This window comes from Mesorhizobium sp. P2_C5_2 (assembly GCF_056404535.1).
Genome location: NZ_JBFUDV010000010.1, coordinates 1 through 57,671, shown reverse-complemented (window position 1 = coordinate 57,671; position 57,671 = coordinate 1). Strand labels below are relative to the sequence as shown.

48 protein-coding genes, 1 tRNA gene and 4 pseudogenes (1 of these 53 running past the window's edge) are annotated in these 57,671 nt (G+C 60.0%); 29 read left to right on the top strand and 24 right to left on the bottom strand.

Annotated features, from left to right (window positions below; genetic code table 11):
- On the top strand, positions 1-8 hold the 3' portion of the coding sequence (locus AC1D1B_RS28775; RefSeq protein WP_477336568.1) for a sulfurtransferase TusA family protein. The gene continues 235 nt to the left of window position 1, outside the view; 8 of the gene's 243 nt are visible here — the last part of the coding sequence; its start codon lies off the left edge, out of view; it ends in the stop codon at positions 6-8.
- Between the two features lie 3 nt (positions 9-11).
- Here AC1D1B_RS28775 and AC1D1B_RS28770 read toward each other — a convergent pair whose 3' ends face one another.
- Positions 12-1,127 (bottom strand): CobW family GTP-binding protein, encoded by a 1,116-nt coding sequence (locus AC1D1B_RS28770; protein ID WP_477336566.1) that lies wholly within the window; start codon positions 1,125-1,127, stop codon positions 12-14.
- A 4-nt stretch (positions 1,128-1,131) separates the two neighbouring features.
- Entirely contained in the window at positions 1,132-2,313 is a 1,182-nt protein-coding gene (locus tag AC1D1B_RS28765; RefSeq protein WP_477336564.1) for a D-alanyl-D-alanine carboxypeptidase family protein, read from the bottom strand.
- Positions 2,314-2,530: 217 nt separating this feature from the next.
- On the opposite strand from AC1D1B_RS28765, the gene AC1D1B_RS28760 reads away from it, so the two are divergent.
- On the top strand, positions 2,531-3,694 hold the full coding sequence (locus tag AC1D1B_RS28760; protein WP_477336562.1) for a M20 aminoacylase family protein: 1,164 nt from the start codon (positions 2,531-2,533) through the stop codon (positions 3,692-3,694).
- Positions 3,695-3,800: 106 nt separating this feature from the next.
- Positions 3,801-3,877, top strand: a tRNA-Arg gene (locus AC1D1B_RS28755).
- A 412-nt stretch (positions 3,878-4,289) separates the two neighbouring features.
- Here AC1D1B_RS28755 and AC1D1B_RS28750 read toward each other — a convergent pair.
- Together AC1D1B_RS28750 and AC1D1B_RS28745 are read right to left on the bottom strand one after the other, a co-directional pair.
- Positions 4,290-4,757 (bottom strand): VOC family protein, encoded by a 468-nt coding sequence (locus AC1D1B_RS28750; RefSeq protein ID WP_477336560.1) that lies wholly within the window; start codon positions 4,755-4,757, stop codon positions 4,290-4,292.
- Positions 4,758-4,782: 25 nt separating this feature from the next.
- Positions 4,783-5,493: an SDR family NAD(P)-dependent oxidoreductase gene (locus AC1D1B_RS28745; RefSeq protein WP_477336558.1), complete on the bottom strand. Its 711-nt coding sequence runs from the start codon at positions 5,491-5,493 to the stop codon at positions 4,783-4,785.
- 282 nt (positions 5,494-5,775) lie between these two features.
- On the opposite strand from AC1D1B_RS28745, the gene AC1D1B_RS28740 reads away from it, so the two are divergent.
- A complete protein-coding gene (locus AC1D1B_RS28740; protein WP_477336556.1) occupies positions 5,776-6,426 on the top strand; it encodes a sensor histidine kinase in 651 nt (216 codons plus the stop codon).
- Between the two features lie 250 nt (positions 6,427-6,676).
- Here AC1D1B_RS28740 and AC1D1B_RS28735 read toward each other — a convergent pair whose 3' ends face one another.
- A complete protein-coding gene (locus AC1D1B_RS28735) occupies positions 6,677-7,192 on the bottom strand; it encodes a Dps family protein (RefSeq protein WP_477336554.1) in 516 nt (171 codons plus the stop codon).
- A 539-nt stretch (positions 7,193-7,731) separates the two neighbouring features.
- Here AC1D1B_RS28735 and AC1D1B_RS28730 point away from each other — a divergent pair.
- From AC1D1B_RS28730 to AC1D1B_RS28710, 5 genes are all read left to right on the top strand, one after another.
- Positions 7,732-9,546, top strand: coding sequence for an ABC transporter ATP-binding protein/permease (locus AC1D1B_RS28730; RefSeq protein ID WP_477336552.1), 1,815 nt, complete (start codon positions 7,732-7,734; stop codon positions 9,544-9,546).
- Positions 9,547-9,867: 321 nt separating this feature from the next.
- Positions 9,868-10,707, top strand: coding sequence for an enoyl-CoA hydratase/isomerase family protein (locus AC1D1B_RS28725; RefSeq protein WP_477336550.1), 840 nt, complete (start codon positions 9,868-9,870; stop codon positions 10,705-10,707).
- 47 nt (positions 10,708-10,754) lie between these two features.
- Positions 10,755-11,147 (top strand): GlcG/HbpS family heme-binding protein, encoded by a 393-nt coding sequence (locus AC1D1B_RS28720; RefSeq protein ID WP_477336548.1) that lies wholly within the window; start codon positions 10,755-10,757, stop codon positions 11,145-11,147.
- Positions 11,148-11,323: 176 nt separating this feature from the next.
- Positions 11,324-11,482, top strand: coding sequence for a hypothetical protein (locus AC1D1B_RS28715; protein WP_477336546.1), 159 nt, complete (start codon positions 11,324-11,326; stop codon positions 11,480-11,482).
- Positions 11,466-11,729: a hypothetical protein gene (locus tag AC1D1B_RS28710; RefSeq protein ID WP_477336544.1), complete on the top strand. Its 264-nt coding sequence runs from the start codon at positions 11,466-11,468 to the stop codon at positions 11,727-11,729. Before AC1D1B_RS28715 ends, AC1D1B_RS28710 begins: the two co-directional genes overlap by 17 nt.
- A 452-nt stretch (positions 11,730-12,181) precedes the next feature.
- On the opposite strand, the gene AC1D1B_RS28705 is transcribed toward AC1D1B_RS28710, so the two are convergent.
- The 4 genes from AC1D1B_RS28705 to AC1D1B_RS28690 all read right to left on the bottom strand — a co-directional run bounded on the left by AC1D1B_RS28705 (position 12,182) and on the right by AC1D1B_RS28690 (position 15,915).
- Positions 12,182-13,255 (bottom strand): SLAC1 family transporter, encoded by a 1,074-nt coding sequence (locus AC1D1B_RS28705; protein ID WP_477336542.1) that lies wholly within the window; start codon positions 13,253-13,255, stop codon positions 12,182-12,184.
- Between the two features lie 97 nt (positions 13,256-13,352).
- On the bottom strand, positions 13,353-14,078 hold the full coding sequence (locus tag AC1D1B_RS28700; RefSeq protein WP_477336540.1) for a sensor histidine kinase: 726 nt from the start codon (positions 14,076-14,078) through the stop codon (positions 13,353-13,355).
- A 121-nt stretch (positions 14,079-14,199) separates the two neighbouring features.
- A complete protein-coding gene (locus AC1D1B_RS28695) occupies positions 14,200-14,781 on the bottom strand; it encodes a HupE/UreJ family protein (RefSeq protein ID WP_477336538.1) in 582 nt (193 codons plus the stop codon).
- Positions 14,782-14,868: 87 nt separating this feature from the next.
- The gene (locus AC1D1B_RS28690) at positions 14,869-15,915 is read right to left on the bottom strand and encodes a DUF4331 family protein (RefSeq protein ID WP_477336536.1); all 1,047 of its coding nucleotides are present in this window, start codon (positions 15,913-15,915) and stop codon (positions 14,869-14,871) included.
- A 232-nt stretch (positions 15,916-16,147) separates the two neighbouring features.
- On the opposite strand from AC1D1B_RS28690, the gene AC1D1B_RS28685 reads away from it, so the two are divergent.
- Positions 16,148-17,911, top strand: a complete 1,764-nt coding sequence (locus tag AC1D1B_RS28685; RefSeq protein WP_477336534.1) for an MOSC domain-containing protein — start codon at positions 16,148-16,150, stop codon at positions 17,909-17,911.
- 58 nt (positions 17,912-17,969) lie between these two features.
- Here AC1D1B_RS28685 and AC1D1B_RS28680 read toward each other — a convergent pair whose 3' ends face one another.
- The 3 genes and pseudogenes from AC1D1B_RS28680 to AC1D1B_RS28670 form a co-directional block, all read right to left on the bottom strand.
- Positions 17,970-19,028, bottom strand: a complete 1,059-nt coding sequence (locus AC1D1B_RS28680; protein ID WP_477336532.1) for an alpha/beta fold hydrolase — start codon at positions 19,026-19,028, stop codon at positions 17,970-17,972.
- A 146-nt stretch (positions 19,029-19,174) separates the two neighbouring features.
- A pseudogene (locus tag AC1D1B_RS28675) lies at positions 19,175-19,369 on the bottom strand (epoxide hydrolase); the annotation flags it as partial.
- A 470-nt stretch (positions 19,370-19,839) separates the two neighbouring features.
- Positions 19,840-20,496 (bottom strand): VOC family protein, encoded by a 657-nt coding sequence (locus AC1D1B_RS28670; protein WP_477336530.1) that lies wholly within the window; start codon positions 20,494-20,496, stop codon positions 19,840-19,842.
- Between the two features lie 735 nt (positions 20,497-21,231).
- Here AC1D1B_RS28670 and AC1D1B_RS28665 point away from each other — a divergent pair.
- The 4 genes from AC1D1B_RS28665 (at position 21,232) to AC1D1B_RS28650 (ending at position 25,861) form a co-directional block, all read left to right on the top strand.
- A complete protein-coding gene (locus tag AC1D1B_RS28665) occupies positions 21,232-21,531 on the top strand; it encodes a hypothetical protein (protein WP_477336528.1) in 300 nt (99 codons plus the stop codon).
- A 246-nt stretch (positions 21,532-21,777) separates the two neighbouring features.
- Entirely contained in the window at positions 21,778-22,851 is a 1,074-nt protein-coding gene (locus AC1D1B_RS28660) for an MBL fold metallo-hydrolase (protein WP_477336526.1), read from the top strand.
- A 191-nt stretch (positions 22,852-23,042) separates the two neighbouring features.
- A complete protein-coding gene (locus AC1D1B_RS28655; protein ID WP_477336524.1) occupies positions 23,043-24,266 on the top strand; it encodes an HlyD family secretion protein in 1,224 nt (407 codons plus the stop codon).
- Positions 24,263-25,861 (top strand): MFS transporter, encoded by a 1,599-nt coding sequence (locus AC1D1B_RS28650; protein WP_477336522.1) that lies wholly within the window; start codon positions 24,263-24,265, stop codon positions 25,859-25,861. Before AC1D1B_RS28655 ends, AC1D1B_RS28650 begins: the two co-directional genes overlap by 4 nt.
- A 153-nt stretch (positions 25,862-26,014) precedes the next feature.
- On the opposite strand, the gene AC1D1B_RS28645 is transcribed toward AC1D1B_RS28650, so the two are convergent.
- The 6 genes from AC1D1B_RS28645 to AC1D1B_RS28620 form a co-directional block, all read right to left on the bottom strand.
- Positions 26,015-26,806 carry an NADPH-dependent FMN reductase gene (locus tag AC1D1B_RS28645; protein ID WP_477336520.1) on the bottom strand — a complete coding sequence of 264 codons (792 nt, stop codon included), beginning with the start codon at positions 26,804-26,806 and terminating at the stop codon, positions 26,015-26,017.
- Positions 26,807-26,915: 109 nt separating this feature from the next.
- The gene (locus AC1D1B_RS28640; RefSeq protein ID WP_477336518.1) at positions 26,916-27,923 is read right to left on the bottom strand and encodes an enoyl-CoA hydratase/isomerase family protein; all 1,008 of its coding nucleotides are present in this window, start codon (positions 27,921-27,923) and stop codon (positions 26,916-26,918) included.
- Between the two features lie 252 nt (positions 27,924-28,175).
- On the bottom strand, positions 28,176-28,793 hold the full coding sequence (locus tag AC1D1B_RS28635) for a response regulator transcription factor (RefSeq protein ID WP_477336516.1): 618 nt from the start codon (positions 28,791-28,793) through the stop codon (positions 28,176-28,178).
- 93 nt (positions 28,794-28,886) lie between these two features.
- Positions 28,887-29,261 carry a response regulator gene (locus tag AC1D1B_RS28630; protein ID WP_477336514.1) on the bottom strand — a complete coding sequence of 125 codons (375 nt, stop codon included), beginning with the start codon at positions 29,259-29,261 and terminating at the stop codon, positions 28,887-28,889.
- Between the two features lie 16 nt (positions 29,262-29,277).
- Positions 29,278-31,692: a PAS domain-containing protein gene (locus tag AC1D1B_RS28625; protein WP_477336512.1), complete on the bottom strand. Its 2,415-nt coding sequence runs from the start codon at positions 31,690-31,692 to the stop codon at positions 29,278-29,280.
- On the bottom strand, positions 31,689-31,841 hold the full coding sequence (locus AC1D1B_RS28620; RefSeq protein ID WP_477336510.1) for a hypothetical protein: 153 nt from the start codon (positions 31,839-31,841) through the stop codon (positions 31,689-31,691). The genes AC1D1B_RS28625 and AC1D1B_RS28620 overlap by 4 nt, the downstream gene beginning before the upstream one ends.
- A 435-nt stretch (positions 31,842-32,276) precedes the next feature.
- Between AC1D1B_RS28620 and AC1D1B_RS28615 the strand changes: the two genes are divergently transcribed.
- The 3 genes and pseudogenes from AC1D1B_RS28615 (at position 32,277) to AC1D1B_RS28605 (ending at position 33,973) form a co-directional block, all read left to right on the top strand.
- The gene (locus tag AC1D1B_RS28615) at positions 32,277-32,936 is read left to right on the top strand and encodes a redoxin domain-containing protein (RefSeq protein ID WP_477336508.1); all 660 of its coding nucleotides are present in this window, start codon (positions 32,277-32,279) and stop codon (positions 32,934-32,936) included.
- 19 nt (positions 32,937-32,955) lie between these two features.
- Positions 32,956-33,337, top strand: a pseudogene (locus AC1D1B_RS28610) (nuclear transport factor 2 family protein).
- Positions 33,338-33,355: 18 nt separating this feature from the next.
- A pseudogene (locus tag AC1D1B_RS28605) lies at positions 33,356-33,973 on the top strand (DNA-3-methyladenine glycosylase).
- Here the strand turns inward: AC1D1B_RS28605 and AC1D1B_RS28600 are convergent.
- Together AC1D1B_RS28600 and AC1D1B_RS28595 are read right to left on the bottom strand one after the other, a co-directional pair.
- Complete coding sequence (locus AC1D1B_RS28600) at positions 33,954-34,319, bottom strand: response regulator transcription factor (protein ID WP_477336506.1); 366 nt, start codon at positions 34,317-34,319, stop codon at positions 33,954-33,956. The pseudogene AC1D1B_RS28605 and the gene AC1D1B_RS28600 overlap by 20 nt on opposite strands.
- A 672-nt stretch (positions 34,320-34,991) precedes the next feature.
- Positions 34,992-36,221, bottom strand: a complete 1,230-nt coding sequence (locus AC1D1B_RS28595) for an epoxide hydrolase family protein (RefSeq protein WP_477336778.1) — start codon at positions 36,219-36,221, stop codon at positions 34,992-34,994.
- Between the two features lie 419 nt (positions 36,222-36,640).
- On the opposite strand from AC1D1B_RS28595, the gene AC1D1B_RS28590 reads away from it, so the two are divergent.
- From AC1D1B_RS28590 to AC1D1B_RS28580, 3 genes are all read left to right on the top strand, one after another.
- Positions 36,641-36,931 carry a hypothetical protein gene (locus AC1D1B_RS28590; protein ID WP_477336504.1) on the top strand — a complete coding sequence of 97 codons (291 nt, stop codon included), beginning with the start codon at positions 36,641-36,643 and terminating at the stop codon, positions 36,929-36,931.
- Between the two features lie 652 nt (positions 36,932-37,583).
- On the top strand, positions 37,584-39,107 hold the full coding sequence (locus tag AC1D1B_RS28585; RefSeq protein ID WP_477336502.1) for an FAD-dependent oxidoreductase: 1,524 nt from the start codon (positions 37,584-37,586) through the stop codon (positions 39,105-39,107).
- A 232-nt stretch (positions 39,108-39,339) separates the two neighbouring features.
- Positions 39,340-40,122 (top strand): alpha/beta fold hydrolase, encoded by a 783-nt coding sequence (locus AC1D1B_RS28580; RefSeq protein ID WP_477336500.1) that lies wholly within the window; start codon positions 39,340-39,342, stop codon positions 40,120-40,122.
- A gap of 276 nt (positions 40,123-40,398) precedes the next feature.
- On the opposite strand, the gene AC1D1B_RS28575 is transcribed toward AC1D1B_RS28580, so the two are convergent.
- A complete protein-coding gene (locus AC1D1B_RS28575; RefSeq protein WP_477336498.1) occupies positions 40,399-45,987 on the bottom strand; it encodes a trifunctional serine/threonine-protein kinase/ATP-binding protein/sensor histidine kinase in 5,589 nt (1,862 codons plus the stop codon).
- Positions 45,988-46,403: 416 nt separating this feature from the next.
- On the opposite strand from AC1D1B_RS28575, the gene AC1D1B_RS28570 reads away from it, so the two are divergent.
- The 4 genes and pseudogenes from AC1D1B_RS28570 to AC1D1B_RS28555 all read left to right on the top strand — a co-directional run.
- Positions 46,404-47,393 carry a substrate-binding domain-containing protein gene (locus tag AC1D1B_RS28570; RefSeq protein ID WP_477336496.1) on the top strand — a complete coding sequence of 330 codons (990 nt, stop codon included), beginning with the start codon at positions 46,404-46,406 and terminating at the stop codon, positions 47,391-47,393.
- A gap of 19 nt (positions 47,394-47,412) precedes the next feature.
- Positions 47,413-48,453, top strand: coding sequence for an ABC transporter permease (locus AC1D1B_RS28565; RefSeq protein WP_477336495.1), 1,041 nt, complete (start codon positions 47,413-47,415; stop codon positions 48,451-48,453).
- Positions 48,454-48,463: 10 nt separating this feature from the next.
- Complete coding sequence (locus AC1D1B_RS28560; protein ID WP_477336776.1) at positions 48,464-49,243, top strand: ATP-binding cassette domain-containing protein; 780 nt, start codon at positions 48,464-48,466, stop codon at positions 49,241-49,243.
- Between the two features lie 76 nt (positions 49,244-49,319).
- Positions 49,320-49,793 (top strand): annotated as a pseudogene (locus tag AC1D1B_RS28555) (urease accessory protein UreH domain-containing protein); the annotation flags it as partial.
- Positions 49,794-49,880: 87 nt separating this feature from the next.
- Here AC1D1B_RS28555 and AC1D1B_RS28550 read toward each other — a convergent pair.
- On the bottom strand, positions 49,881-50,786 hold the full coding sequence (locus tag AC1D1B_RS28550; RefSeq protein ID WP_477336493.1) for a LysR substrate-binding domain-containing protein: 906 nt from the start codon (positions 50,784-50,786) through the stop codon (positions 49,881-49,883).
- A 98-nt stretch (positions 50,787-50,884) separates the two neighbouring features.
- Here AC1D1B_RS28550 and AC1D1B_RS28545 point away from each other — a divergent pair, with 98 nt between their 5' ends.
- Genes AC1D1B_RS28545 through AC1D1B_RS28535 form a run of 3 tightly spaced genes read left to right on the top strand, consistent with a single transcriptional unit; the run spans position 50,885 to position 53,484 of the window.
- A complete protein-coding gene (locus tag AC1D1B_RS28545) occupies positions 50,885-52,288 on the top strand; it encodes an FAD-binding oxidoreductase (RefSeq protein WP_477336491.1) in 1,404 nt (467 codons plus the stop codon).
- 21 nt (positions 52,289-52,309) lie between these two features.
- The gene (locus AC1D1B_RS28540) at positions 52,310-52,939 is read left to right on the top strand and encodes an MFS transporter (protein WP_477336489.1); all 630 of its coding nucleotides are present in this window, start codon (positions 52,310-52,312) and stop codon (positions 52,937-52,939) included.
- 29 nt (positions 52,940-52,968) lie between these two features.
- Positions 52,969-53,484, top strand: a complete 516-nt coding sequence (locus tag AC1D1B_RS28535; protein ID WP_477336487.1) for an MFS transporter — start codon at positions 52,969-52,971, stop codon at positions 53,482-53,484.
- Positions 53,485-53,564: 80 nt separating this feature from the next.
- On the opposite strand, the gene AC1D1B_RS28530 is transcribed toward AC1D1B_RS28535, so the two are convergent.
- Entirely contained in the window at positions 53,565-55,118 is a 1,554-nt protein-coding gene (locus AC1D1B_RS28530; RefSeq protein WP_477336485.1) for a winged helix-turn-helix domain-containing tetratricopeptide repeat protein, read from the bottom strand.
- Positions 55,119-55,243: 125 nt separating this feature from the next.
- Between AC1D1B_RS28530 and AC1D1B_RS28525 the strand changes: the two genes are divergently transcribed.
- Positions 55,244-55,699: a cupin domain-containing protein gene (locus tag AC1D1B_RS28525; RefSeq protein ID WP_477336483.1), complete on the top strand. Its 456-nt coding sequence runs from the start codon at positions 55,244-55,246 to the stop codon at positions 55,697-55,699.
- Between the two features lie 225 nt (positions 55,700-55,924).
- On the opposite strand, the gene pdxR is transcribed toward AC1D1B_RS28525, so the two are convergent.
- A complete protein-coding gene (pdxR, locus tag AC1D1B_RS28520; protein ID WP_477336481.1) occupies positions 55,925-57,319 on the bottom strand; it encodes a MocR-like pyridoxine biosynthesis transcription factor PdxR in 1,395 nt (464 codons plus the stop codon).
- 117 nt (positions 57,320-57,436) lie between these two features.
- Between pdxR and AC1D1B_RS28515 the strand changes: the two genes are divergently transcribed.
- On the top strand, positions 57,437-57,671 hold a 235-nt coding region (locus AC1D1B_RS28515), incomplete at its 3' end, for an alcohol dehydrogenase catalytic domain-containing protein (RefSeq protein ID WP_477336479.1).

Here is a 57,671-nt window from a genome sequence, read left to right as displayed (position 1 = left end):
AAGCCTGAGTATCAACCCCCGGCAATCGCTAGCGGATTGCTCTCCAGCGCCGCGCGATCCGGCGTGTCGATCGACGGCCGGTTGGTGAAGGCGGCAAACAGCCGGCGCACATAGTCTTCCGGCATGTCGAGCGTGATCAGCACCAGCCTGGTGCCACGTTGGCCGTCCGGCCAGGCCGGCAGCCGCGCCGGCGGATGCAGGATCTTCTTCACGCCGTGGACGACCAGCGGCCGCGACCGATCTTCCGCAAGCTCGATGACGCCCTTCATGCGCAAAAGCTTGTCGCCATGCGTCGAGCGCAACAGGTCGAGGAACATCTCGATCGCCGAAAACGGCACCGGGCCGTCATGGACCAGCGAATAGGAGCGCACACGGGAATCGTGGCGATGCTCGTGCTCGGCGTGATCATGATGACCATGGTCGTGATCGCCATGATGATGCTCATGATCATGCGCGGCTTCTTCGCCGAGCCAGCGCTGGACGTCGGCGGACTTGGTTGCCGGATTGTAGAGGCCGCAATCGAACAGCGCCGCGACGCCGGTTCCGCTGTCGCCCGCTTCAAGCACTTTCGCGCCTGGATTGAGCTGATGCAGCCGCGACCGCAAAGCCTCGACATCGGCGGGATCGCCGGCCAGATCGACCTTGGTCAGCACAATGCGGTCGGCGACCGCAACCTGCTTGACCGCCTCGACATGCCCATCGAGCGTGGCATTGCCGTTGACGGCGTCGACCAGCGTGATGACGCCGTCGAGCCGGAAGGCCTGGACAAGGGCAGGATGCGCCATGATCGACTGCAGCACCGGCGCCGGATCGGCGAGCCCGGTGGTTTCGACGACGACACGGGCCAGCTTTGCGATGCGCCCGGTCTGCAGCCGGTCGACGAGGTCGGCCAGCGTGTCGACCAATTCGCCGCGCACCGTGCAGCAGAGACAACCGTCGGACAGCTGGATGATACCGTCTGAAGCCTGCTCGACCAGGAGATGATCGATCGCCACCTCGCCGAACTCGTTGATGATGACGGCGGTATCGACGAGCGCCGTATCCTTGAGCAGCCGGTTGAGCAAAGTCGTCTTGCCGGCGCCGAGGAAACCGGTGAGCACCGTGACGGGTATCGGAAAGCCCGCCATCTCGCTAGTTCGCAGCCTTGACCGGCTGGTCGCCCTGCACAGCCGTTGCCGAGCCAACCACGACCGGTTCCGAGCCCTTTGGCGCCGGGATGTCGGGCCGCCAGTTCGGCAGCGGAACATCGGCATAGTCCTGGCCGCCCTGGTCGAGCATTGCTTTGGGCGCCGGCCCGGTGGCGCCGCCAAGGCCGACGGCGACCAGCGTCGGCACATGGTCGAGCTTTTCCTGATAGGGCGATTTCGGTGCGGCCGCGGCGTCTTTTGCAGCCACCGGCGGCGCTGCCTCGGACTGCTCTTCGCGTGCCTTCTTTTTGCAGATCTCGTCATGCATGTCGTTGGGCGACATGGTGTCGCCATAGGAAGGCATGGCCGCCACCGTGAGCCAGTTCGGGTCGGTCATGGCAAAACCCTGGTCGAGCAGCCTGGCGGTGGTCTCGGCGCGGCTGACCGCCGATTTCTCGCCAAGCACGACGGCGACCAGCGTGCGGCCATTGCGCGTCGCCGAGCCGATCATGTTGAAGCCCGAGGGGCAGACGAAGCCGGTTTTCATGCCGTCGGCGCCGGGATAGCGGCCGATCAAGAGATTGTAGTTGGGGATCGCCTTCTTGCCGACGGCAAGGCCTTCGATCGAGAACCAGGGGGCGTATTGCGGGAATTCCTTGCGGATCGCCATCACCAGCAAGGCAAGATCGCGCGCTGTCGTATACTGGTCCGGCGAAAACAGCCCGTTCGGGTTGACGAAATGCGTTCCGGTCATGCCGAGCCGCGCGGCTTCAGCGTTCATGCGGGTGGCGAAGCCGGCCTGCGAGCCGCCTATATTCTCGCCGACGGCCATGGCGATGTCGTTGGCCGATTTGACCAGCATCATCTTCAGCGCATTGTCGAGCCGCATCACCGAACCAGGCTTGAAGCCCATCTTGCTCGGCGGCTCGCCGGCGGAATGCTTGGTCACCTTGATTGGCGAATCGAGCTGGACCTCGCCGGCGGCAATTGCCCGGAAGGTGACATAGGCGGTCATCAGCTTGCTCAGCGAAGCCGGATACCAGCGGCTGAAGGCGTCCTGATGCTGCAGGACCTTGCCGCTGTTCAGGTCGAACAGCACAATCGGATTGGCCGAAGCCGGCCCGGCCAGCAGCGGCAGCGCCAAGGCGCCCGTTAGCAGTAATTTGAGGATATGGCTGTGCCGCATCATGGAATCCGAAATCGCCTCTTGCCGTAGTCGCCCCTGGCTCCGTAAGATTTCGTTACGCGATGGCCAGCATGATACGATCCGGCCCTCAATTTCCGGAACACATCGTTGCGGTGCTATTTACCCTATGTGACGCCAAGATGGCAAAGTGCCTGGCAATCACAATTGCAAAAGCAGCAGGCCAGACCGTCTGCTCCAACAGCGAGATGGAACCATTATGCCGATTCTCAACCGCGCTGCCGAGATGCAGGATGAAGTTGCCGGCTGGCGACGCCATCTGCACCAGACGCCAGAACTGAATTTCGACGTCTTCAAGACCGCCGCCTTCGTCACCGAGAAGCTGAAGGAATTCGGCTGCGACGACGTGGTGACGGGCTTGGGCAAGACCGGCGTCGTCGGCATCATCCATGGCCGCAAGGGCGAAGGCGCGACCATTGGCCTGCGCGCCGACATGGACGCACTGCCGATCAACGAGATCCCCGGCAAGCCCTACGCCTCGACGGTTCCCGGCAAAATGCACGCCTGCGGCCATGACGGCCACACGGCAATGCTGCTCGGCGCCGCCAAATATCTGACCGAGACGCGCAATTTCGCCGGCTCCGTGGCGGTGATCTTCCAGCCGGCCGAAGAAGGCGGCGGCGGCGGCAACGAGATGGTCAAGGACGGCATGATGGAGCGCTTCGACATCTCCAGGGTGTTCGGCATGCACAACATGCCGGGCCTGCCGGTCGGCCAGTTCGCCATCCGGCCGGGCCCGATCATGGCGGCGACCGCCGAGTTCACCATCACCGTCAAGGGCCGCGGCGGCCATGCGGCGATGCCGCACGGCACGATCGACCCGATCGTCATCACCAGCCAGCTCGTCGGCGCCTTGCAGACCGTTGCCTCGCGCAGCACCGATCCGGTCGAGGCCGTGGTGGTGTCGGTGACCAAATTCCACGCCGGCGACGCCTACAACGTCATTCCCGAGACCGCCGAGATCGCCGGCACCGTGCGCACGCTGAAGAAGGAGATCGCCAAGAAGTCGGAGGAGCGCATCCGCGCCATCTGCGACGGCATTGCCACCGCTTTCGGCGCGACCATCACGGTCGACTATGACGCCAACTACCCCGTGACCTTCAACAATCCGGAAGAAACGGTGTTTGCCGGCGATGTCGCGTCAAGTGTCGCCGGCGACACCCATGTCCATCGCGCCATCCAGCCGGTGATGGGCGGCGAGGACTTCTCCTATATGCTGGAAGCCCGCCCCGGCGCCTTCATCTTCATCGGCAATGGCGAGACCGCCGGCCTTCACCACCCGGCCTACGACTTCAACGACGAAGTCATTCCGCACGGCATGAGCTATTGGGTGAAACTGGCCGAAACCGCGCTCGCCGCCTGACCTATGCCGCTGAAAGGCCGGTCGATTTGCCTTCGGCCGGCCTTTCGATTGCCTTAGGCGAGCCTCTTGGCGAAACGATCCGAAGCGGCTATGTGTCGGGCCGCGTGGTCCCGTAGCTCAGTAGGATAGAGCGGCAGATTCCTAATCTGTAGGCCACTGGTTCGAATCCAGTCGGGATCACCAATATTTTCAAACACTTAGAGAAATTATTTCCGTACTTTTTTGGGAGATTTTTTCGAAATTAGTACGGAGAATTTCGTAGACCTTCAAACTTTTGACGCGCATGCCTGAGGAACAAATGGCCGAATTCCACTGCGAAGCAGAGCGCTACGATGCCCGATTGAGAGTGGTTGTCGGGTGTTCCCAGCCACCCTCGCCTGTTTTTCGACGCACTGGCGATCCAATGGTCTTCCTGGAGAAAACCAGTCCTGCTACCCTGCCTTCCGTGGCAGCTGCTGTTGCGCTGATCGCCCTCCCGCTTAGCTGACCGCCTCGAGCCAGCACAACGGAATCTCGTCGCTGCTCTGGCCATTCTTACGCGACCCATGGGCGGCTGTACTGCTGCGAATCATTGCGGCCATGATCCCTTGCAGGGCTAACCGTAAACGACCCCCGGCTTACTCTGGCCCACTTCGATGATGTAGCCGTCCGGATCGCGAATGTAGCAGCGCGTCTCGCCGTACTTTTCCATCGGCTCGGTGATGAACTTAGCGCCCCGGGCTTGCCAGCGTTCATAGCAGCCGTGGATGTCGGCAACGCGGATATTCATGAAGCTGCTGAGTGAATCCGGATCAGGGGGTACACCGAGCGTTACCGACGGTTTGTCAGGTGTTGGGCCGCCCCCGACGTTGACGATGAGCCACGTGTTGGCCAACTGGATATATCCCGGCGCGCCACTGCTATCGCCAAGGCTCAGGACGCGGCCTCCGAAGACCATCTCATAAAATCGCGCAGAGCGTTCGATGTCGGCCACCGTGAGAAAATGCGCGACGGTAAAGCCATGCCGCGGGGGCATTGTATAAACTTCATCCTCGCGCGCGAGTTGGACGGTAGCGATCGGCATGGTGGATCTCCCTTGACCGGTTGAGTCAGTGGCCAGCGCTCTGGCCGCCGTCGACATGAAGCGTTTCCCCTGTCACGAAAGGAGCATCCTCCAGGTAGAGGACCGCGCCGACAATGTCGGAAATCTCCCCCAGGCGACCCATTGGATGCATCGTCGCCAGCGCCTCGTATGTCTCTGACGCGTGCATCGGGGTCCTGATGACGCCAGGCGACACTGCATTCACCCGGATTCCACTGCGGGCATATTCGATCGCTAGACTTCGGGTCGCGGCGTCGACACCCCCCTTGGTCAACGAAGCGAGCACGGACGGCACCTTCGAGTTGGCCTGCTTCACCAGGCTGGTGGTGACGTTGACGACATGGCCGCTGCCCTGGCGTTCCATTGCGGCGATCACGGCCTGGGTAACGAAGAAGAAACCGGTCAGGTTGGTCGCCACGACGCGGGTATAATCCTCCGCCGAGTAATGCGTAAAACGGCTGGCAAGGAAGACGCCAGCGTTATTTATCAGTGTATCGATCCGTCCGAAGCGCTGGAGTGTTTGCGCGACCACCATCGGCCCCGTAGCGGGGTCGCCGATATCACCCGTGATCGCAAGCACGTCCGATCTATCGGAAGGTTTGACAGAGCGCGAGGTGGCAACGACGCGGTAGTTCCGGCCGAGATAGGCCTCAACCAGCGCTGCGCCAATGCCTTGCGACCCGCCGGTGATGACAACCACTTTCTGTTCAGGTTCCACGACTGACCTCAATGATCTTGGGGCCACCGACCCAACTGCGCCGCCCCCATTCCGGACTGTGAACATGTGGACAATCAAGACTCGCAACCATTGTCCAATGGTGTCGCGTATACTTTGGTGTCGGCGGTTATAAATGACCTGCCGCCACACTCGGAGCGCCAATCCACGCGGCCTACCTCCGTCTTAAGTATTGCCGACACCTTGGCGCAATGGAACGTTTCGGCGGGATCTGCTGTGATTTTTCCGTAACATCGCGAACGGCACTCCCGTGGCGGGGCGGCGTTGCCGGAGGATCTGGCCGTGCTAACAGGATGTGCGAATCCATCAACCGTATCGTGCCAGCCGCTGGCATCGCATCTGGTCGAAGAGATCAGCCACCGGGTGATCAACGAATATAGCGAAGCGATAGCGATCCTGTCGCTGGCCGCGTCCCGGGGAGAGGTTAAGGCCGCGCCGGCGTTGAGGCGCGCAGCGGACCGTCTGCAGGCGATGGCGGAGGCGCATCGATCCCTTCTCGTACCGATCGCTGAGGAAGACATCGACCTGGGTCATCATGTCGGGAAGTTGTGTTCCAGCCTGTCGCGCGCGTCCCTCGGCGAGCGGGGTATTCAGTTGACCGTTGCAACGGACGAAATCCGGCTCGACGCCGCGCGGTGCTGGCGCGCCGGTCTAATCGTCTCCGAACTGGTCCGAAACGCAGCACGCCTTGGCCTGAAAGATCGCCAGGGTTCCATCCGCGTCTCACTGAACAGAAGTGGCAGCAGCGTCTGGTGCGTTGTCTGCGACGATGGATGCGCGGCCTCCGATCCGCCAGAGGGACGCGGGCGGCGGTTGATACGCGCGCTGACGGCGGAACTTGGCGGCTCTGTGCAGTGGAAATTCACCCCGTGTGGATCGGTTGCGGGTGTGCGCTTCCCTCTGATCACGCCTTAGTTCTGCACCCGAAAGCTTCTGAACCCAAAACTGCCAGCAACGCCGTCTGCGCTCCTATCAGAACGTGCGCGGTACCAATGAGGCTGAGCCAACTTCGGGCAGGAAAAGCCGATGCGGATCAATGCCACCCGACCAGCGGTCAGCATGCTTCCCCGTCGACTTGCACCCCAATCAGAACCGAAGGCGCGATCCTTGTCGACGGTTGTCCCGGGCGTGCAGAATCTCGCCCGCCGCCTTGCCCTTTTTTCGCTCAGGCGCGGCAAATCTCGTAGAGAAACCAGCTGCGCCGTTCGCCTTCGTCGATCCATCCTTCGATCAGACTCGCGGTGGCCATGTCCGAATAGCTATCGCACAGCTCATGGACGCGACGCAGCTCGGCCACCAACTGCTTATTGTCGCCGTGAAGCTCGGCGAGCATGTCCTGCGGATCAACATAGTCGGCATTGTTGTCGAGGATGCGCTGGCGTCCCGCGATATCGGAGATCGAACGGATCGTAGTGCCGCCGATCTTGCGCGCGCGCTCGGCGATCGCGTCGGTCATCGCGAAGATCTGGTCGCCATGCTCGTCGAGCAATAGGTGATAGTCCCGGAAATTCGGCCCACTCATGTGCCAGTGAAAGTTCTTGGTCTTGAGATACAAGGTGAAGACATCAGCGAGCAGACCGGCGAGGCCAGCAGCGATGTCGCGGGTCGCGTCGGAACCAAGATCTGTCGGAGTGCGAAGGAAGCGATCCGAACCGGATGTCTTGCTCAACTGTTGCGTCATGATCCCAGGTCTCTCTACAGGCCGCACACCGGCGTCTTTCGATATGTCAGAATACGAAATGCCCTTTTCTGATCCAATCAGACGAAGGTATAGGCGCGCTCGCAGGGACGCGATTGCATCTTAGTCAGGCCTTCACGAGCGAATTGACGCAAGCCGGATTTGACCGCAATCACCGTCAAACCAGGCGCCTGAAAACTTACCGCATTGGGATGGCGGCGCTCAACCTGCCACCGACACCAAGGTGCTATGGACCGTGTCGGGCAGTACGGGCATCGTGTAGGCATCGCTGAACCGACATCCAACTGACCAAAGTCCCTGTCGCCGCCGGCGTTCGGCCGCCGGGTCGAGCCCCAGGGCGCGGCAGCATCGTGTCGCCAGGTGAAACCTTCGTGACCAAGCTGGAAACCTGCCTCGCCCTGAATCCACCCGACGTGTCTGTCGTTCTGGGCTAGCGGACTGGTCGGGGAGCGGCGGCCGTCGGCTATCTTCATCTGGTTCAGCATCGCACATGAACGAAGGATCTCGGTAAGACTGACCAAATGGACAATCAGGCCACCGTTCAGCCGATCACCATGGCCATCGAAGCCAGCAGCCTGCGCGATCAGATGGCGACCATCGGGCAGGCGCTGACGGGATCGCCGGTTCGCAAGACACTGCTCTGGATGTCGGTCGGCATCATGGCCGTGATCATCGCAACGTCGATCGGCCAGGTCCTGCTCAACCGCTGGAACCAGCCGTTCTTCGATGCGCTGGCGCGTCGCGACATGGCGGCCTTCCTGCACCAGTTTCTCGTCTTCGCGGCGATAGCCGGCGGGCTTCTGGTGCTCAATATCGGCCAGACCTGGCTCAACCAGATGATCAGGCTGAAGCTGCGCGAGGCGTTGACGGCGGATCTGATCGACCAATGGATGCGGCCGGCGCGCGCCTTCCGGCTGGCCAATGCCGGCGCCATCGGTGTCAATCCCGACCAGCGCATGCAGCAGGACGCCGCGCATCTGTCCGACCTGTCGACTGATCTCGGCGTCGGCCTGCTGCAGTCGTGCATCCTGTTGGTGTCCTTCGTCGGCGTGTTGTGGGAACTGTCTTCGGGCTTCGTGTTTCATCTTGGCGGCACGTCCCTGGCCATACCGGGCTACATGGTCTGGGCAGCCATCCTCTATGCCGGCACAGCCTCCTGGCTGAGCTGGCTGGTCGGACGGCCGCTGATCCGCCTCAATAGCGACCGCTACACGCGCGAAGCCGAGTTGCGCTCGTCGATGGTGCGCGTCAACGAGAATGTCGACGCCATTGCGCTGTACCATGGCGAGGCCGACGCCAAGCGACGGCTCGGACTCGACCTCGATACGGTGCTCGGCGCCATGCGGCGCATCTACAGCGCCCAGATCAACCTGTCCTGGGTAACTGATACCTATGGCTGGATCACCGTCGTGGCGCCCATCCTGGTCGCCTCGCCGGTCTATTTCTCGGGCGATATCAGCTTTGGCGGGCTGATGATGGCGGTCGGCGCCTTCAACCAGGTCCACTCGTCCTTGCGCTGGTTCATCAATAACATCGGCGCCATCGCCGATTGGCGCGCCACGCTGATGCGTGTCGCCGACTTCCGCATCGCGCTCAATGAAACCGATGTGCTGCACGACACGGAAAGGCGCATTGCCTTCGGCGACAACGCCAATGGCAGCCTGACTTTCGACAAGCTCGAAGTGGCCTCGCCGGAGGGCTGCGCCAGGCTCACCGACCAGCATGTCGAGATCCATCCCGGCGAACGCGTCATGATCACCGGCGAGCCGGGCGCTGGCAAGACGTTGTTCTTCCGCGCCATTGCCGGGCTGTGGCCGTGGGGCAGCGGCAAGATCGGCCTACCGGCCGGAGAAACCCTCATCTTCGTGCCGCGCGTCCCGTATTTTCCGGTCGGTACGTTGCGCGAGGTCCTCGACCACCCAAACGGGGCTGCGCCGGCGAGCGATGCCGACATTTCCGCGGTGCTTGCCGAGGTCGGTCTTGAACGGCTGCTGTCGTCGCTCGACCGCGTCGGGCGCTGGGACCATGAGTTGGGCGATGACGAACAGCGCTTGCTGGGCGTGGCCAGGCTCGCCTTGCGGCAGCCGAAATGGGTGATCATCGACGAAGCCCTGGACGCGTTCGACGGACCCCCGTTGCGGGGTGTGCTATCGATGCTGGAGAAGCGCCTGCCCGGAAGCGCAATCCTCAATATCGGGCGTGGCCAGCACAACAATCAGTTCTTTCCGCGCGCGTTGACGATCGTCAAGGATACCAGTGCAACGGCGCTGAAACCGGTCCGTGTCAGGGCCGGCGCGATCGACCCGCCGCCCATCGCCTTACGCCGCGAGCAATAGACCGATGTTCAGAATCGCGCCGGGCGGCGCCATCGGTTGGTCACCGCTCCTTACGTCCCTATGTTGCGCGACGACCACGCAGTTCACCCGAGGCAGCGCTTATCCCGGGGGGAGGGTCTGCTAGACCAGAAGCTTGCAGCGCGATTGGGGGCGGCACGGCCACTGTTTAGACGGGTTGGTAGCCCGTTTGATCACAGAGCAGTCGGCCCTGCCCTGACAGACCGACACCATGGTCTTGGCGATACGTTCGTCCAATCGCGGGCCAGAACCCAATGCCTCATCTTGGAGGCATCGAGCATGTAAACATGGAAGGAGGTTCCAGTGGACGCCAAAACAGTTACCTCGCAGATTCGCCTTACACGCCGGACGCCCGCCTATTGGCGAGTCACATTCGACAATGCGCCGCTCAATGTCATGGGTCCACAGATGGTGCAAGAATTCACACATCTGATTGACGCCATTGAGGCTGACGGGGACGTTCGGGTTGTGGTGTTTGACAGTAGTGTTGACGGATACTTCCTCAACCATTCGGACTTCAAGGCGCGGATCGAGGATATGCTCGCGCTACCGCCGGGCCGGACCGGCCTGCCGCCCTGGCCGGATTTTCTTGTGCGGCTGACGCGAGCGCCGGTTGCTTCGATTGCCCTCATCCGGGGTCGCGCTACGGGCAACGGGAGCGAGATTACCCTTTCCTGCGACATGGCTTTCGCTAGCAAGGAAAAGGCTATCATTTCCCAGTGGGAGGTTGGTGTGGGTATGGTAGCCGGCGGTGGACCGATGGCCCGCCTGCCCCACCTCGTCGGCCGCAATCGCGCCATGGAGATCCTGTTGTCCTCTGAGGACATCCGTGGCGAACAGGCCGAGGCGTATGGGTACGTGAACAAGGCCCTGCCCGACGCAGAGCTCGACGCCTACGTCGATGCGCTCGCCACTAGGATCTCCAGGTTCGACAAGTGGGCGATCGCGCAAACCAAGCGCTTGGTCAACACCAGCCTGACGCCGGATGTCGAGCTCGGCGCCGGCTGGGAAGCCTGCATAGCTTCGCTGAGCCGGCCCGCCGCCCAGGAGGGGATCAAAGCGCTGACCGCCAAGGGCTTCCAGGCGCCGGGAGATGTCGAGGATCGACTGGCATTCCACTTGGGCGAGTTGCCACCGCGCTAGACCGCTGTCGATGGAGACGGCGTCCCCTCAAAGAGAAGGAACAACCCATGGATCTGCTCATCAAAGCGAAGTCGGTTGCCGAACGTGTGGAGGCAGAGGCGACAAAGGTCGACGTCCCTGTCGCAGTATGCATCATCGACGTTCACGGCAATCTGGTGCTCCAACACCGGATGAACGGCGCGCCTGTGTTCGCGCTCGAGATTTCCGAGCGTAAGGCGTATACCTCGGCCCTCGTGCGCCTGCGCACCGCGGACATCCTGCCGCTCGTACAGCCGGGGCAATCGCTGTATGCGTTGCCGACGGTCGGCGGCGGGCGCTTTTGCCCCATGGGTGGAGGTATCCCTCTGGTCGACGAAGACGGTAAGATTTACGCGGGTGTCGGCGTCAGCGGCGGCACCGCAGAAGAGGATGTTGCCATCGCCGAGGCTGCTGTCCGCTAACCAAGCTTCAGGCGAATTCGCCAGAGCCTCGGCCAAGGGCGACCGGATCACCTTCGAGCCCGACGGAATATCGGTTTTTGCGAGAGACAGCAGTCCCTAAGCTTTCAGCGACGGCGGCATCGCCCTGCTGGTTCAGGTGGCCTGTCATCCAACGAAATCCGCGTCGGTGCGGTCTGATGGCGAACGTCACGATCGATAAGGCCCGCAAGGCACATGGTCCGTTCGAGATGCTTCATGGCGTCTCGTCGACATTCGCGAACGGTGAGTTCGTGGTGCCTCGTCGACCCGTCCGGCTGCGGGAAATCGAGGCTGCTGAGGATGATCGCTGGGCGTGAAAACATCGCCGGCGCGACGATCGGCATCGGGTGCGGGTTGTTAACGACCTGCCGCCCAAGCAGCGCGACATCTCCAATGTTCCAGAACTATGCGCTCTATCCGCATATGACAGTGGCCGAGAACATGGCGCTCTCACTGATGCTGGCCGACGCGCCAGACAAGCAAAAGCGGGATGCGGACGCCGCTGAGATACTGGGGCTGACACCGCTTCTCGACCGCTATCCGCGCCACCTGTCGCGCGGCTAGCGGCAATGCGCGGTTATGGACAAGGTCGAGGCCCTCTGAGGTCGTTGTTGAGGTCGAGCGGCCGGCCGACCAGCTCGACATGGCCGCCATTCATCACCACAATCCAGTCAGCCATCGTCGTGGCACCAGGCCGGAATCTTTCACCATCGCCCCGGCATCCCTGCCCGGATGTGGTCGTCAAACCCCTGGCCACGAAACGCAGGTAACCGCGACCGTCGGGGAACAAACATTGATGCGATGTTTCACGAGCGGATCAACGTGCGACCTGATTAGACAATCTGCCTGCAGTTGCAGGCCAATCACGTCCGCTTGTTCGACACCACTGGACGGCATGGACTTAGACCCCTGTCGATACCGTCAAAAAATTTGGGGGCCCTACCCACGAACCTCTCCCTGCATCCAAGACGTGGATCCAATGTATCGATGTCCGTTAGCTACATGCATGCGGCCTGCTACTGCCTCTCTTGTCCGTCTGGAAGAGACGGCAATAATGAGCCGGCCACGGCTAGAATGATTGTTCTAACTGCCAGCCATACAATGAGCAGGTTTGCGGCCGCAAAAATAGGAAGAGCCAAGACGCCAGCCAAATCCGCGTCGCCGCGTACGGCCAGTTTTTCAATCGTTGTCGCCAATGCTGTGGCGCCAAAACTAACGCTCCATAAACCGACGGAAAAGCGGTCAACTATCCGTGGAAGCACGCCGCCAAGGACAACTGCCTGCAGGATTGCGTAACCGATGAGACAGTGAACAAAAACGTCTCCGGAGGTGCCCGACGAGTTAACATAGGCTAGCGAGCAGACCGCCGGAGGGGCGAGCTGGACCCCAAGGGTCGACCGAATCTGATCTCTAAGCGGCTCGCCAAAATAGAGCCGGTAGAACAAGACGGAATCGATTGTAAGCCACGAGAAGAGCCCCGCACCCAAAGCCAATTGGGCCCACTCAGAATGCCCAAATGTCGACAGGCCAATGCTAAGGACGAACGACCCGGCAGCGACAGGCAAGTACAAGGCCGGCGTCGCGTCCGATAGAGCGATTGTCGCTTTCCAGATCATTTGCGAGTGCCAAAACCCAAATCCAACCGCGAGCACCCCACCGATGCATAGGAGGATGGTAGCCGCTGTCGTGCTAAACGGCAGCGCGCTCACCGCGGTTAGCATAATTCCAACACCCGCCAGACCAGGAAAGCAATTCTGAACGGGATCGGCGAGTTCGGCTCGCACGGCCAATGGTGCTAACCACAACTTCAAAGCGTAAAGTGTTAAAAGAACTGCCCATATGCATATGGCCAATATCACGACCGCTACAGCAATTCCTTTCGGAGCTGCCCACAGTTGAACCGCAACCTGCCACATGACGGCAAAAGAACTTGTCCCCAGGCCAATGGCAAAGAACGAGGCCGGAAACCGGGCTATTAAAGATCGCTCTGTCGGCAGATCGATCACGGGATGCCGCTCTAATGCCACCATTCCTTCGGGACGCAGTCCACTCAGTTGCGCGACGCCGTCAGATTCGGACCGCTGTTTCATAATTGCACCCTCACAAATCTGCCCCGAAATCGTAGAACCTTCCAGCCAACGTCTAACGGATGTGGGCGACTGATCGTACGACCTGCCCCTCGAGCCCCTAGCGCACCACAGGCAATCGCAACGTCATCGTCGTGCCCGATCCAATTACGCTCTCAACATCGACACTCCCTCCCGAATCTTCGACGAAGCGTTTGACCATGGGCAATCCGACGCCACCCAACCCCTCGCCCTTGGTCGTAAAGAAGAGATCAAATGCCCGAACCATCGTCTCGCTGGTCATTCCAATTCCATGGTCTTCAACACGAACGTCCACCCGGTTGGAATTTTCCGATACTAAGGCGTGCACTGAAATCAAACCGCCGTCAGGCATTGCATCGCGCGCATTGAACAGAAGGTTGAGGATTGCATTCTGCAACCCAACCCGATCGCACCTTACCAACGGAAGGTCGGAGCCGACGCAAACCTCGAGATGGATGTTCTCATCCCAGGCGCTTCGAATGAGAGACTCCACGTCGGCCAAGCAAATGCCGACGTTCGCATGCGCGACTACGCCTTCGATCTCTCTGGCTGTCCTAATGGTCTGCCTGACAAGACAACCGGCTCTTTCCAGAGCGGTTTTCGCGCCAGCTATTACGATTCCCGCTCTTGGTGCCATTTTGATATTCGGGTCTCGGCCCAGGTGATTCAACGCGGACGAGGCGACCTGAATGAGATTCCCCAGATCATGGACGATGCCGGCAGTCGACATCTGCAGGGCTAGACGACTTGGCGGAATGGTCCCCCGGTCGCCAAATATGTTTTCATCTATTTCTGGACCTGACATTCCATTCCTCCGTTTGCTCGCCCGACAGTTCTTGCGTTCCGAAGCGCACTCACCATCGCTATCCTGTCCCGTTCGAGGACAAGCTAACTGGATGCCAGGAGCAATCTCCTCGGTATTTGTTTCAAAGAACTCCGGAGCACAATCCGACGCCGACAGCCGCGCAGATCATCCCAGCAATGCGGCTGAATGGATCTGGCGCGGCGCGTTGCAAAGTGAACCCCAAACCGATGCCAACGGCATGCAACATGACTGTGGCGAGCGCAAACCCTGCGACGTACTCCAGCCCATTCACTGTTTGGGCGACCTCGGCTCCGTGAGCATGTCCATGCAGTAGCGCAAAAACACCAACGATCGCGGCGCCGACCCATGCAGGCGGATTGACCGCCAACGCCACCATGAGCCCCAGCACGACGACCGAGGCCAGAATGCCGGCCTCGACAAAGGGCAAGGCGATCTGTGTCAGGCCGAGCAACCCGCCGACCAACATGACTGCGACGAAGGTCAACGGCCACAGCCAGAGAGCGCGGCCCCCTTTTACAGCAGCCCATAGGCCGACTGCCAACATGGCGGCAATGTGATCGAGGCCGCTTAGTGGGTGAGTGACGCCGGCCGCGAAGGAGACGGCCGAACCGATACCCGGATGCGCCGAGGCCGGCATCACAAAGGCTGCGGTCAGAGCTATGCAGGTCGGGATCAATCGCATCGTAGTCTCCTTTGAAAACAGATAGCGGGCGTTACATGTCTGCTCGCAGAAAGGAGCAGGTCTGCGTCGATGAGAGGTGGGATGCCATCAGTCGTAGGCGCCATGCGGCGGCCCTAGATAGGGGAACTCAGCAAGCAGATCGCTATGCGCGCCCACCCCGTCCCCCGCTAACTTACCGTTCGTAAGGATGGCCATAAAAGCATCCGCGGCATCGTCCGTCAGTGTCCTGCCATTTTCCGGAAAGGACGCAGGCCGTCTCGGGTCATAAGGCATGATATCTGGCAGCAATGTCCTTGCCACCCGCTCGGCTTCATCCGACCGATATCCACCCGTGTGCTCAAGAGCGTGCGCGAATGTTGCGACAAACCGGGCGTCATCTGCAGGCTCGCTGGCGAGATAAGCCTCTTTCTCCTCACCGGGCAGAAATACGGCCTGCTGAGGGCGTGCGCCCCGTTCAACCTGCACCCAACCCTCACCTTGCTTGTCCAGCGTGCGTGCCCACAGGCCAACCGGCCTGGTCCCCAACGCGGAGTTGGGCACTTCCAGAACGATGCTGCAGACGTCTTTGTCAGAAAAGAAATCAGCGCCGGTGAAATGCAGATCGTTCACGGCACCCAAGGTGTCAAAGAAAAATGCTTCGCTTCGCCAGCCCGCGAAAAAACGATGGTCACCGGCCTCGGTCACCTGCGCATCCCGGCCTGTCGACACCGGAGCCTCCAGAAAGACAACCTCTCCACCGTGGTCTGTCCCAGCGGCCAGTGCGCCCTCAACCCGGCGTACCGTGGCGATCTGCATCGCACCTGGTAAGGAGGAAACGCGGACACGATAAGCAATGTCGGCGACCGCATCGCCATTGGTGTCAATCTTGATCTCATAGAGGCCGTCAGGCGAGAACGGTTCGTTAGTCGTAGGCTCCGGATCGATTACCGTAGAGGACGGATGTACATTCATGATCAGGATCGACTTCTCCGCGTCCCCCGGCTTCGGAAAGGCATAGAGATCAGTTAGATCCAGACGCGCATCTGCCCGCGGGAACCCGAAGTTGGGACCTGAATAATGATGTGACATCGTCATATGCTCCTCAGCGGGAAATTGATTGACCCGGTCGAAATCCGGAATGACGGGCGCTTGCATCGTCCAACATCAGCCACCTGCACCCATGCCGATCAACAGCGTCCAACTAATTGAGTCCTGACAGCGGTCAGGGCCGGAATATATTGAACGATGGTATTCCCGATACCTTGGTGTCGATCGCTTCGATGCCTCGACGTGCTAGTTTCCATTGGTAAGCGCAGACGCTGAGCATCCCTCGGTGACGGCTCGCTGAATGAACTGGCTGGCAGTGGCCGGCGGAAGGGACGGAGTGATGGCTCGCTTGCTGTCAGTCAATGTGGGCTTGCCGCGTGGCATTCCATGGCAAGGGAAGACCGTCGACACCGCAGTCTGGAAAGCATCAGTTCAAGGCCCGCGCCAGGTACGCCGGCTCAACGTCGATGGCGACAGGCAGGGAGACGTGACGGGGCACGGCGGCGAGCAAAGGGCGGTTTTGGTCTATCAATCGGAATCCTATCGCTTTTGGCAACGCGAGCTGGGCCGCAAAAACTTTGCCTATGGACAGTTTGGGGAGAACTTCACAGTCGATGGCCTGCCGGATCATGAGGTATGCATTGGCGATCGCTACCGGATCGGGAGCGCCTTGTTCGAAGTGACGCAACCGCGCGTCACTTGCTACCGAGTTGGTATTCGTATGAACGAGCCGCGTATGGCCGCGCTGCTGGTTGCACGTGGCAGACCGGGTTTTTATCTGCGCGTCCTGGAAGAAGGCCAAGTCGAGGCTGGGGACGAGATCGTCCAGGTCGGGATAGGTCCTGAGTGCATGACAGTGTCCGAGGTCAATGCGCTGTTATACTTGCCCGATCACCCTCGCAGCCAGCTCGAGCGAGCGCTGCGCATCCCGGCGCTAAGCCCAGGCTGGCAGGGATCCTTCCAGGCGCTGCTCGCACAAAACGAAGGTGGTAATGCCACGAGGGGAAATGCCGGGCTCGATCCCATGTCCGGACCCCCTGCTGCGTGGACAGGATTTCGTCCGCTGCGCGTGGTGCAAAAGGCCCGCGAGAGCAACAGTGTGATGTCGCTGGTGCTAGAGCCCGTTGATGAATCTCGCCTTGCGGCAGCTCTTCCTGGCCAGTTTGTCGTGCTGCGCCTACGAGTGACGCCGGATGCGCCGGCGCTGATGCGCAGTTATTCTTTGTCGAGTGAACCTGGTGAGCGCTGCTACCGAATAAGCGTAAAGCGGGAACTGCACGGTGTGGCGAGCGCCTATATTGACGACCGGGTCGAGATAGGCGACGTACTGGACGTTAGCGCACCACGAGGCAGCTTCACTCTTCGGCCCAGCGATGGTCCAATCGTCCTTCTGAGTGCTGGGGTCGGTGCGACTCCCGTCATGGCGATGCTTCACGCTTTGGCGGCAAATGCCTCGACACGGGAAGTCTGGTGGCTCCACGGAGCCCGGTGTGGCCATGAGCATGCTTTTGCCCAAGAGGTTCGAGACTTGCTCAGCGCCCTGTCTCACAGTCACAGCCATATAAGCTACAGCTCGCCCGACCGCGAGGATAGGCAAGGTGTCGATTTCGATGCTGCGGGACATTTGGACATCGAGGTGCTCCGAGAACTGGACGTGCCTCGCCATGCCAACTTCTATATCTGCGGGCCGTCGACCTTTATGGGCGACCTGAGCGCAGGCCTTGCAGCCTGGGGTGTCGCCGCGGACCGAATTCATATGGAGCTGTTCGGGCCACGTCCCTCGAATACCCCGGGCATTGCCATCTCTCCAAGCCGGCCGCCGCATCTACCTCCCGAGCGTTCCCGTGCGGGACCGCTCGTTTCGTTCGCACGGAGTGGCTTGAGCGTCCATTGGGGTTCGGACTTCCAGAGCCTGCTTGAACTTGCTGAAGCCTGCGACGTCCCCACGCGATGGTCGTGCCGCACGGGCGTCTGTCACACTTGCGAGACCGGGCTTGTCGCTGGAACAGTCGCGTACCACCCCGATCCAATCGATCCACCCTCGACCGGCAATACATTGATTTGCTGCTCCCGGCCTACGGGTGACGTCGTTCTTGATCTCTGAACTGGCAAGATATGACGTCTTTGCGGCGCATGTCGCACTCGATTTCAGCGCCGGGCAGCTACGTGGCCGCACCGACTTCGATCACTGCGTCGGCGAAAGCCTGCGGCGCTTCCTGAGGGAGATTGTGCCCTATTCCGCCGGTGATCAAACGATGGGAGTATCTCCCTGAGAACATCTTCGCATAGGCGCTGGATTCTGGATGGGGAGCACCATTGGCGTCACCCTCCAGCGTGATCGTGGGGACGGTGACGACCGGCGCCTGCGCAAGCCGCTTCTCCAGGTCCTCATAGTGAGGCTCGCCTTCGGCCAGACCGAGACGCCAGCGGTAATTGTGGATGACGATCGCCACATGATCAGGATTGTCAAACGCGGCCGCGCTGCGCTCGAAAGTAGCATCGTCGAAGTTCCAGCGCGGCGAAGCGAGATGCCATATTAGCTTCGCGAAATCGCGCGTGTATTTCTCATAACCCGCGCGACCACGATCGGTCGCAAAGTAGTACTGGTACCACCACTGCAATTCCGCGCTCGGCGGCAAAGGCTGCCTGCCGGCGTGCTGATTGCCAATCAAATAGCCGCTCACTGAAACCATGGCCTTACAGCGCTGCGGCCACAGTGCAGCCACTATGTTGGCTGTTCGGGCGCCCCAGTCGCAGCCAGCGATCGTGGCCTGCTCGATTCTCAGCGCATCCATCAGTGCAATAACGTCGAGAGCCACTGCCGACTGCTGGCCGTTGCGCATCGTCTTGTCGGAAAGAAACCGAGTCGTGCCGTAGCCGCGCAGATAGGGTACGATGACCCGATACCCCTTCGAGGCCAGCAAGGGCGCGACGTCGGCGTATGTGCGGATATCGTAGGGCCAGCCATGGAGCAGGATGACCGCCGCGCCGCTGGCAGGGCCGGCCTCAGCGTATCCAACACTAAGCAATCCGGCGTCAATCTGCTTCAACGAATCGAACGACTTTTGAGCCGCTTTCGTGACCAGGCTCCGACCTGGATTATTCACACGGGGTCCCGCCAGCGCCGCCTTGTCTGTTCCCAGCTCAAAGGCGGTGAGAGCTACTAGCGCGGTGCCGAGTAGACGGCGGCGATCGTGATCAATCTGTTTTGGCGCGTCCATGTCTAGGCCTCCTCGATCAGGGAACTGATCCCGTGGTTTTTGCTCGGTTCATAGGTGGCGCGCGAAAAATCAAATGCGCGGCCGGGTGGGGGGCGACCCGGCCGCGCTACTGGGCGAAGGCGATGGGGGGGTCGCCTGAACTCGCCTCAGATTGATTGGCGCAGCGGCCTGAACGCTTCTCCGAGTTCGGCAGAAAAGATTTGAGGCTGCTCCCACGCCGCGAAATGGCCACCCTTCTCCACTTCGTTCCAGTCAATGAGATTGACGAACCTCTTCTCGCCCCAACTCCGTGCCGCGCGGCAAATCTCGGCCGGGTAGACTGTGACCGCTACGGGAAGTTTCGGGATGTCGAACGCGTCGAAGGGCCCGCCGCCGGCTTGCGCACCCTTTGGCGATAGCGATATTGCTGACATCACTTCCTCCTCACTCAACCGACTCAGTCGGATACGATTTGAAGATCTACATACGCACCGCACAAATCTATTACACGATGGTATCGGCAATACTTTCTGGTCAGTGAAAACAGGCTACCGACGCTCATGATCCATGTCGGTCGCGCATCGCCGGGGCTTCGCGCGGTATTGCAGGCAGACACAGGTGTCCTGCACCCTCGAACGGCTCGGCGGACAGCCGTGATGTGGATGTGAATCTCCAAAACACCAATCAGCCGCCTCGGCCTAACCGAGGACAACCTGTTGAGGCTCCACATCTAGAGCACCCCATCGACGTTCGACGGTTGACCCAGCGCATCCTTGGTTCGATGCCAACCGTGGCATCGTCTCTCGCCCGCCAGGAGCGACCAGGTCGCTGCTCACGTCGGCAGCGGCTTGCCGGTCTGTTCCGCTACCATGTACTCGGCGTACCAATCGGGCCAGTTCTCATCCCGTTGTCCGCCCGTCCGCTTCTCATGCTCGCCATGGGCGTCCGCCGCTCGCCGCAGCGCCGTCGCAAGCTCGCTCGACGAAGCGAACGTCGTGGCGGCTTCTACTCGTCCAGGCAATCGCGCGGTGATTTCCTGTAACAGCCACGCATTGCCATCGGGATCCTTAAACGAGGTGAAAGAGTTATAGGTTCGCCGCTCTGGATCCCTGCCTTTGATCGCCGGCTGTCCGGGCCCTGTACGGTATGACACTTCGCTCGCGTCGACCCCGTGAGCCACGAGTTCGGCGTGCGCTGCTTCGATATCGGAGACGACGAGATAGAGCCCCTGTACCGAACCGGGTACGGCGGACGTGAGGCCGATCCCGAAGTGGATCGAGCTTGGCGAACCCGGAGGCGTGAACTGGACGACCCGAAATGTGTCACCGAAGGCAAAGTCGGCGTCGAGCCTCCAGCCCAGGTCGCCGTAGAACCGCTTGGCCCGATCGACATCCGAAACAGGAATGACAACGACCTCGAGCTTCATGTCGACTGCCGGCGATTCCTGCCGCTTTTTCGCGGCTTCGGTGCGCGCTACATCATCGCTCATATCAACCTCCCTCGGTTCGGCGGCAACACCTGCCCAAATGCGGATACGAGAGCAGAGCCATGCGGCCTCATCAATTGCCCAATGGTATTGGTGAACGCCGTTCCACTGTCCGCTGTGGTTGGATTGAGCAGCCGCCTCACCATAGCGGACGCCAGCTCGCGTAGAATCGTCTCGGGTCCATATCTTGAGCGTCCCGGGAGGGGCGCCGACGATCCCTACAGTCGCCATCGCCGCAAAGAACTCGCGCTCTGCAGGCAATAATGATCTTCTTGGCATAACCTTCGGCCTCATTCGCTACCGATGGACAAAAGCTAAGATCTATTTTTGGGCAAGGTCGAGCCGGGTACTTGATACAATCTCCTCGGGCACACCCGAACCGTGGGTCGCCTGAAGTACGAAGTCCATGACGCTTTGGTATCGGTCCTCAGGTGGCGTGGGCATTGGCATCGCGCCAAAGACTTCCGTGCACACGGCGGGAAGCAATTGGAGCGCTGAGCAAGAACGGTCGATCACACCGGATCCCTTCCGCGGCGTCCGGCAGGCGCACCTCGGATCCGCATTTCTCAACCGACCAATGCCAAAGTATCGACAATACCATCGCACAATAGATTCGCGCCGACCTACGGATAGATAACAATCATTCCGGTTAAGTTCCGGTCGCCAGAAATCATCAGTAGAGATCATCATCGCGGTTGTCGGCTCGGCGATTGCCCCATTGAGGAGAAGGAATTCGTCATGAACATTAGAGCTAAATGTCTCACTGCAGCATTTGCACTCTCGGCACTCGGGGGAACTGCATCTGGCGGCGCACTTGACGTCATCGACCCGATCAACCAGCAGTCGTTTTTTTATACCAGTTCAATCAAGGGTCCGACCCACACGGATCCGATTATGAGAAGCAGGTTTAGGGCAGCCCTTGAAACCCTGCCGATGGGGAAGCGCAAGGCAATGATGAGAGATTGCCAGGACGCGGGGATGACCAAACCTTACGCGGAATTCTGTTCTGATCTGAATGCTCTTGGCCACGGGCATTAGCCGCTCGAGCCGAACAGTGGTGGTCCTAGCGTCCCGCCACTGTTGTTCGAGGTGCTAGCTGAATCGGCTTATGGCCGTGGGGGTGGGCTGACTGCCCGGCCGCGCGGTGTATTTTCAGGGGATTATGAGGAAGTTGCAGGGCAACTTTGACACCAAAGTATTCACGACACCTAAGAATAATACCAACCTTCGAATTTATCGGCAAATCATCCTTGCTAAACATTATTGAAAAATAGGAGATTTGTTATGCTTCTCTTCCGTTCCGGACTTTCGAGGGCTGCGGCGAACACCGGTACCCTGCTGGTCACTGTTGGACTCGGTTTGGCGCCAATTCAGAGCGCCCGCGCCGAGACATTGCCGGGGCAGCCTGGCGCCCCCTACCAGAGTATGCCGTCGCTGGCGCCGATAGGCACGCGCGTAGACCACTACCTTCCGGTTCCCAAGGAAGACGTAACCCCGGCCATCGACCCGAAGAAGGGATACCGGACCCAACAGTTGGGCCGTGGCCTCTACATGATCACCGACAACGGTTACCAGTCGATGTTCCTGGTATACGAAACCGGCGTCGTAGTGATCGACGCCCCTCCGGGATATTCGGCTCACATACGCCAGGCTATCGCCGAGGTGACCGATCGGCCGATTACACATGTCGTCTACAGCCATGCGCACGTGGATCATATTGGCGGCGTAAACGACCTTGGCGGTCATCCAATCATCATCGCCCAGGAAGAGACCCTGCGGCTGCTCGAACGGGCGAAGGATCCGAGGCGGCCTGTGCCTACGGTCACGTTCAAGGATCGCTACACCCTGAAGGTCGGCAGTCAGGTTCTTGACCTGAGCTATCCCGGCAGCAGCCCTCATGAACCGGGAAACATCTTCATCTATGCTCCCGAACAGAAGGTCCTGATGGTGGTCGACGTTGTCTTCCCCGGCTGGATGCCTTGGCGTCGCTTCGCACTTGCGAAGGACATTCCCGGTTACTTCGACCAGGTGGCGTATATCGACACATTGCCGTTCGAAACGCTCGTCGGGGGCCATGTCAATCGCGTGGGCACTCATTCCGATGTCCGCACCCAGCTCGAATTCATGAATGACCTGAAGGTAGCTGCCGCTGTTGCCCTGAAGTCAACGCCCCCCGGCGAAGAAATGGAAGCCGAGGACAAGCCCAATCTCTGGGCCGTCTACGATAACTATATCGACCGCGTCGTTGTGAAATGCGTCAACGCCGTCACGCCCAAGTGGCAGTCCCGACTGGCCGGCTATGACGTGTTCATCTGGGACCAGTGCTACGCGATGGAGCAGAGCCTTCGTATCGACTGAAGAGTTGGCAAGCCGAGAGCGCAGACGGGGTCGTCGTTATGCGACGGCCCCGTCGAGAGGCAGTGCGAGGTGTGGTCCAAGGGATTTGCCGGAGTAGCAGACCAACACTGCGACTGGTCGGCAATCCCGGACATGACGAAGCCAATTCGCAAGATTGACCACCCCCGCATGTTGGAGATTGGATCGTTGAGATGCTCCGAGTTGAAGGCCTTGAAGAACCCACGCAATCGGCGTTGAGGAGTGACGACGAATCGCAACCGGCGGCGTCTCCCGTGTTCCACCTGGTGGCTTCGCCAAAATCAACGGAAGCACCAATAAGCTGGGCTCGAAAGACCGCTATTCTGGTGGTGGCGACTGTGACGATGTCACTGTCGGCAGCCTGGGCCTGGCAATGGTATTTCCACGGCCGTTCCGAAGAGACTACCGACAACGCTTATGTCCGCGGTGATATAACGAGTATCGCGCCCAAGCTCTCCGGCTATGTGGTGGAAGTTGCAGTTGGCGACAACGCCGACGTTCGCAAAGGGAGTTTGCTGTTTCGCATCGACGACAGTGACTACCGGGCGAAACTCGATGAAGCCATTGCCACTCTGTCTACGCGACAGGCCGATATCGCAAACATTGAGGCAACGCAGAAACTGCAAGATGCCCTGATCGAACAAGCGGCGGCACAGGAGCGGTCGGTCTCGGCGGATCTGCTGTTGGCGAGAGCCAATCTTGACCGCTACACAGCGCTCCGAAAGAGCGGGACGGCCAGCGAACAAAAACTCCAGGATACGCAGACCGGGTTTGCAAAGGCCGAGGCTGCGGATAAAGGCGCGGCGGCCAATACTCTGGCACAGAGGCTGAAGCTTGGCGTACTCGACGCCCAACTCGCCGGCGCCCAAGCAGCGATGGCTCAGGCGAAAGCGTCTGTCAGCCTGGCCAGGATGGATCTCGCCAATACCCTCATCCAGTCGCCCATCGACGGTGTCATCGGCAACCGGCAAATTCGCGTCGGGCGGTACGTCACTCCCGGCACCCCGGCGATGGACATCGTTCCGGTACAGGATGTGTGGGTCGTCGCCAATTTCAAGGAGACCCAGCTCAATCGAATGGAGATCGGGCAGCCCGTTCAGGTGATCATCGACGAGTACCCTGATGTTCAGATTGATGGTGTCGTCGACAGCTTCGCCCCGGGTAGCGGGGCTGCCTTCAGCGTGCTGCCACCGGACAATGCGACCGGCAACTTCATCCGCGTCGTCCAGCGCGTTCCAGTCAAGATAAGACTTACACGCAATCCGTTGCCTGGTCGCCTGGTTCCTGGACTTTCAGCGCACATTGCCGTCCGGGTGGGTAGGGAAACCGATCCCGCGACCACCACTTCGAACCCGACTGGTGACCTTGCGGAAAATCGGCCCGGTACGGGACAATGAGCCGTCAGATCGAACCGCGACAGTTACTGACGAAGCTCGAGGCGCTGGGCGCCGCGTTGGTCTTGACCGGAGTTGTACTAACCGCCGTCATGGATTCGATCGCCAGCACGGCGCTCTCTATTGGGCGCCTGGATATGCTGGGCGACATACATGCCACGACCGACGAATTCGCGACTTTCGACATCGCATTTCTCGCGGCCAAGCTGACCGGCTTTTTGGTCGCGCCGCTGTTTGTTGCAGCGCTAAAGCCTACGCCCTGTTTGCGCGCCGGCACGGTCGCGCTTCTCTTGGCGTCTGCTGCAATGATCTCTTCCGCCGATATTGCCTGGATTGACTTCTGCCGCATCGTTCAGGGTTTTGCCGGCGCGACCGTGCTCGTGGCGGGCCAGACGCTGCTGTTCTTGCGCTTCCCGAGCCGTCATCAACCGATTGTGCAAGCTCTTTTGGCTCTTGGCTCCGTCATGGCCCCGACGACAGTGACGCCAGCGCTGCAAGGTTGGCTTGTCGACCACCTGTCATGGGACTGGATATTCCTGAGCAACGTGCCGGTGGGCATTGTCGCCCTGGTCATGCTGGCGGCGGACCGCCGACAAACGTCCCGCGACAAAATCCGCATCCCCTACATCCAGATCGCGCTGGCTGGAATCGCCGCTGCATCTTTGACCTACATGTCGCAGCAAGGCAGCAGGTTCAATTGGTTTGACGACGGGCACATCACCCTTCTCACCGCGACCGGCCTGCTGGCGGTCATCCTCCTGCTGCTGTGGGAGTTCCGATTTGCATCGGATCGTCTGATCCTTGCCACGTCGCCTTTGGGTGATCCCGACTTTCGCTTCGCCCTTGTCGTCAGTCTGGTAGCCGGATTCGCCTTGTCCGGCAGCGCCTTTCTCATCCCGGCCTTTGCCTTAAACGTTCTCGCCTTCACGGCTACGGATGCAGGAACACTTCTTCTGCCGAGTGGAGTCATCTTGGGTTGCACACTGCTGGTTGCGGGAGTCGGCGTACAAAAAAGCGGAATCAATCCGCTTGCCCTGGCTCCTGTCGGTGTTGTGTCTTTCGCCTCGGCAATGTGGCTCCTGTCTGGTTCGACAAGCGACAGCGGAGCTGTGGATCTGGAGTTTCCGCTGCTGCTGCGCGGCTTTGGACTGGGTCTCCTGTTCATCAGCCTGACGCTGTTTGCCTTCATGCGGCTTCCTGCCAAGGCCCTGCCATTCGGCATCGGTCTTTTCGATCTTGGCAAGCAGGTTGGTGGTCTGGCCGGCACCGCTCTGGTGCAAACTTATCTCGATCGACAACTTGCCTATGACAGGACAATCCTGGCGTCGCACCTGGGTGTTGGGGATGTTGTCCTCGAACAGCGCCTCAAGGCAGTGGCGGGCCAACTTCAGGCTAGGGGCCTCGACAGTGCTGTTTCTGGTAAAGCCGCGCTATCGGTTCTGCGGCAGGCTGTCGATAGGCAAGCCATCACCCTTTCCTTCAACGAGGCCTTCTTGGCCCTTGTGCTTTTCTTCCTGGTTGCGGCGCCATGCTTGATCCTCGCAAAAAAGGTGCTTGGCCGTCGATTCGCCGTCGCCGCAGGTACTTCGAGGGTCTAGTCAGCTAGTGCTGGCTAACGTCTGCAGACAGCCACCGTATCAACGAGATCGCACCTTTAAGCGGCCTGACTGATAAGCGGCCTGACTGAATTTTCCCGTTTGTGCTTTCGCGACCTTACCGGGCTGCGCGCCAGTGAGTGGGAACAAGAGGTCCTAACGGTCCTCTTGCCCAACTAAGCTCCGGCTCGAGACCTCTCCGCGGACCAACATCACCCAGTCCGCAAAAGAGCTCATCACCTTAGCTAAGAAGTCACGGGCCTCAGGAGACTTTAGCCGGTCTTGGTCGTCGAACATAGCCGCAACCTCGGGCAGATACGCCTCTGGCTGCTGCATCACCGGCATATTCAGAAAAACGAGGCTCTGCCGTATGTGGTGGTTCGCGCCGAACCCGCCAACCTTGGAGGGCGAAGCACTGACGACGGCGACCGGCAAGCCATTCCATACGCTCTTAAATGGCGGGCGTGAGCCCACGTCAATTGCGTTCTTCAATCCACCGGGGACAGACCGATTGTACTCCGGCGTAACGATCAGCACCGCATCCGCATCGCGAATCTCGCTGCGAAATCGTGTCCAGGCTTCCGGCGGAAAACCGTCCGAATCCTCCGTGTAGAGGGGCAGATCCGCGAACTCCACGATGTTGCAGTTGAGGTTCACCGGCGCCAGGCCGATCAGGGCGCGTGCAATCTTCCGAGTGTAGGAGCCAGTGCGAAGACTGCCCACAAGCACAGCAACGGTGAATCTCCGGGTCCTTTGGGCAAGCTCCTCTTTGGTACGGCTGCTTTTTGCGGAAGCGACACTGACTGACGTTGGGGCAAATCGCGCCAACCTGAGCCCGACGGGCGGAGCATACAGGCCAGCAAAGGCGAACGGCCGGGGTGACCTGTTCTGCTTAGTAACGCGGTCGCTCGCGACACGCCGATCGCAATCGGTCTCCAAGTCGGGCATCTCAGTGATCTCCGATTCGCATTCCCGGGGAATTACATGCCTACAGACGTACGTCCGGGTGTAACCGCTGATAACTCGGCTTCAATTCACTCGCGCGGTAGTGGGACGATTAATCCCGATACTTGGCTGTATATTGCTCCAGGTTCTTCTCGACGGCGCCGGGCTGCTGCAACCCTTCATCGACAAGGACCTTCACACGCGCCTGTGCCGCAGGTCGTTGTACAGAAGTGATAAATGCGTCCCAGCCCGGCTGCATTTCGGAGTCCGGGGGCAAACTAGCCTGGTTGATCAGGTTCTTGGTGTCAGCAATCGCCTGCCCATCGAACGAAGCGATGCGCGTCGCCAAGGCGTCGACAAAACCGTCCAATTGTGAATCGGGGAGCGCCCGGTTCACATAACCGTAGCGCTCGGCAAGTTCGCCATCAAAGCCCTCGGCACCGATCAACATCTCCATAGCGCGGCCGCGGCCGACCAGCCGAGGCAGCCGCGCCATAGGGCCGCCCCCAGGGACGAAGCCGGCGCCAACTTCAAACTGCGACACCACCGCCTTCTCTCGACTTGCAAAGCGCATGTCTGCCGCGAGCGCAAGCTCGCTGCCTATACCACTCGCCCGACCACGAATTGAAACAATCGTCACCGCCCTCAGGCGGCTGAGGCGCACCATGATGTCGGGCACGGGATGCATTCCCGTTGGCCCCGGCTTCATGCCGCTGGAATCCTTAAGCGGACTCAAAAGGTCGTAATGAGCGATGAAATAGTCTGGCACCGCGCTGTCAAACACCACAACCTTAACCCTCTGATCCGCTTCGATCTGGTCAACAATTTTTGCAAGCTCGCGGACTTCGGACGGACCAACGATATTGAGTGGCGGATTGTTGAAAGTGACTTCCCAGTAGGCCTCACTCTTGCGTGTCAGGCGGATCTTCTCCGTCGTTGTGCTCAGTGTCGCTGCAAGCGGTCCGCTAGCAGCACTGGGCAGCTTTGATTCCTGTCCGAAAACGTGCGCAGACCCTTGCAGAACTGCGACAACGGAAAACAACAATGCCGACTTTTGGAACTTATAATATTTCATAGCCACTTTTACCTCGCTAAACGTTAGATCCGCCGCATCCAACATGATTAAATCAAGTCTCCGAGAGCTGAGTTAAGTCACTCCCATGCGCAAAGGCCGCCTATGGTGCCGCCTAACCGCTCTCTCCGCATCTGCTCTTCTCAGTATATTTCTCGTCTGCTTCGCACATCACAATAAGTGTACGAATATCGCCGGTAAGGCGATAGTACGATGGTGTTGTCGATACCTTGGGATTGATGGGGCTTCCCACCGCGCGATGGCGTTTGAATCGATACGCCCGGCGCGGAGAAAAAGCCTCTACTCAGCGATACGGAGGCGGGCCGCCATGTTCACCAGTTCGGCCAGCGAGCGGGCCTGCATCTTGCGCATGGCCTGGCCACGATGTGCCTTGACTGTGATTTCGCTGATGCCAAGCTCAAAGCCGACCTGCTTGTTCATGAGACCAGAGACGACCAGCGTCATAACCTCCTGCTCGCGACGGCTGAGCGATGCATGACGATGCCTGAGGGTCTGCAACTCAGAGTCCAGAGCAAGTGCGGTCTCACTTTTTTCGAGTGCCAGCTTGATCGCACCCAAAAGTTCCTCGTCGTCGAATGGTTTGGTCAGAAACTCGACAGCCCCACCCTTCATCGCTTTGACCGTCATCGGTACGTCGCCGTAGCCGGTTATGAAGATGATGGGCATGTCGGTACGCTCGACAGATATCAGATTCTGCAGGTCGAGCCCACTCAGATCAGGAAGATTCACGTCCAGGATCAGACAGTTCGCAACCAGCGGACGTGACCGATCGAGGAATTCTTTTGCCGAAGCGAACGTCTCTGGTCGCCAGCCCACAGAGCCGATGAGTAGTTCCAACGACTCGCGTACCGAAACGTCGTCGTCTACGATGAATACGACAGGTGTTTCGTGCGACATGGATGACGATCTTCCCCCACCGTCCCGTTGAGCCGCTAGATTCGAGTACATCGCAAATTATCCTCCCGAGATGACATTAACAATCCACCAGGTTCAAGGACCACGGAGCGCCGAACTAAGCGCTTCCTGAAGGACCTGATCGCTGAACGGCTTGAACAAACACTCCACTGCACCTTGTTCGATGAGACGCTGCCGGATCGCGCTATCCCTTTGCGCGGTGATATAGATGATCGGAATCCTCTTTCCGAGGCGTGCTAGCTCCGCTTGCAACTCGGGTCCTGTCATGACAGGCATGGCAACATCGAGAATGAGGCACTTAGTCTTATCGACGGCGTCAGACGCGAGAAACTCCATCGCTGAAGAGAATGTATTCGCGCTAAACCCGAACTCCTGCAGCAAATCTGGTAGGGACTCGCGTACCGATTTATCGTCATCGACCACCGACACGAGTGCATGCGTAAGCTTCATCTAACCCCCACTGTTCTTAGAGAATCGCCGACCTGAGCACAGTGCTTAGATTCACATCCTCTGCCGACGATCGGTACTTGGCGTACTCGGGTACGGAAAACGTAAACGTAGCCCCCGGGCCGTCATTCGCTGCCGCCCACAGGCGCCCGCAATGGCTATCGATAATGGAGCGGCTGACGGACAAGCCTATCCCCATGCCTTCATTCTTGGTTGTGTAGAAAGCCTCGAAGAGCCGCTCCGAACCATCGGCGCCGAACCCGGTGCCTGCATCTTCCACCGAGAGACGCACATAATCGTCTTCGTCGTGTTCAGTTCTGATGACCAAACGCTTGGGCCGATCTTCGACGCCACTCATCGCATCCGCAGCATTTCGCACCAGGTTCATAATCACTTGCTGAAGTTGGACGCGATCGCCGGCGACGAGCGGAAGCCCCTCATGAAGTTGGGGGTGTAGAACCACGCGACTTCTCTGAAGGTCCCCCGCCGACAATGCTATTACCTCGCGTGCAACCTCGTTCAGATCTACCGGCTCGATCGTAGGGGCTCGCTTGCTGAAGAGCGCACGCAATCGCGCGATCACATCGGCGGCTCGGTTGCCGTCGCGAATGGTGCGATGTGCCGTCTCGCGTGCGCCGTCAACATTTGGCGGATCGGCGGCCAACATCCGAAGGCAGGTACTGGCATTGGTGATGATGCCCGACAGCGGCTGATTGACTTCATGAGCTATCGAGGCGGTCAGCGCTCCGAGACTCGAAACCCTGGTGACATGTGCGAGCTCAGACCGAGCCTTGCCAAGCGCTTCCTCCGCCCGCAGGCGCTCTGTGACGTCCTGAACCGCAGTTAGGCATTCCATCCGGCCGTCCTGATGACGGATAACCCGGCCGAAAGTGCGAAGATACTTGACCCTGTTGTCCGACATCCGTAGCCGGATCTCGTAGCCCAGATAGCTCTGACCGCCGCGAACCCGAGCCATTTGCGCAGTTAGTGATGGAATGTCGTCCGCGTGGATTCGCTCACGGATCTGCTCAAGTGTCACTGGGGCATTTGGGTCGAATTCAAAGATGCGATAAAGTTCCTCGGAAAATGCAATCTCGTCTGTGTCCACGCGCCATGAGAACGCCCCGGTGGAACTCAGACGTTGAGCTTCCGAGAGCAAAGTTTCGGTCCGCCTAAGCGCAGCTTCGATCAGGGAACGCTCGATAGCGATGCTGGCGATCTGCGTGGCGTGCGCAATGATATCCTGGTGGTGCGGCGACGGGGCCGCTGGCTTTCGTTGAACGATGCAGAACGTGGCTAGCACCCGCCCTTCTTTGGAACAGACCGGCGTGCTCCAGACCGACCTATATCCGTGCTGCAGAACATGGGACCGAACAGGCGAGGTATACCAGCGTGGATCTAGTTCGATGTCCACCGCGACCACCTGCATCTTTTGAAGAGCCGCTATGCCACATGGCAACAACTCGCCGCTGACTGGCATCCCCGCAATCGGGTCGCTGTAGGCAGAAGGCAGAGAAGGAGCCACGGCATATTCAAATGTCGAGCTGATCCAATCGATCATGTGAACATCACAAAAGCAGTCAGGGGCAGCCCCCTCAATAAATTCGCACAACGCGCTTAGAACGTCGCGGAGCAAACTGCCTGACGCGATCATCTCCAGCAGCTGTTTTTCGCCCGCGAGGAAAGCTTCTGCCTGCTTCCGACCCTCAATATCGTGACTCATACCGTACCAGCGGATCACTTTGCCGGCTTCGTCGTGGAGCGGCACGCGACGGGCAATGTGCCAGCGATACGTACCATCGACCGCTCGCACTCGGTACTCATGTTCGAACGGTTCCCCTGTCGTGACACATGCGCGCCATTTGCTCTCTTCGAGTTCGATGTCATCTGGGTGGATTGCGCCCCTCCAGCCACCATTCGTCACATCCTCAGCAGAGAGCCGCGTGAACTCGCGCCCGCGCCTGTTGATAGAAATTTGCGAACCGTCGGCGTAATAGGCCGCAACCAGCGCCGGTATGCTGTCGATTGTCCGTTGTAGCTCGCCCTCAGCTTCGACGGCCTTGCCCTCAGCCCGCTTCCGCTCATCGATGTCAATGTTCACCCCATACCATTTGACGATGTTGCCCGATTCATCCCGCAACGGGTTAGCGCGGATAAGAAACCACCGATAACTTCCATCAAATCGGCGCAATCTCGCTTCGGTTTCCCCGACTTTACCCGAGGCTATGATTGTCTGCCATATGGTGATCAGCCCATCCAGGTCGTCAGTATGGACCACAGCCGTCCACCCCCAGCCGCTCGCCTGCTCGGCGGAGAGGCCGGTGTAGTCTAGATAGTGCTGGCTTAGAAACTCGGTGGGGCCGTCTGGCCGAGCTGACCATGCCATCGCAGGAATGGTATCGATGATGAGTTTGAAATTGTGCTGGCTTGTCACGAGGGCTTCTTCGCTTTTGCACAGTGCTTCTTCTGTTCTGAGGCGCTTACGCCAAAGGCCTCATCGTCGCCGTTGAAGAAAGCACGGGCATGACCCACTTCGCCGAGTTCAGATCCAGCGAAGGAAACGGATGCGGCGGTTTTCTTCATGGCCGTTGTCGCCTAACAGAACGGGTCCACGTCCTAGGGGAGCATGCCCCCGGACAACACGAACGTCTATTATGCCTTGGTGTTGATTTTGGTGACGGAGATCGAAATGCGCGATGGGAAAAAGCCAACTCAAACGCTTCAAGGCAATGACAGGCAATGTCTGCGACCCGCGATGGCATTCACCATCAAGGGGAGCAAACCCTGAACAAGCCGGCGTCCGACGCCGAACGCCTTTCCCTTGGCAAGCGGCGGATTCTGCTAGGGCTCAGCAACCTCGGCCTTAGCCTAGCGACCGATATTCGATGCTGGAGTAACCATTATTCCATGGTATCGGCGACACCATCGCATAATGGATTTTGATACCTCTCCCGGCTTTTTATGGTCCGTCCGGCCAAAATGGTTCTCAACCTCCGGGACATTCAGTGAGGCTTTCAGATGCGCTCCGACATCATTCCAGGATCGATTTTTCCGGATTATGAGCTACCGGATCATGGCGCCGTGCGGCGAAGGCTTTCCGAATTGCAGGGAGAAGACCCCATGGTCCTGGTTCTGGGCAGAGGTGGGTATTGTCCTAGGGACCGACGGCAGGCTGAAGGGCTTGTTCAGCTCTATCACGAAATGGCAGTGGGTTATTGCCGGCTCGTCACCATCACCACGGATAATCTCCTAGAGACAAACGAGTATCGATTGAGCGCTGGCGCTCATTGGCCTTTTCTTTCCGACCCGCGGCGCGTGATCCAGAAAGACCTCGACATCGCCGAGTACACGGATCCCGCGCACAACCCCATGATCCCTCACGTTATCGTCATGGAGCCGGGTCTTATCGTCTACAAGGTCTACAATGGGTATTGGTTTTTCGGGCGACCCACCGTGGAGGAACTGCGGCAGGACATGCGAGCGGTGACCATGAAATGCCGACCGGATTGGGACATCACCAGGCCGGAACTCAAGGCTGCGTGGCAGACGGGTCGCAAAGAGCTTTTCTATCCTTATGGAAACACTTCGCGAAAGGGAATGAATTCGAAGATTATCGGTGCGCGAGAGCGGGCTGGCAAGGTGACGAGCTTTAGTCGCTGTGCGAGGTTAGGGCCTTAGGGGGTTAAGAAGATTTGATATGGAAGACCGGGAGATACGAGCGGCTCTGGATCGCCACTGGGCCGCCTCCGATGCGGACGTTCTCGAGGCGGAACATCAGATTTATCGGGAGGACGCGGTTGCTTGACTATCCGCAATCGGGCGAGCGCATTCGCGGACGGCGAAGCATTCAGTCGTCCCGCGCCGCACAGCCGAACAAGAAACGCTTCACGGTGCGGCGCATCATCGGCACGGGCGACCTCTGGGTCACGGAATTTGTCCTGACCTATGACGGGCGGCCGTCCTACACAGTGAGCATCATGGAGTTCCTCGATGGCAAGGTGGCCCGCGAGACCCAGTATTTCGGCGATCCGTTCGAGCCGGGGCCTTCGCGTGCGGAATGGGTCGAGCGGATTCCCTGAACCCTGGCCGCCATAAGGATGGTCATCCGCCGCCCACTCGCCCGCCCGGAGCTGCCGAACGATACGGCCGCCCTCGCCCGCTATCTCATTGGCAAGTCGGTGGTTCGCGAGTTGCCGGAAGGCGTCGTCAGCGGTCGCATCGTCGAGACCGAGGCCTATGTCGTCGGCGACGCCGCCGGCCACGGCTACCGCGGGATGACCCCGCGCAACCGCTCGCTGTTTCTTGAGCGCGGGCACGCCTATGTCTATCTCGCCTACGGCATCTCCTACATGCTCAACGTCTCGAGCGAGACGCCGGGCACCGGCACCGGCGTCCTGATCAGGGCGCTCGAGCCGCTCGAAGGCATCGAGATCATGCGGGCAAATCGAGGCATCGAGCGCTTGCGCGACCTGGCGTGAGGACCGGGAAGGCTCGCCCAAGCGCTGCGGATTGATCGTTCGCTCGACGGGCTCGATCTTTGCCGGAAAGGCCCTCTGTGGCTCGGACATGGTGAGGACGACGAGCCCGGCGAAATCGGGCAGAGCACCAGGATCGGCATTTCGCGGGATGCGGAACGACCCCTACGGTTCTATGTCAGGCAGAGTCCGTTCGTCAGCGGTCCAAGATCGCAACCCGTCAGCCGAGAACAGCGTTGAGCGCATCAAGCAACGCAGTATCCGTGAACGGTTTTAGGAGACATTCGATTGTCCCACTCCGACGCAGACGCCCACAGACCTGTTCATCTCCATGGGCTGTAATGAAAACGATCGGAATCTGCCGACCCTGTTGCGTCAGCTCGCGTTGAAGCTCGATCCCGGACATACCAGGCATTGCGATGTCAAGGACCAAGCATTTGGCTTGATCGATCAGTTTCGAAGCCAGGAATTCTTCTGCCGAGGAGAATGCCTCGGCTTCATGGCCGAACATGCTGATTAGGTCCGGAAGCGACTCGCGAATGGACTCATCATCGTCGATTACAGCGATGTATGCTCGTCGTATCATTATGCATTTCCAGTACTATCCGCGAAACGTTGGCGGGGCATGATCAAAATTGTTGGCCGATACCCCATAATCAGAGAGGAGCGGAGAAAGCAGGCCTTAGGGCCTGGGCCGTCGTTACGCTCGGCCCAAACGCGGCCCTGGTGATTCTCGATTATGGTCTTGCTGACAGAAAGACCGATGCCCCATTTCATTGCTTTTGGTCGTATAGAATTGCCCAAAGAGTTCCTCGGGCCTTAGGGGATCAAATCGGCTGAGGTAGCGCTGAAGCCACTTGTTCTCAGAAAGGAGAACCTCGAGCTTCATGGTCAGCTTACAGTTCGCGGCGAGAGCGCTTTGCGGAGCGCGCTCAAGCAGCATAGGCTGCGCTAGCGTAGCCACCGAAGTCCCCTCCAAGCCCGCGGGATTTGATGCCGCACCAATGGACGCTGCCCGCTCCCAATCCGAAAATCCATAGCACCTTGGTATCGGTCTAAGGTTTTTTCCGTGAACTTTGGTCGTTGAGCGGAGGCAAGGCCCCGATTTCCGCCGGAGATTTCAAAAATAAAGTGTCCGCGCGTGACAATCATCGACGATGACATCATGAAGAAGAAGAGCCAGCCCGCCCTACAGGGGACGGGCCGGCGCGCAGACCGCCCTGAGCTGGGGGCGCGGGCAGGTCTGCGCTGGCAGGGGTCAGGCGCTATGCAACGACCTGAACGCGGCCCTGAGCTCGTTGGTGAAAACCTGCGGCTGTTCCCAGGCCGCGAAATGACCGCCTTTCGGGAGCCGGTTGTAGTGGATCAGCTTGGGATAGGCCTTCTCGGTCCAACTCCGCGGCGCTGTGTAGATCTCGTCCGGGAATGCACTCACAGCAGTGGGGAGCGGCACGCCTTTCGGCGCGAAGAAAGCTAGCTTGCTTTCCCAGTAGAGGCGCGCTGACGAGACCGCAGTGTTGGTGAGCCAGTAGAGCGCGATGTTGTCGACGACATCTTCCTTGGACAGACCCTCGGACTTTCCGTCGAAGACGCGGGCGATCAGGTCGTAGCTGCGTGCATCGTGGTCGAGCATCCAGGCTGCGAGGCCGATCGGTGAATCGGCCAGCGCGTACAGCGTCTGCGGCCGGTTCGCCATCTCTTGGGCGTAGGCCAGCCCGTGCTTCCAAAAGAAGTCGAGTTGATCCCAGGCATAGCGTTCGTCGGCCGACAGACCGGAGGGCGCGGGGCCGCCCGCCGCGAGCGCACTCGAGACCTCATCCGGCAAGGTGGCCGGCATGTTCGTGTGGATGCCGATCAGGCCCGGCGGCGTCTGCAGCGCCATCTGCTCGGTGACGGCATTCCCCCAATCGCCGCCCTGCGCCACATATCGCGTGTACCCTAGGCGCGTCATCAGTTCGCCCCAGGCTCGCGCGGTCCGGATTGGATCCCAGCCGGCCGCCGTCGGCTTCCCTGAGAAGCCGTGTCCCGGCAGCGAGGGGATGACAAGGTCAAAGGCGTCGGCGGCGCTCCCCCCATGGGCCGTCGGATCGGTCAGGGGGCCGATGATCTTCAACTGCTCGATGATCGAGCCGGGCCATCCATGGGTGACGATGGCCGGCAGCGCGTTCGCATGCTTCGAGCGAATGTGGATGAAATGGATGTCCAGCCCGTCGATCTCGGTAACGAACTGCGGTAAGCCGTTCAGATAGGCCTCGCATTTGCGCCAATCGTATTCGGTCTGCCAATAATGCGCGAGCGCCTGCATCGTCGCGAGCCGAACGCCTTGGGTGGTGTCGTTCACCGTCTCGCGCTCGGGCCAGCGCGTGGCATTGAGACGCTGCTTGAGGTCTACGAGATCCGCTTCCGCAACGTGGATACGAAACGGGCGGATAGCCGCAGATCCGCCACTCGTCGAAGTGGCCCCAGCGAGACCCGCCGAGGTAATCATTGCAATAGCGCCCGCGGCGGATGCCGCGAGGACTTCCCGGCGGGTGGACATGGAAGATATTAGTGACATCTGTACCTCCTCATAGCTTGGTCAAAGCTGCTCGCGTCGAGGCAGCATCAACCCATCTGGCCAGTAAGTTCCGGTCGGCTCTATTGGACGTTGGTATCGCCGATACCTTGGTATGCTCCCGCGTCAAACGCATTTCACCGCAACGCCGAGGCTCCGCCACGTGACCTCGGGGCTGATGCCTGAGGCGCCTGCGGTAGGACAGCGACAAGGGCGGGCGCACCGACGCCGTCCTCGTCGGTACAAAGGTATCGGCGATACCTGGGTCCAATGGATTTTGCGGGGCGGCACGGGTCTGATCACAGCGAATCCATACTTCGGCGGCGACGTCGATCTTCCGAAAGGGAATCGCGATGGGCAAACCGATCAGAGCAGGGGCGCTGACTGAGGCCATGAGCGTGGCCACCTTTGCGTGGGCGCAGACCGGTGACATCAGGCCGACCGTCGCGCTGGTCCACGGGACCGCCTGGGACGGCCAAATGCTGCTCCTCGCGCAGAACGGTTTCTGGGTGGTTGCGCACGCCCGACGCGGCCACGGCAGGTCCAGCCACGCCACCCACCAGGATCAGATCAACGCCGACCTGCTCGCCTTCATCTCAAATCACGATCGCGCGTCGTCAGCAATTCCACGGAGGTGCCAATGACCATTTTTGGCAACCTTTCGCGAACCTTGAATCGCGTGTCAGGCGGCGCGCGAGGCCAAACGTTGTGCGCTCGCATAGCCGAGCGGTCGCCTGAATGCTGGTTCTGTCAGATCATGTCACGGATGCTAGAGCCGAACCATTGCGCCATCGAGCTGGCGCGCTGGCACAGGCGCGGAACAAACGCCGCGGCACGACTACCGTATGGATAACCACGGCCGCTAATGACAACATATGGAGCTTATGCCGATAATTGGCAGGCTGGGCTTACGCATCAGTCGTGATCGACCCCCGTGCGTCCCTGCCGTCCGCGGTGGCTGAGGCTGTGCGGGTCGCGTCTTGCGCAACGCAGAGGGCTGCTGGCTAAGGACCGCCGGCCGAATGGCCGCCCTAAGATCCGCAGTATGGTGGCCGGGGTGGACTGAAGCAGGCGACTCTGACTTCAAGCTTCGCCCGCCTCGCCAGAGGGTTGGAGGCGAGTGACGTCGGGCTTTTTGGCTGGCAACGAAAGATGTGGCCGGACGTTTGGACACAAAATGAAGCCGAGACACTGAAGGTGCGCTAGCCAGGCAGAAAATGTTCCCAGACTGGCGCACTGGAAGAGTTCCCCGTCGGTCCAGGCGATTTCAATATTGCATCGCCAAGGGAGAAAAAGATGGCTGAAGATCATACCAAACCCAACGGACCGGATCTGGTCCATGGCATCGCGCTATCCGACCTTCCCGATGGCGGAAAGCTCGTCGGCCATTCTGGCGATGAACAGGTGTTGTTGGTGCGCCGCGGGATCGAGGTCTTCGCCATCGGATCGACATGCACACATTACGGCGGGCCGCTCGTTGACGGTCTTGTGTTTGAGGACACCGTTCGATGCCCGTGGCATCACGCGTGCTTCCATTTGCGTACAGGCGAAGCCTTGCGTGCCCCTGCCTTCAATCCACTCGATTGCTGGTCGGTGGAGCTGCGCGATGATCGGATATTTGTAAGAGAGAAACAAAAACGGACGGCACCGAAGCAGCGCGTTGGAGGCTCCGGCCAGGCTCCCGGGAAGATCGTCATTGTCGGCGGCGGCGCGGCCGGTTTCGCAGCAGCCGAAAAACTGCGGCGCGAACACTATCCAGGCAGCATCGTCATGCTCAGTAACGACGATGCGCCGCCGGTTGATCGGCCCAATCTTTCCAAGGACTATCTGGCTGGCAAAGCGCCGGAGGATTGGATTCCGCTCCGCGGAGAGGGCTTTTACGCAAAGAACCATATCGACCTGCGTCTCAATACGAACGTTGCCGGCATCGATGCACGTTCTGGCGAGGTTGTGCTGGCGGACGGGACCCGGACTCCTTACGACAGGCTACTCCTTGCAACCGGAGCCGAGCCGGTGCGCCTCACCATTCCTGGCGCCGACCAGCCACATGTTCACACGCTGCGCTCGTTCGCAGATTGCAAGGCCATCATCGAGCACGCCTCGAGCGCGCGCCGCGCCATCGTGCTCGGCGCCAGTTTCATTGGCCTGGAAGTTGCCGCGGCCCTGCGCTCGCGCAATATCGAAGTTCATGTCGTGGCGCCTGATAAACGCCCCATGGAGCGGATTCTTGGTGCGCAAATGGGCGACTTCATCCGCGCCCTCCACGAGGAGAATGGTGTCGTATTCCATCTCGAGGACACCGCGAGCAGCATCGATGGCAAGACGCTGAAACTCAGCAGCGGCAATACGCTGGAGGCGGATTTTGTCGTCGCCGGCATCGGCGTGCGGCCACGGATTGGGCTCGCCGAAAAGGCTGGGCTCAACATCGATCGCGGTGTCGCAGTAGATGCCTTCTTGGAGACGAGCGCACCTGGGATCTTCGCGGCAGGCGACATTGCGCGGTGGCCAGATCCGCACAGTGGCGAGAACATTCGAGTCGAGCATTGGGTGGTCGCCGAAAGGCAGGGGCGAACTGCCGCACTCAACATGCTCGGTCGTCGCGAGAAATTCGTCGCGGTGCCGTTTTTTTGGAGTCAGCACTACGATGTTCCCATCAACTATGTCGGCCATGCCGCGCAATGGGACGAGATCGCGGTGGATGGAGACATTGGTGCTAAGAACTGCCTGTTACGCTTCAAACGCGAGGGGCGCACGCTGGCTGTTGCTTCGATCTTCCGCGACATCGAGAGCCTGGAAGCTGAGGTGGAAATGGAACGGTAAATGACTGCCGGGAAATCGTAGGGGCTTATGCACGACCCACAGCATTTCCCACGTGTTTCAATTTTGAGATGACCACGCACGGCAAAGAGGTGGCGGCTCGAGTTCGGGTTGTCGATCGCGCCGTTCGAGCTGAATCCACTTAGACACCAAGGTATCGACGACACCTTCGTTCAATAGATTTGGCGTCACTGCGCGGCTCTGATGATCAGGCATTTATTAGAAAGGTTGGGCCATGCGCAGCTTCGTCAATATTGGCGTGATCGTTGGGGCATTTAGTCTGGCCGGCGCCACTGCCGCCCTCGCCAGTGACCCGAAGCCCACCATAGTCTTGGTCCACGGCGCCTTTGCGGAGTCCGCCAGCTGGAACGGCGTGATCGCGGATCTGACCCGGGACGGGTTCGCAGTGATCGCGGCGGCCAATCCTTTGCGAAGCGTCGGTGGTGACGCGGCCCATGTCGCAAGCGTCGTTGGTTCAGTAAAAGGGCCGGTCGTTCTCGTCGGCCACTCTTACGCTGGGGCGGTGATCTCCGCTATGGCGGACCAGGTATCTAATGTGACGGCGCTCGTCTATGTTGCTGCCTTCGAGCCCGACGTTGGTGAGAGCAGCCTCGAACTGACTGGCAAATTTCCGGGAAGTACGCTCGGGCCTGCCCTCGCGCCCCCAGTCAATCTGCCAAACGGCGAGCAGGACCTATACATCCAGCAGGACAAATTTCCGGCCCAGTTCGCCGCTGATGTCCCTGAGGCCGACGCGCGGCTGATGGCTGCGGCCCAGCGCCCGGTGAATCAGGCCGCCCTGGCCGACCGAGCGGTTCGGGCGGCCTGGAAAACCATTCCGTCCTGGTCGATTTACGGCGCAGCAGACCGCAACATTCCGCCCGCTGCGATGGCCTTCATGGCTGACCGCGCCCATGCGCGGAAGACCGTGGTCGTCCCAGGGGCTTCCCATTTGGTGATGGTTTCCCACCCCCATGAGGTGGCCGCGCTGATTGAGGATGCAGCGAACGCAAAATGATGACGCGCCGCAAGCGCCCGAAAAAACGAGTTCGAAGCTTGAGCAACCTACGCTGCAGCATTTCCAACACTGAATAGCCTCGCGAACTGGGTTGGCTATGCTGACGGCGGTGACCAAGTTGGTCCGGACCCGCTGCAAGTGTGGAGGTGGTCGTTGGTGACAAGGATTGAGAAGTTCATCCGCCGCCAAAGGTCGCGCCACCTAGCCGGCTTGGAGTCGCTGGTGGTGATGTCCGCTTTCTGGTGACAGACCTATTCTGGAGCTACCGGACCGACATCATGCCGCATTGATTGGGGCTACGCGGTCATGGGAAGCGGCTGGAATGCAAAAGCTGAACGTCGCGCCCGGCCCGTCGTTGACAGTCGCCCATAGACGGCCGCCGTAGTTTTCGATGATCGAACGGCAAATCGACAGGCCAACGCCCATTCCGTTTGCCTTGGTCGTGTAGAAGGGTGCGAACAGTTTTTCGACGGCGTCCGGATCCACGCCTGTGCCTGAGTCCCGAATCGCCAGCTTGACGCTGCCGTCGTTGTCGAGGTCCGTCTTGACCACGAGCGTTCTTGGGCGATCCTCGATCTCGGCCATGGCATCGGCGGCGTTCAGCAAGAGGTTCAGGATGACTTGCTGCAGCTGGATACGATCGCCGCTGACGAGAGGGAGGCTGTCCGCGAAATCCGTCTGCAAAAGTACACGGCTGCTTTGCAACTCGCCCGCCGACAGGGCGAGCACTTCCCGCGCGGCGTCATTGACGTCGACCAGCTCGATGAACTGGGGGCTCTTGGAGAACATCGTGCGCAAGCGCTTGATCACCTCAGAGGCGCGATTGGCGTCTCGGATCATCCGCCGCGCCGTTTCGGTGGCGCCGGCCAGATTGGGGGGGTCGGCGGTCAGCATCCGCACGCAGGTGCTGGCGTTGGTCAGGATACCAGACAAAGGTTGGCTCACCTCGTGCCCGATAGAGGCGGTCATCGCGTTGAGGGTCGCCACACGTGCCACATGGGCGAGATCGCCCTGCGCGCGGCGCAACGTCTCTTCGGCCCGCACGCGTTCTGTAACGTCGCGAACGGCGCCCACAAAGTCGAGGTTGCCGGCATTGACCGCTCGGCCAGAGGTGTGCACATGCTTCACTCTGCCGTCCGGCATCAACAATCGATGTTCACTATCGAAATCCGTCTTTTCCCTAATCGCATTGTCAAGAAGCCGCCGAACACGATCCCCGTCGTCGGGATGAATTCGTTGTAGTGCGAGATCCATGGAGGCTTGGACACCTCGATCGTATTCAAGGATGTTGTAGAGTTCCGCAGACCAGTAAAACTCCCCGCCTGCAACGCTCCAACCGAAGTTGCCGGTGTGACTTATTCCTTGCCCTAGAGCCAGGACAGCTTCGCTGCGTTGCAGATCGGTGTAGAGCGCCGCATTTTCCAGTGAAATCGCAGCTTGTGAAGCCAGGAGCTCCAGAACGGTAACCCGGTCCGTCGTGAAGGCGCCCGGGGTGAGGTTGTTCTCCAAATATAATGCGCCGACAAGCTTCGCTTGCTTGACGATTGGCAGGCACAAAACCGATCTTGAGTGCTTCAGCCGCACATATTCGTCCTGCGAATACACGTCATCGGACAAGGCATCATCCAAGAGCACGCGCTCCCGGGTCCGGATCGCGTAACGCAGCACGGATTGAGGCAGATCGGACGGCGTGATGGCTGCGTGCCGAGGTGCGACCGCGATCTCGTCCACGGTGGTCGTAGCCTCCGCTTCGATCCGCAGCTCAGTATCCCGGCTCAGGATCAACAACCCCCGCTCGGCCCCGGCATGCTCCACCGCGATTCGCATGAGCCGCTCGATCAACTTGGGAAGGGCCATCTCACCTGAAAGCGCCTGAGATGCTTTGACGACGGTCTCGACGTCCAGCTGAGCCGACGTTGTTGCCTCTCTCGTCCCTAGAGATGGATCGGCAGTAGCCAATGTGGGATAGTAGGCCTCCAGCTGCCTCACCTTGCCCAATGCGCCCCAGCGCAGATAGCCGTCGCGCGCTCTTGCAAGATATATTTCGGAGAAGTCCTCAAAGCCGCGGGCGGCGTAGAAGCGCGCGGCTGTTTCATAGGCGATCGCCTCATTGTGGATAAAGCCGTTGACGTGGGCGGAGCGAATAGCCTGCTCGTACAAACGCTCTGCCTCGAGATCGCGACCCTCCAGCCGCGCAAGCTCCGCACCGACTAGCGCCGCCCGGTTTTCGAAATTCTCCGGACAATTCTCCGCCCATACCTCGAGCTGTTTCTGATGCGCCGCCAACGTCTCCAAACTCTCTTTCTCTGGGGCAGCTGCTTTTGTTAAGGCCTCGGTGGACAATGCGGAAGACTGGGATGAAGGATCGGCAGATTTTGCAAGGACGGGATCGCGGAAGGCCGCAAGGGAAAGCGCAGCATAGAAATGATATTCTGCCGTTTCAAACATAGCGGCGGATGTCCAAAGTAATTCACGCGCTCTTGCCGCAGCGATTAATGCTGAGGAATATTCTCCTGCAAAAAAGCGCGCCTGAAGTTTTCGAATCCAGTACCAACATTCGGGTTGCTTCGTTGCTGGGTTGGCCGCGAAGCTCTGTTCTAGCTCAATCTCGTTCACATGCTCGTCATCGAAACAACCAAACTTGTACGTTAGCCCCCGCAAACTTCGGATGACACCGAGCTGCGTCTTCATGATATCGATTATGTGGTTGTATTGTGCGCGCTCGGCGAGCTCTAGGCCTTGCTCAGCCTGGCGCTGGGTCACTTCAAGTGGATCGCCTGCCGCTAAGAAATTCGTATTGAGGTTATCGAAGCTATACACAGTAAAGGTCAGATCGCCGACTTTTGTCGCCGTTTCGAATGCCCGCCAAATAAGCGCTCGACTGACGCTCACATGTTTGGTCCAGGTTAATGAAAACTGCGCAAACCAAAGATAGGTCCGTGCTCGAAATCGCTCGAGGCCACGCTTGTCTACCAATTCATAGCCGAGCTGACCGAATTGAAATCCTGCTTTGTAGTCGCTGAACTGCGGCCCGGCTATTTTGCCGAAAAAGACGTAAGCGACACATGAGCCGTCGCCGTGTCCTTGCTCCAGGCTCAGATTAATCGCGCGGCAGATGGCTAGCGAAAGAAGATTTGCATCGGTGAAAAGCGCCGACGGAAAGATCCTTGTGAGCACGTCCAGCGTGGCGAGAGAAACGGCGTCGCTCATTAAGGGCAAATCGACAAGTTCCTCTATCGTCCGATCGCCGATCTTCCTCCAGATTTTGTCGTATTCGCGCTTCAACTGGGCTCGTGTCGGGTGCGGCGACCAGTTCACTCCTAAGTGACGCAGGTACCCGATACAAATGCCAACGGCTTTGTCGCATTGATCGAGGGTCGTGTACAAATCAATGTGCAAGCAAGCGACGGTCGCTCGCTCAAGCGTATTTGCCGCTCGGGAAGTGAGCTTATTCAAACGTTCGTCGGCAGCTCCCATCTCACCGACAAGGAAATCGCATTCAGCCTGGTAGAACTCAAGGGCAAACGCGAGTTCATGGCGGCCTACCCAAGCGTCGGCTGCCAAAAGTGATGCGCCAGCCGCGAAATACTTGAGTGCTGGAAGATAGGCCGTCGATGCCCGGGCTCGCTTGCCTGCAATCAGATTGAACTCGGCCAGTTGTTCCCGCTCTTCTTGCGAGAAGATCAGTGCTGTGGCGCGGTTAAGGTGATTGACGATGTCGAAGTTCATCTCCTCTCGCTGCGTAGGCGGCGTGTACAGGACTAACAGTCGACCGATCCGAAGGTGCGCCTCCGCCAGTCTTTCCTGTGGAATCAGCGAATAGGCAGCTTCCTGCACCCGGTCGTGAATAAATCTATATGACTCGTCGCTCCGCTCGATGAAGTCGCGGCGGGCAGCCTCCCAGAGGGCCGTGTGGACATCGTTCTCTGAGATTGCGAGCACCGTCGAAAGCATCGCGGTAGTGGCGCTCGTCCCAAGACAAGCGAGTTGCTGCAGTGCAGCTTGCGTATCTGTTGGCAATTGCCCGAGCTTGCCGACCATTAGTTCGACCACGTTCTCAGTGTATGCCTTGCTGCGAATGCGGTCGGGATCCCAGGACCACCCGCCGATGGTTGGATCGAATGCGACCAAGCCTTCGTCGGCAAGCGCCGATAGGAACTGCTTTACGAAGAAGGGATTACCAGCGGTCTTTTCATGAAGGATCCGAGCTAGAGGGACGGCGTGCGCCCGTGCGCAACGCAACGCATCCACGACAAACTCCTCAAGACGTTTTCGGCTAAGGGGCGTCAGCCTGATCTGTTCGACTACAAAGCCTGCGCCTCGAATGGTCTCCAACTTGCGCACGAGCGGATGGGTCGGGTCGACTTCGTTGTCTCGATACGCGCCAATCACCAGCAGGTGGCGCAGATCGGAGTGGGTCATCAGATCTTCGAGGAGTTCGAGCGACGCCGCATCGGCCCAATGCAGGTCATCGAGGAAGAGTATCAGCGGATGTTCTGCAGTGGCGAATACGCCGACGAAGCGTCGAAGGGCGATTTGGAATGCCTGCTGGGCCTGCTGCAGAGGAAGATCTGGAGCGGGGAGTTGCTCGCCTATGATCAGCTTTAGCTCGGGCATGAGTTCGACTAGAAGCTGTCCCTGTGTCCCTATGGCCTCGCGCAATGCCCTGCGCCAGCCTTCCAGTTCGGCGTCGCTCTTCATTAAAAAGCTGCGGATCAACCGTTGGAAGGCCTGTGCGACGGTTGCGTACGGAATATCGCGCTTTTCCTGTTCGAATTTGCCCGAAGCAAAAAGACCATGAGACGGCACGAAGGCCTTATGCATCTCGTTCACGACCGAGGATTTTCCAATCCCGGAATAACCGCTGATTAGCATCAACTCCGGCGTTCCGGTCGTCGCGACGCGGCCATAAGCGCCCAGTAAGGACGCGATTTCGAGCTCTCTCCCGTAGAGCTTCTCTGGCATCAATAGTTGATCGGGCGTGTCGAGGACGCCCGTGGAAAACGGCGAGATCCGTCCCTCGGCTTGCCACTGTATCAGGCAGCGCCGGAGATCATGCTCAACCCCAGTCGCGGTCTGGTAGCGCTCGTCGGCTGTCTTTGCGAGCAGCTTTGTGACTATACGGGAGATCGCGACCGGGATATTCGCTACTCGTTCGCTTGGCGGCGCTGGAGTCCGAGCAATGTGGCAATGAATTAATTCCATGGGGTCGGATGTGGTGAATGGCAACACGCCCGTCAGCATTTGGTAGTAGACCACCCCGAGCGCATAAAGATCACTACGAGAGTCGATCGAGCGGTTCATCCGCCCGGTCTGCTCGGGCGCCATATACGCGAGCGTCCCCGCCATGACCTCTGGTGAACTCAGTGCCTGACGCTCTCGGGGTAGACGGGAAGCGTGGCCAAATCCGGTCAGCCGCACTCGTCCGCTTGTCCCATCAACCAGAATGTGGGTCGGCTTCACATCCTTGTGGACAATGCCCCGTTGATGAGCTTGGCTCAGAGCCGCGGCGGTGCCTATAGCAAACTGAAGGAATTGAGGTACGGACATCGGTTCGCCGATGTGCCGGTCGAGCGTTTCGCCACCGGGGTCCTCTAAAATCAGCATTGTTCGATCGCGGTCGCGAACGAGTTCTAGCGGCCGGGCGGCCCACTCACTTTCAAGATAGTCTTTGAGTCCGAATTCATGCTCGAGATGAGCGATGCTCGCCGGCCGCGGGAGCGCCGCGGTCAAACGCAGCGCAAGCACATTGCGTGGCGGCGCTTTATTGTAAGCGAGTATTCCTCGATAGAGAGCGCGCTCGCCGTCGTCCCATAGAAGTTGCGGACCGCCTTCGCGCCCACCAAGCGAGATCTGCGGATCCATCCATCAGGCTCCACGGTGTTTCCAAATTGGATCTGGCAGAGGACCGTTTCACAAAGAAACCTTACTGACTAGGCTCCGCTCGCTGCGGTGCCACTATTCGGTGACAGTCCGCCGAGATTCAGGCCAAAAAAACGCAGCGCTGTCCATATGGCGGGTCAATTTCGAAAAGACAGACGCTGACCAGCCGCTGTCACTGCTGCATCCGTGGCGAGGGCGTTTGAACGAGTTCTGGCGGCCAAGGTGGCGAAGCCGTCGCGCGAGCGGCTCGCGCCGATCCGCACTTTTGAGCAGCTTCGCGATCTTGAATTCGGGGTCCCCATTCTGTGAAACGTGCCTGTCTCATTTGCCAAAAAGATGGGGTTTGGTACATTCATTAGATATGCGGAATGCCCGGCTCCGCCGCGGGACGGGAGTTGGTGCTCAAGAAGAGCGCAAGGGATGCAACGGAGGGAAAAATCATGGTCAATAAACTCGGGTTTGTAGCCATCTCACTCGCGCTCGTTTTCGGCTTCGAAGGCGCCGCCATCGCCAAGCCAACTTTAATAATGGTCACCCATTCGCCAGCGTCCGATACATACTGGGCGGGCGTTATCAAAGGTCTAGAGCAAGCAGGCAACGACCTTGGCGTGAAGGTGCAATATCGCGGCATCGAAAATAATCTTAATGATCCCAACCAGGAGCGCCGAAACCTCGAAGCCGCGATAGCTGCCAAACCTGACGGCATTATTGTGTCCGATCCAACGCCCGCGTCGCTAAACGGGACTATCAAGAAGGCGTCGGACGCCGGCATTCCGGTGATTGTCGTCAATCAAGGGGGCGATCAGGTTGCAAATGTCGGCGCACTGGCGTTCGTTGGCGATAACCCCGGCAAGCAGGGCGCGGTGGGCGCGGCACAATTCAATGCTCTCGGCTCGAAACACGCGCTGATCATCACCGCCCCTATCGGCGCATTGCCCTTCCTTGATGCGCGTACAAACGGGTTCAAGGAGGCATTTACGGGAACGTCAGCGTTGGCGGAGATTCCCCTGACTGATTTCAACAATTCAAACCGGATCAAGACGATTACGGAGTCGCAACTGCAAAAGGACTCCTCGATAGACGCCGTATTCTCCATCGGTGGCTGTTGCATCGCGGCAATGACCCAGGTCCGCTCCGACTTGGGTGACCGCGGCAAAGGGATGCACTGGGGCACGATCGATCTGACAGCGGGCGCCATGCTGTCCCTCAAAGCGCACGAACTTGATTTCGCCCTTGATGCCCAACAATACGCTCAAGGCTACTATCCCGTGGTAATGCTGGCCTTGTACATTCGCCAAGCCATCCAACCAGCGGAGCCGGTACTCGTTACGGGGCCAGTCGTCATCACCCCGAACAACGTCAACAGACTTGAGGCCTCCACTCGCTAAGCAGTATCCAGAATCAGGGTTGGAGACGCTGCATGTCATTGCATCTCAAAGCGGCACCAAGGGTAACATGAGTGCCAGGCACATCGTTTCCGTGTTTGCGCGCCCGGAATTGACCGCTGTCGCCGGGACGATCATCGTCTTTGTCTTCTTCGCTGTTTTCACGGGCGAGGCAGGGTTCCTCACCCTGCCGATGACACGCAACTATCTGGAAGTCGGGGCGGAGATCGGCATTATCGCCGCGCCAGTCACGCTACTAATGGTTGCGGGCGAGTTCGACCTTTCTGTTGGGTCGATGGTCGCGGCTAGCGAGTCGATTCTAGGCTATCTTTTGGTTCACAGCGGTTGGCCGCTTCCGGCAGCCCTAGCCGTCGCCCTCGTCGCGGCAATAATCGTTGGAACGATCAACGGCTTCCTGGTCGTGAAGACCAAATTGCCCTCCTTTATCATAACCCTCGCAATGCTGTTCATTCTGCGCGGCGCTGCGCAAGGCGGCTTACGGATGTTAATCGGCACCAGCACCGTGGACGGCGTCCGAGATGTCACGGTCGGGGATCCGTTGGCGGTTTTGTTTGCATCCTCGATCGGCCCCTTCTCGATTTCCCTAGTCTGGTGGATCCTTATAACGATGCTAGCGGCATGGGTTCTGGAAAAGACCGCTTTCGGCAATTGGATCTACGCGACGGGCGGAGACCAGCGGGCCGCTGTGCGGTTGGGGATTCCCGTCAAAAAGGTGAAAATCTTACTTTATATATCAGTTGCGGTTTCGACGACGTTGGTCGCAGCGCTGGACATCTTTGCCATAAACCAGAGCGATGCCAACGCAGCGGTGGGACGCGAATTCGAGGTGGTCACGGCGGCCGTCATTGGTGGTGCGCTCCTGACCGGCGGCTATGGGTCGCCGATCGGTTCCCTCTTCGGCGCGCTTCTCTTCGGCATGGTCGACCAAGGCTTCTTCTTCACTCCGCTGCCCGACGTCTGGTTCATGACATTTCTTGGTCTAATGCTTCTGATAGCGGTGCTCATTAATAACTACACGCGATTGAAGGCGATGAAACCGTAGGGGGCGGCTCATAAACAATGAACCTTACCTAGAGGCCGTCTGCGTCTCAAAATTCTACCAGAATGTTTCGGCGTTGGAGAACGTGACTCTTTCCGTCCGGCCCGGCGAGGTGGTCTGCCTGCTCGGTGACAACGGAGCCGGCAAGTCCACGCTGGTCCAAATTTTGAGTGGCGTGGAGAAGCCCAACAAGGGGAGCGTGCGCATATCAGGTATCAATGTGCGTCTAGGTTCGCCCACGGACGCACTTGATAGAGGCATAGCAACGGTCTTCCAGGACCTCGCTCTAGTGCCTATCATGCCCGTGTATCGCAATTTCTTTCTCGGGCGAGAGCCAAGGATTGGCTGGGGGCCGTTCCAGCGATTTGATTCCCGCAGAGCGATCGCGACAACTGAGGACGCTCTGCGTGATCTAGGCGTCAACTCCGCCGCCGTGCGTAGGCCGATCAACACGCTCTCCGGCGGTCAACGTCAATGCGTCGCGATCGCGCGAGCCGTGCATTTCGGCGCTCGTATTCTCATTCTCGATGAACCTACTTCGGCCCTTGGCGTGAAGCAGGCCGAAATCGTGCTTGGCCATGTGAAGCGAGCGAAAGAGGCAGGAATCGGCGTGATCCTGGTCACGCATAACGTCCAGCATGCTTACTCGATCGGAGATACGTTCGTAGTTCTGTTTCTCGGGCGGCAACTCGGAACCTTCAAGAGGTCTGACCTCACGGAAACCCAACTGATGAGGATGATGGCGGGCAAGATTGATGAAGCGAACGGAACTATGGAACGCGGCGCAGGATGACAGCCCTCAGCCTGGTCGCAATTGTCAGGCAAACTGTGTCGAAACCCTTGAGTGCGTTACCGGCCGGCAACGCCGAACCCACGTGACCATCGCGGTGATTATCGCCGCCCTCTCTTTGCCGCTTGTCTCGATCGCCCTTGGCAGCGTCGGCCGCGCGCCGCTGCTCGAGGACGTCAGCCGTGGGTTGCTCGGGCTAATCGGCCTGTGGATGATATGGCGGGCGCTGAGCCACGGCCATCATCACCGGCATGAGGGTGAGGCCGTCGGTGTCATGGCCGGCCTGATCCCGTGCCCCCTGACGCTGTTTGTGATGACCTTCGCCATCTCCAGGGGCGTTCCGGTGGCCGGCCTTCTCTTTGCCCTCACGATGATGGCCGGCGTGGCGCTGACGCTATCCACGGTCGCCATTCTCTCGATCTTGTTCCGTGAACGGCTGGTGCTTTTTTTTGACAACCGGCCACGCCTGTTCGATGCCATTTCCCGCAGCATCGAAGATACCGCCGGTTTGGTGCTTGCTGGTGTCGCCGTGTGGGAAATTTCGTCGCGTTAAGAGGCCTTGGACTTTCGGGCTTCTGCGTGAGCTAGTGGAAGATATCGTTGTTATCGGGTTCGCCGGACCATACGAGATGATCCAGTCTCATATGACGGTTCTCATCCACGTCAGGAAGGACTCTATTGTCGCGGATCGCGGACTGTGGTGCATCCATACGACATAAAAGCTGTAACCCGGCAACGACAATGGATGCGCTTTAACGAGCGTGCCGTTTTCCAGTTCGCGGCCAACCACAACGTCACTACAGATCGCGATGCCTTGCCCGGCGACAACCGCTTCGATGGCATGCAGTTCCTCGCGGAAGCTCAAATCCCAGGCTTTGTCCTCGATCAGGTCCGGATCGATCGAACGGGCCGTCGCCAGCCATCTGCGCCAGGTGGGAGCGTCCGGATCCCGGTTCATCCAGTCGAAATGGATCAACGGATAGCGCAGGAGATCGGCGGCACGCTCGATCGCCCGCCCATCGCTGGCCAGCAATCGCGGACTGCAAATTGGAAAGAAGGAATCGCGGCACAGCTCTTGCCCCGCAAAGCCCACAGGCGGGCGACGTGTGTAACGGATCGCCAGGTCCGCGGCGTCGGCGCGCAGATCGAGCAACGCGTCCGTCCCTATGATTTCCAGCGGCACGGCCGGATTGGCCTCTCGCCATTTCGGCAAGCGAGGCACCAGCCATCGGCTGGCAAAAGCATTCGGGCTTGTCACCCGCAATGGCACTTGGACATCCGGCTCGGCGACCGCGGCGAGGGAGCCGGCTAGAAGATCGAAGCCGTTACGCAGAATAGGAAACAGCCGCGCTCCCGCGCTCGTCAGCACAAGCGGGCGCGGCCGGCGCTGGAACAGCTTGCGACCGCATATCTCTTCCAGGAGGCGGATCTGGTGGCTGATCGCTGTCGGCGTGACGCCTAGCTCCGCCGCCGCGGCCTTGAAGCTGCCATGCCGGGCTGCGGCCTCGAAGGCGTGCAAGGCGCGCAGCGGCGGACTGTTCTTCATGCCGGCAGTGTAGATGAATTCCGCTCATCCAGTAGCTAAGAATTTCGCTTTTGCAGATGGCCGGGCGCTGTGAGAACGTGGTCCCGTTGGAACCGAGGATGGCAACGATGGAGCTTCCACTACAGACCGACGTGCTCTCGGGCCGATCCCCTTCCTCGATTGCGGCGATCGAACGGCTACGGCAGGGCTTGCAAGGCGAATTAGTACTGCCGGCGGACGCAGGCTACGACCAGGCGCGCAGGGTCTGGAATGGGGCGATCGACAAACGCCCTGCCGCAATCGTCTTTTGCGCCAATCCCGATGACGTCGTGCAAGCCGTGACCTATGCCAGGTCGCAAGGTTGCCTCGTAGCCGTTCGCAGCGGCGGCCATAACGTCGCCGGCCTGTCGGTCTGCGACGATGGGATGGTGATCGATCTAGGCCGCATGAAGAAAATCGTCGTTGATCCCGAGCGCCGCATCGCCAGGGCCGAAGCCGGCCTGACCCTCGGCGAGTTCGACGCCGCCACACAGGCGCACGGCCTCGCGACGACCATGGGCGTGAACGGCGACACCGGTATTGCCGGCCTCACGCTGGGTGGTGGCTTCGGCAAGCTCGGGCGAAAGCACGGACTGAGCTGCGATAATTTGATCGCGGCTGAAATCGTCACCGCCGAGGGACGGCTGTTGCGGACAAGCGCCAGCGAGCATCCCGACCTGTTCTGGGCCTTGCGAGGCGGCGGCGGCAATTTCGGCATCGTGACGGCGTTCGAATACCGGCTGCACCCGGTCGGCCCGGCGCTTCTCGTGGGCTCGGTGCTGCACGATTACAATCATGCGCGCCAGGCCATGCGGTTTTACGACAAATTCTCCCGCGACGCCCCGGACGAGGTGAGCGTCGATGCCGCGCTCGTAACGCTGCCCTCCGGTGACCGGGGCTTCAGCATCTCGGCTTGCTATGTCGGGTCACCCGAAGCTGGCGGACCTGTCATTGCGCCTCTGATGAAATTCGGATCCCCCATCGACAGTCGCCTTCAGGCCGTTCCTTACCTCCAGATTCAATCGGCGGGCGACAGCCTCTTTCCACGCGGGCGACGCTATTACTGGAAAGCGCAGTTCCTGCGCGAGATCAGCGATGGTGCGATCGAGGCGCTGCTCGACAGTTACGCGAGGGCTCCCAATCATTCCTCCCTGCTGGTTTTCCAGCAGGTCGGCGGCGCGATCGCCCGTGTGCCGGCGTCGCACTCGCCCTACGCCAACCGCGATGCGGCGCTTGACTGCTTCCCGATCGCGATCTGGGATGATCCGGCCGATGACGAGGCAAATATCCGCTGGGCGCGCGACCTGTGGAATGCGGTCAGGCCATTCTCAACCGGCGGCGTCTATGCCAACAATCTCGGTGATGAGGGTGACGAGCGCGTGCGTGATGCTTACGGCGCCAATTATGCGCGCCTCGCCGCTATCAAGAAGCAATACGACCCGACCAATTTCTTTCGATTGAACCAGAATATCAGGCCTGAATAGTTCGGAATATCAGGGGGAACCGTGCGCAGTCGCTGGACGATCCTTGCTGTCCTGTTTGTCGCCCGCGCCGCAATGGCGTTTCAGTTTCAGAGCGTCGGTGCCGTCGCGCCTCTTATCAGCGACAGCCTCGGTGCGAGCCTGGCCGACATAGGTATTCTGATCGGCCTCTATCTTGCACCGGGACTAGCGTTGGCCCTGCCCGGCGCGACTATCGGTCAGCGCTATGGCGACAAGGCGACCGTTCTCGCCGGCCTCCTGATGATGCTGGCGGGTGAAATGCTGATGACGGCGTCGACGTCCTGGAGTTTGCAGATCGGCGGCCGGCTGATCGGCGGCACAGGCGGTGTCCTCCTCAACGTCCTGATGACCAAGATGGTCGCCGACTGGTTTACCGGCCGGGAAATCGCAACCGCCATGGCCATCTACATCAACTCGTGGCCAGCAGGCATCGCCATCGCTCTCCTGCTGCTGCCGGCAATCGGAACGACGTTCGGGATGACCGCCGTGGACGTTGCCGTTTCGATGCTTGTCATCGCCAGCATCGGCCTAATGACCTTGATCTATCGCACGCCGGAGGTGCGGCCCGCCGGCGGGATCGAACGCTCTGGCATTTCGGCGGGGACAACCTATGCCTCATTGCCGCCGGCCTGATCTGGTGCCTCTACAATGTCGGCTTCGCAATGGTTTTCAGCTTCGGTCCGTCGATGCTCGTTGAGCGCGGCTGGTCCAACTCTGCGGCGGGATCGACGATCAGCGTCGTACTTTGGCTGGCCACCCTTTCGGTCCCCCTGGGTGGCTTCCTGACCGATCGCACCAAGCACGGCGGCGCGGTTCTCGCCTTGGGCTGTGTCGGCTTTGCACTCCTGATGATCGTTCTGTCGCGACGCGGACCAGTGCTGCCCCTCATCATTACCATGGGGGTCGTATGCGGCCTGCCTGCCGGCGCGATTATGAGCTTGCCCGCGCGGCTGCTCGATCAGAGGACGCGATCGATCGGGATGGGGGTGTTCTACACTGTCTACTATGCCGGCATGCTGGCTGGGCCGGCGATTGGCGGCAAACTTGCTGTTTGGGCCGGCACCGCGATGGGCGCGCTCGATTTCGGCGCTGCCGCACTCCTCGTGTGCCCTCTCCTCCTTTGGTCATTCCATCGGATCAGCCGCCTCCCACAGCCGATGGTGGTTCCATCCAGGTAAGGCGGCTGGTTGCGCCGGGACCGCTGGTACGGCGACATCAGCACGGTTGTCCCGGCTCCGGTCTGACCGATTCTATGGCTCTACTCTGGCAGTCCAGCGGCACGCAGCGCATCACCAAGGCACTCCGCGAGCGCCGGAGCACAATTCACGCCCGCAAACTGGCGGCTATAACTGAACGTTGGATGCAGTTCGAGCACCCGCGCGGCAGCTGCCCTCGCTTCTTCCAGCCGGCCGAGTTTGGCAAGGGCAGCGGCCAATTGCACGTAAGTGATGCTATGTGCGGGATTGGCCTGAACGGACCGGTAAGCGGCGCGACAGGCTTCGTCATGGCGGCCGCGCAGCAAATGGCTCATCGCCTGTGCATCGAAAGCGGCGAAAGCCCACGGGTCGAATGGGCTTAGCCGCATGCCTCGCTCGCTCCACTCGATGGCTCGCTCCGCTTCTCCGCCCCATCCGAGGATGACGCTGCCCAAAATGTAGGTCAGGGCGGATGAAGGACTGATGGCGAGTGCGGCCTCCAATGCGGTGAAAGCAGCCTTGCGGTCATGTCCATCCATGCCGATGGAAAATCCAGCCAAGGTCAACGCGGACGCATCGTCCTGCCCAGGGAGGACGGCGGAGCGGGCATAGCGGACCGAAGCGGCACGGTTTGCTTCCTGCAAGCCGGCGCGGAGAAAGAGGCAATGGTGGCACATGGCGGCGTTGCCGTGCGCCAGCGCATAGGCCGGATCGAGCTCGATGGCACGTTCGAGCAGCACGAGCGCTCGTATCACTCGCTCAGGCATGCCGGAATCAACGTCAAGTTGGGCCCGCAGCACAAGGTCGTAGGCATCTAGGCTATCGGGACGAGTGCGCTTCACCCTGTCGATTTCGGCACGCCGCAGGCTCGGTGCGATTGCTCCGACAGCCGATATCGCAATCTCGTCCTGAAGCGCGAAGATATCATCGGAGCTGCGGTCATACCGCTCGGCCCAGACATGGGCGCCGGTCGATGCATCGATCATCTGGCCGGTCACGCGGACTCTATCATGGGCTCTCCGCACGCTGCCTTCGAGCACGTAGCGGACGCCAAGCTCGCGCCCGACCTGCTTCACGTCCACCGCGCGCCCCTTGTAGACGAATGTCGAGTTACGCGCGATGACGAAGAGCCAATTGATGCGTGCCAGACCAGTGATTATGTCCTCGACTATTCCGTCGGCGAAATAATCCTGTGCAGGATCGCCGCTCAGGTTCGAGAACGGCAAAACCGCGACCGAGGGTTTGTCCGGCAATGTCAGCGTTGCCGTTGGCGCACCCCCCACTGTCGGATCCCGGCTTGCGCCCGTGACCGCCGGCCCAACATAACGATAGCCGCGTCGCGGCAGCGTTTCGATCCAGCATGCGCCACCCACCAGTTCCTCAAAGAGCCGCCGGACTGCCGCAATCTGGACCGTCAGGTTGCTGTCCTCGATGGCCTGTTTGGGCCAGGCCGCCTCGATCAGCGCTTCCTTCGGAACCGGCGCGCCCGCCTGCTCCAAGAGCAGCGCGAGCAGCGCAACCGCCCGCTGGCCGAGCGGCGTCGGCTCGACGCCGTGGAATAGAATTCCAGCATCGGTGTCGAGGCGAAACGGGCCAAACGCAAGGGTTGTCGCCATTCGCGAAGAAGATACCGTTTGGGAATTTTTCGCAACGATTTCGGAACCGCTTCACGACTTGTCGAAATGTCGAGCGCATCTTGACCAGGTGCCTGCCGAATCGCACCGAGCCAATGGAGGATCAAATGAGCGTCGCTCCCGTCATTCGCATGCCAGGCGAGAACAATGGGGTCATGCTGCGCGGTTATCCGATGGCATTTCTTGTTACTGGCGAGGATACAAAGCACACTAGCATGTTCGACTGGACGATCCCGGCCGGTTTCGCCACCGGCCTCCATGTTCATCGCGTGCAGGAGGAAACCTTCTACGTACTCGAGGGCGAATGCGTCTGGCACGTCGGGGATAAGTCGATCCGCGCGACCCCGGGCACGTACCTGTTCATTCCACCGGGCGTTCCGCACAACATCACCAATGTCAGCGAAGAGCCGGCGCGGGTGCTGATGACCGTCTCTCCGCCTGGACAGGAGCACTATTTCGAGGAGCTTGCTAGGCTGGCTGCGCACGGTTCTCCGGATCCGACAGCGCTTGCTGACCTGCGGAACCGTTACGATACCGATCAACTGTCGACCCTGACAACATGAGCTTAAGTGCGATGTCGGGTTGGGGGCCGACAGCGGAATGGCGGCTTTTGGCGTCTGAGCCCGGTGGAACGAAGGTCTGAAGCTGACCCTAAACGGTCCTTCTGACTGTTCCGGCCGAATGACCGCAATGGGTGGCTTGCTGACACGGCGGTGTCCCCAAGCGAAGGGGCAGGAGCAGTCCATTGCAGGATCGGGCCCTTCAAGGATCGCTGAGCGCAAGTGGCGCTATTGCGCCGCTTCCGCGAGCTGTCGGCAATACTGTGTAAGCCGACGCGTATCCACGTTGGTCACGCCGAGCAAGAGCCCCTGCCACGGGGGTGATCGGACGCACCATTGAGAGAGGGGCGACGGAGCCAGGCCGAACGAGCGTGCGCGGCGCGCGATCTCCACGTCCGACAGAGAGGCCGTTGTCGAGACAATGACGGCCAAGCCAGCGGTGGCTTCGACTTTCAGCGACTCCGATCCGACCTGTGCGAGGCCCTCGAGCAGGGCCTGCCGCCGAGACGCGTAGAGGCGCTTCATGCGCCGCAAATGCCGAATATAGTGCCCCTCGCGCAGGAACTCGGCCACCGCGCCTTGGAGCGCTACGGCTGAAGCCGGCGCCAGGCACGCGCATACGTCACCGAACCGGCCAGTCAGTTCGATGGGCGCAACGACGAACCCGAGGCGCAAACCAGGGCTGATCGTCTTGCTGAAGCTGCCAATATGCAGGACCCGTCCACCGTGATCGAGCGAAGCGAGCGCCGGAGCCGCCCGGCCGGTCAGTTGCAGCTCGCTCAGATAATCGTCCTCGATGATCCAGGCGTCGCTCCGCCGAGCCCAAGCGAGCAACGCAAGCCTGCGGGTCAGCGACATCGTCATCCCGAGCGGTGCATGTTGCCCTGGCGTGACGATCGCTAGCGCTGCGTCCTGAGCGCTCCGGATGCCGATAGCGACATCGAGGCCTTCGACGTCGACCGGTATGGCCGTCACGGTGATGCCGGCCAGGTCGAGCGCTTTGCGTGTGATCGGGAAGCTCGGATCCTCAATCAAGGCTCGCGATCCCTCGACGCGCAGAGCACGCAACGCCAGACCGATCGCTCCGGAATAGCCTGCAGTAATGAACACCTGGGCGGGGCTGCACCGCAGACCCCGCGCGATCCCGACATAGGCCGCGATCTCCTTTCGCAGTTGCGGATCACCCCGGGGATCGGGATAGCTGACCGGCGCGGCCGCCCCCCGCCGCGCCGCTCGCGCGCAGACGCGCGACCACAGCTTGAACGGAAAGGCGTCTTGCGAAGGCACGCCCATCTGGAAGGGCAGGGGCGGCGTTCCATAGGTATGGAACAACTCCGGCAAGGGCGGCACGTCTGGCGACCACAAGGGCGCCGACGAAGGCGACGGGCCCTCGGCGACACGGGTGCCCGCCGCGCCGGCGCCGACCGCGAACTGCTCGTCAATGAGGCGCTGGTACGCGACGCGTACGGTGCCGCGCGAGACGCCGAGCTGAGCGGCCATGTCACGCCAGGAAGGAAGCTTTGTTCCCGGGTCCAGCCGCCCCGTCTCGATGGCGTCCCGAACCGCCCTGTATATCTGCGTGGCCAGCGGCGTCCTCGCGGCGCGGTCGACATGGATGGACATAGTGGCCATGGCGCAACGGTACCATCATTCCCGCCAATCTTGGTCCTGTTTCGTGACCAGAGCTGGACATATCTACCGGCCATCGCCACGTGACAAATGACGGAGGAGACAATTCCGATGAAGGCAATCGTAGTAACGGACCAGGCCGCGGGAACGGCCGGGATGAAGCTGGCGGAACGACCCGAGCCACAAGCGGCTATAAACGACGTCGTCGTTCAGGTTCATGCGTCGGGATTCGTCCCGACTGAGCTGACGTGGCCCTCGACCTGGACTGATCGCGTCGACCGAGACCGAACGCCATCGATCCCCGGGCACGAGCTGGCCGGAGTGGTCACCGCGGAGTGGTCACCGC

Bases quoted from the DNA above. Each gene is read 5' to 3' on its own strand.
- AC1D1B_RS28750 (WP_477336560.1), bottom strand. From the start codon at position 4,757: ATGCCGATCGCTACCGTCCAACTCGCGCGCGAGGATGAAGTTTATACA.
- AC1D1B_RS28760 (WP_477336562.1), top strand. From the start codon at position 2,531: ATGCCGATTCTCAACCGCGCTGCCGAGATGCAGGATGAAGTTGCCGGC.
- AC1D1B_RS28620 (WP_477336510.1), bottom strand. From the start codon at position 31,841: ATGAAGAAAACCGCCGCATCCGTTTCCTTCGCTGGATCTGAACTCGGC.
- AC1D1B_RS28700 (WP_477336540.1), bottom strand. From the start codon at position 14,078: ATGTCAGGTCCAGAAATAGATGAAAACATATTTGGCGACCGGGGGACC.
- AC1D1B_RS28575 (WP_477336498.1), bottom strand. From the start codon at position 45,987: ATGGATCCGCAGATCTCGCTTGGTGGGCGCGAAGGCGGTCCGCAACTT.
- AC1D1B_RS28525 (WP_477336483.1), top strand. From the start codon at position 55,244: ATGAGCGTCGCTCCCGTCATTCGCATGCCAGGCGAGAACAATGGGGTC.
- AC1D1B_RS28680 (WP_477336532.1), bottom strand. From the start codon at position 19,028: ATGGACGCGCCAAAACAGATTGATCACGATCGCCGCCGTCTACTCGGC.
- AC1D1B_RS28535 (WP_477336487.1), top strand. From the start codon at position 52,969: ATGGTTTTCAGCTTCGGTCCGTCGATGCTCGTTGAGCGCGGCTGGTCC.
- AC1D1B_RS28660 (WP_477336526.1), top strand. From the start codon at position 21,778: ATGCTTCTCTTCCGTTCCGGACTTTCGAGGGCTGCGGCGAACACCGGT.
- AC1D1B_RS28665 (WP_477336528.1), top strand. From the start codon at position 21,232: ATGAACATTAGAGCTAAATGTCTCACTGCAGCATTTGCACTCTCGGCA.
- AC1D1B_RS28530 (WP_477336485.1), bottom strand. From the start codon at position 55,118: ATGGCGACAACCCTTGCGTTTGGCCCGTTTCGCCTCGACACCGATGCT.
- AC1D1B_RS28650 (WP_477336522.1), top strand. From the start codon at position 24,263: ATGAGCCGTCAGATCGAACCGCGACAGTTACTGACGAAGCTCGAGGCG.
- AC1D1B_RS28590 (WP_477336504.1), top strand. From the start codon at position 36,641: ATGGGCAAACCGATCAGAGCAGGGGCGCTGACTGAGGCCATGAGCGTG.
- AC1D1B_RS28690 (WP_477336536.1), bottom strand. From the start codon at position 15,915: ATGCAAGCGCCCGTCATTCCGGATTTCGACCGGGTCAATCAATTTCCC.
- AC1D1B_RS28710 (WP_477336544.1), top strand. From the start codon at position 11,466: ATGATCGCTGGGCGTGAAAACATCGCCGGCGCGACGATCGGCATCGGG.
- AC1D1B_RS28630 (WP_477336514.1), bottom strand. From the start codon at position 29,261: ATGAAGCTTACGCATGCACTCGTGTCGGTGGTCGATGACGATAAATCG.
- AC1D1B_RS28730 (WP_477336552.1), top strand. From the start codon at position 7,732: ATGGACAATCAGGCCACCGTTCAGCCGATCACCATGGCCATCGAAGCC.
- AC1D1B_RS28635 (WP_477336516.1), bottom strand. From the start codon at position 28,793: ATGTCGCACGAAACACCTGTCGTATTCATCGTAGACGACGACGTTTCG.
- AC1D1B_RS28595 (WP_477336778.1), bottom strand. From the start codon at position 36,221: ATGATTACCTCGGCGGGTCTCGCTGGGGCCACTTCGACGAGTGGCGGA.
- AC1D1B_RS28640 (WP_477336518.1), bottom strand. From the start codon at position 27,923: ATGTTGGATGCGGCGGATCTAACGTTTAGCGAGGTAAAAGTGGCTATG.
- AC1D1B_RS28685 (WP_477336534.1), top strand. From the start codon at position 16,148: ATGGCTCGCTTGCTGTCAGTCAATGTGGGCTTGCCGCGTGGCATTCCA.
- AC1D1B_RS28585 (WP_477336502.1), top strand. From the start codon at position 37,584: ATGGCTGAAGATCATACCAAACCCAACGGACCGGATCTGGTCCATGGC.
- AC1D1B_RS28695 (WP_477336538.1), bottom strand. From the start codon at position 14,781: ATGCGATTGATCCCGACCTGCATAGCTCTGACCGCAGCCTTTGTGATG.
- AC1D1B_RS28670 (WP_477336530.1), bottom strand. From the start codon at position 20,496: ATGAGCGATGATGTAGCGCGCACCGAAGCCGCGAAAAAGCGGCAGGAA.
- AC1D1B_RS28770 (WP_477336566.1), bottom strand. From the start codon at position 1,127: ATGGCGGGCTTTCCGATACCCGTCACGGTGCTCACCGGTTTCCTCGGC.
- pdxR (WP_477336481.1), bottom strand. From the start codon at position 57,319: ATGTCCATCCATGTCGACCGCGCCGCGAGGACGCCGCTGGCCACGCAG.
- AC1D1B_RS28545 (WP_477336491.1), top strand. From the start codon at position 50,885: ATGGCAACGATGGAGCTTCCACTACAGACCGACGTGCTCTCGGGCCGA.
- AC1D1B_RS28715 (WP_477336546.1), top strand. From the start codon at position 11,324: ATGGCGAACGTCACGATCGATAAGGCCCGCAAGGCACATGGTCCGTTC.
- AC1D1B_RS28735 (WP_477336554.1), bottom strand. From the start codon at position 7,192: ATGACGCAACAGTTGAGCAAGACATCCGGTTCGGATCGCTTCCTTCGC.
- AC1D1B_RS28705 (WP_477336542.1), bottom strand. From the start codon at position 13,255: ATGAAACAGCGGTCCGAATCTGACGGCGTCGCGCAACTGAGTGGACTG.
- AC1D1B_RS28615 (WP_477336508.1), top strand. From the start codon at position 32,277: ATGCGCTCCGACATCATTCCAGGATCGATTTTTCCGGATTATGAGCTA.
- AC1D1B_RS28765 (WP_477336564.1), bottom strand. From the start codon at position 2,313: ATGCGGCACAGCCATATCCTCAAATTACTGCTAACGGGCGCCTTGGCG.
- AC1D1B_RS28550 (WP_477336493.1), bottom strand. From the start codon at position 50,786: ATGAAGAACAGTCCGCCGCTGCGCGCCTTGCACGCCTTCGAGGCCGCA.
- AC1D1B_RS28600 (WP_477336506.1), bottom strand. From the start codon at position 34,319: ATGATACGACGAGCATACATCGCTGTAATCGACGATGATGAGTCCATT.
- AC1D1B_RS28645 (WP_477336520.1), bottom strand. From the start codon at position 26,806: ATGCCCGACTTGGAGACCGATTGCGATCGGCGTGTCGCGAGCGACCGC.
- AC1D1B_RS28655 (WP_477336524.1), top strand. From the start codon at position 23,043: ATGCTCCGAGTTGAAGGCCTTGAAGAACCCACGCAATCGGCGTTGAGG.
- AC1D1B_RS28580 (WP_477336500.1), top strand. From the start codon at position 39,340: ATGCGCAGCTTCGTCAATATTGGCGTGATCGTTGGGGCATTTAGTCTG.
- AC1D1B_RS28720 (WP_477336548.1), top strand. From the start codon at position 10,755: ATGGATCTGCTCATCAAAGCGAAGTCGGTTGCCGAACGTGTGGAGGCA.